Genomic DNA, 57,671 nt, shown 5'->3' with positions numbered 1-57,671 from the left:
GTGTGCGGGAAGTATGCCATCATTTCGCGAGCGTTTAGCAAAAATCGCCGATGACACAGAAATAAACGCTATCATTATTGACGTGAAAGATTATAGCGGAACTATTTCTTTTAAGTCAGATAACCCACTTTTGAAAGATAACTCTGCTTCTGGTTGTAAAATTTCTGACCTCCGTGAATTTGTGGCAAGTCTTCACGAAAAAGGTATTTATACAATTGCCCGCATAACCGTTTTTCAGGACCCGTATTATTCAAAGAAGCACCCAGAGCTCGCTGTTAAGCGTGCAAGCGATGGTGCAATTTGGAAAGACAGAAAAGGACTTTCGTTTATTGATGTTGGAGCTAAGCCTTATTGGGACTACATAATTGCTTTGGGGGAAGAATCTTACAAACTAGGTTTTGATGAGTTAAATTTTGATTATATTCGTTTTCCTTCAGATGGAGATATGAAGGACATTGATTTCACTTGGAGTAAAGGAAAAAACAAAGCAGTTGCACTTGAAGAATTTTTTGTGTATTTACACGAAAAACTTTCACCAACTGGAGCCAAGCTTTCAGCTGATCTTTTTGGGATGACCACAACCAATACTGACGACTTAAATATTGGCCAAGTTCTTGAACGAACACTTCCATATTTTGACTATGTGATGCCGATGGTATATCCGTCACACTACCCACCATATTTTAATGGGTGGAAGAATCCAAATTTACATGTTTATGGCGTGGTCAATTTTTCTATGTCGCATGCCGTTTCTCGCGCCGAGGCAACAACCACACCAATATACTTGAAGGGGAGCTATCGCATTGGTACAACAACCCCACCAAGGTATACAAAAACCCCAGAAAATCGCTTAAAATTGCGACCATGGCTTCAGGATTTTCAATACGGTGGAACTTATGGGGCGACCGAGGTTAGGGCACAAATTAACGCAACTTACGACGCCGGCCTTACCTCGTGGATTTTGTGGGATCCTGCAAATAAGTACACATTAGGAGCCTTAGAGAGATAAAAATCGTCCAAATTTTCCATTAATTTAAACCCTTGCTTTTTTCTAAGGGTGTGTTAATATATAGAAGTCGCGATATATTCCGCGACGTTTTTGTTTTCAAAACGTAAAACAAGGAGAGTTGTGTATGAGTATCAAAAAGCAACAAGCAAGTGAGCATCACGATGGTAGCGATTGGGACATAAAGTCGGTTTTGCGTTTTCGCGAGCTAGCAACGGCCAGTAAACCCGACGGTCACAGCGACCATGTAGCAAACAAAGAGTGGGGAGATCTCCCCACCAAAGAAGATGGGAACGGATAGTATTTAACCGTTCTAACACTCCAGCGAGGCCTTAGGCCGAGCTGGGGTTTTTTGTTTAGCACATATTTTAGTATACTTTGATGAAAGCCGTGGATGACAATAAAAAAATAAATTATCTAGCTGAAACCAACGCCCGAAATCGTCGGCTTAAATTTGGTATTCAGGCGATAGACCGCACTCGTCATGTTTATGTGATTGGGAAAACGGGTATGGGTAAATCTACTCTTCTTGAAAACATGGCGGTGCAGGATATCGAAAATGGGGAAGGCCTCGCTTTCATTGATCCTCATGGTGGTACAGCAGAAAAACTTCTTGATTACATTCCAGAGCATCGAATTAAGGACGTAATTTATTTTGCTCCTTTTGACACCGAGTACCCAGTTTCTTTTAACGTTATGGAGGATGTTGATCCGAGTAAACGTTATTTGGTTGCGAATGGTTTGATGAATGCATTCAAGAAGATCTGGGTGGATGCTTGGTCGGCGAGAATGGAATATATTTTAAATAATATTCTCTTAGCGCTTTTGGAGTATCCAGACTCAACACTGCTCGGCGTCAACAGAATGCTTTCTGATAAAGATTATCGTGACCTTGTTGTTGCGAATGTTAAAGATGCCTCGGTTAAGGCTTTTTGGGTTGATGAATTTGCTAAGTACGGAGATAGGTATATGCAGGAAGCTGGTGCTGCTATTCAAAATAAAATTGGTCAGTTTGTTTCCAATCCATTGATTAGAAATATTATTGGTCAACCGAAATCTTCTTTTGATATAAGAAAGGTAATGGATGAAAAAAAGATAATGATACTCAACCTTTCAAAAGGAAGAATGGGTATTGAGAACTCTGCCTTGCTTGGAAATATGTTGGTTACCAAAATTTATCTCGCTGCCATGTCACGCGCCGACGCCTCAGCTGGAGAACTTGCCAAGTTACCAAATTTTTATTTTTACGTAGATGAGTTCCAGTCATTTGCCAACGAGTCTTTTGCAGAAATACTTTCTGAAGCAAGAAAATATAAATTAAATCTTACAATTGCGCATCAATATATTGAACAGATGCCAGAAGAAGTGCAGGCCGCTGTGTTTGGTAACGTTGGTACGATGATTGTTTTTCGAGTTGGTTCAACTGACGCGGAAGTTTTTGAAAAAGAATTTGCTCCAGAATATGTTGCCGAAGATATCGTTAATTTGGGATTCGCTGAAATCTATTTGAGGCTTATGATTGACGGCATCGGCTCAAAGCCATTTTCTGCCATAACGTTACCACCGATTGCCCAGCCAGCTGTATCGTTCATGGAAAAAGTTGTAGAGAACACAAGAAAGAATTACGCCTCACCACGCTCTCTAGTTGAAAGTGCGATTGCAAAATGGTACGAGCCGGTACCATCTACTCCAAAAGATAAGAAACCAAAAGTTTTTACCCCTTCTGTTTCAAGTGGGAGACCCGGAGAAAAAAATGATGAACGAAAAATATTCGCGCCTCGTGATAACCACTTTACAAATAACGTAACCAGGACAGAAGTAGCGGAAGAGAAAGCGCCAGCGGTTGCTTCGGTGGAAAAAAAGCAAGAAGAAAATAAGGCTTTTGCTAAAGCTTTTGCGGAGAGTAAGGTTTTTGTATCGAATAATGAAAATAAAAAAGTTGAACACCAGCAATCACATACAGCGAAAAAAATAAATAACGAAAAAGAATACGAGATAAAAAAGCAAAATTTTTCACTTAGTGACCTCAAGAAAGAAAGTGAAGTTACTTCGTCACGCAATGTTTCTGCCTTAAAACACATGCTTGATGAGGCAATGCATGAAGGTAAAATTGTGGGGAAAGTTATTGTGCCGGTAGACCACACTCCGTCGACCATAAAAAAAGAAGAGCAAAAACAAGAAGAGATAGAAAAAGTAGTTGCTAAAAAAGATGGAGGTGCTCCTCGACCTAAAGAAATACCAGAAGAGGTTTTAAGAAAACTTTTGGGGCATGACGAATAGAAGATTAAAATTCCAATTATTTCTATTTTTGTTTTTTACGCCGGTTTTTGCTGGTGCTCAAATTTCCTTTTCTGAAATCATGTATGACCCAGAGGGATCTGATGCGAATTCTGGTGGTGAGTGGGTTGAGGTTCAAAATATTGGTTCTACCGCTGTTGATTTTACAAAATGGATATTTTTTGAGAATGACATCAACCACGGTATTACGGCCGATGGCGCATCGGTGATTCAACCAGGAGGATACGCAATAATTTCAAAAGACCCGAGTATTTTTAAGGGTTATTTCACTAACTTCTCCGGACTACTTTTTAGAGCTTCTTTTTCTTTGAATGATGGCGAAAAATTGGCAATGAAAAGCAATAAGGATGATTTAGTCACAGATGCCAATTCTGTAACATATACAGCAGAATTGGGTGCAAAAAATGATGGCAAGTCATTACAAAAAAATTCTTCTGGCGTGTGGCTTTCCGCGACCCCAACACCAGGAAGCGCTACTTTGAGCGACCCATCAAACCCTGTTATGGAAACTACTACAAGCAATCAGACAGCAGAACAAAATTCAGGCGCTTCAACAAACAGCATTGTTTCTAGTTTTCCAGTTGAGCCACAGATGATTGTTGAGGCGGGAGCCAATAAGACAACTGTTGCTGGGGCGCTAATTAGCTTCAGTGGTATTGCACTTGGTTTAAAAAAAGAGCCTATTGAAAACGCGCAGTACATGTGGAGTTTTGGAGACGGCTCATTTAAAGAGGGAAGAAGTGTTACCCATACATATCGTTATCCTGGAGAGTATGTTGTTGTCCTTGAGGTTTCGTCGGGATATTTTTCTGGTTCTGATCGATTGAAGGTTTCGGCTGTAACCCCTGAAATAATTATTTCAAAAATTGGGGACGCTTCAGATTATTTTATTGAAGTGACGAACAACTCAAAATACGAACTTGATTTGTCTGGTTGGATACTAAGGTCTCAGAGCGCGCAGTTTTTTATTCCCAAAAACACCATAATAATGTCAGGTGGAAAAGTTTCTTTTTCTTCTCTGGTCACAGGTTTCTCTTTTAGTTTGGGTGATAAACCGTTCTTACTATATCCAAGTGGTGCTATGGCAACCACGTATGGTGATCGGATTTCAGAGTACACCCCACAAGAAGATAGTGAGAGTACCCCTAACATAGAGTCCAGCCCGGTAGTTAAAAGTGTTAGCAGTAGTAAACAGTCGGGTAATAGGGTGATGGCGGCAAGTGCCTCGGCTGTTGAGGAAACGGAAACTAAATCCTCAGAGCAAAACCAGAAGTTTCCTTTTAAGTGGCTTTTGGCTGTCGGAGCTCTGTCTATTGTCGCTGTTCTAGGTATTATGTTTAGTGGCGCGTCTTCTGGTAAAAAACCAGACGAACTTTCCGCCGATGATTTTGATATTGAAGAGGATGTGAGCTAGCGTTGCCTTTTCTTGTATTAGTTATATAGTTTGCAGAACTTATGAGTAGCGAAAATAAAAAAATAATTCTTGTAACCGGCGGAGCCGGTTTTATTGGTTCTTACTTATGCGAAGAGCTTGTTAAAAGTGGGCACAAAATAATTTCTTTAGACAATTATTTTACCGGGAAAAAAGAGAATCATATAGAAGGTGTTGATTACAGGGAGGGACATACAAAAGACATAGATAAACACGTCTCAGAAAAACCAGATATCATCTACCACTTAGGAGAATATTCTAGGGTGGAACAAAGTTTTAATGATGTCCCAACGGTTTGGGATTTTAATATTGTTGGTACTTTTGCAGTGCTTGAGTTCGCCAGGAAGCATAATTCAAAAATTATTTACGCAGGTTCAAGTACAAAGTTTGGTGATAACGGCTTAGGTAGATATCAAAGTCCATATGCTTGGACCAAGGCGTCGAACACAGATCTTGTGGTTAATTATGGAGATTGGTTTAACGTTCCGTATGCGATTACTTATTTTTACAATGTTTATGGACCACGAGAGATCTCAACTGGTTCATATGCCACCGTTATCGGTATTTTTTCTGAAAAGTTTAAAAATGGAGAACCGCTATCGGTGGTTCTCCCTGGAACACAGGTTCGTAATTTTACTCACGTAAAAGATATTGTACGTGGTCTTGTTTTGGTTGGAGAAAAAGGAGAGGGGGATGAGTATGGGTTAGGTGATGAGCGTTCGTACAGTATCTTAGAGATAGCTCAAATGTTTGGCTCTGAAATAAAAATGCTTCCAGAAAGAAAAGGGAATAGAATGGGTGCAGCCTTAAATATTTCAAAGTCAAAGCTGTTAGGATGGAAGACAGAAGAGGATATAAAGGAATATATTCAGTCAATCAAAAATAATAAGGCGTAAAAATGAAAAAAATATTAATTTTTTCACTCTCATATTACCCAAGATTTATCGGAGGAGCGGAGGTGGCTATAAAGGAAATTACCGACAGATTTAAACCAGAAGATATTTCTTTTGACATGGTGACGCTTCGTTACGACAAAAAACTACCTGAGATTGAAAGGATAGGAAATGTGACAGTCTATCGTATTGGTTTTACAACAAACAATCCAAAGATATCTGATTTAGGAAAGTTTCCTCTTCATTTAAATAAATTTTTATTTCAGTTTAGCTCGGCTTTTAAGGCAGCTGAGCTTCATAGAAAGAATAGTTACGATGGAGTATGGGCAATGATGGCTCATTCCTGTGCTGTTCCTGCTGCGATTTTTAACATGATGCACAGAGAAGTGCCGTACGTCCTGACTCTTCAGGAGGGAGATCCAATTAAATATATAAAACGAAAAATGTTGCCAATTTATCCGCTTTTTGTGGCGGGATTTAGGCGGGCTACTGTTTTGCAAACAATTTCCACTTTCCTTATGGGATGGGGAAGAGATATGGGGTTTAAGGGTTTTGGTGTTGTGATTCCGAATGCCGTAAACGTAAAACATTTTTCACAAATAGTTGGAGATACAGAACTTACTGAGTTAAAAAATAAACTAGGTAAAAAAGAGAATGACGTTTATATGGTTACAACCTCTAGGTTGGTGAAGAAAAATGCGGTAGACGATGTTATTAAATCCCTTGTTGATTTACCAGAAAGATATAAATTCCTTGTAATTGGAATTGGTCCAGATGAGGACGAGTTGAGGATGCTTGCTCAAAATCTTGGAGTATCCTCAAGGGTTATTTTTTTAGGTGAAATAGATAATAAAGAGATACTAAAATATTTAAAAATATCTGATATTTTTATTAGGCCGTCTCTTTCAGAGGGTTTTGGCATTTCTTTTATTGAAGCGATGGCAGCGGGATTACCTGTAATTGCCACACAAGAAGGTGGAATTTCAGATTTTCTCTTTGACCCAGAAATTAATAAAGATAAAGAACCAACTGGCCTTGCTGTAAAGGTTCGCGACCCAAAGGGGATTGCTAAACAAGCAGAAAGCCTTGTAAACAACAAAGAGATTAAGGAGAAGTTGGTTGTAAATGGGTTAAGGTTAGTGCAGGAAAAATATGATTGGGATACTATTTCGAAGGATATGAAAGAAAACGTTTTCGATAAACTTTTTGAAAGTAAAAAATAGATGACTACTAACAAAAAAATACTTATCGCCACAGGAATTTATCCGCCAGATATTGGTGGACCAGCTTCGTATAGCTTGGCGCTTTTTGAAGAGTTACCAAAGAAGGGGATTGATGTTGATGTTTTGAGTTTTGGTGAGGTACGTTATCTACCAAAACTTATTCGACATTTTGTTTATTTTGTTAAAACAATTTTACGGGCGCGCGGATGCGATGTGATTTATGCTCAAGATCCAGTATCGGTTGGTTTTCCTGCGATGATTGCGTCAAAATTTTTACGGAAGAAATTTGTTTTGAAAATTGTTGGTGATTACGCCTGGGAGCAAGGAGTTTCAAGGTTTCAAGTAAAAGACTTGCTTGATGAATTTTCAAAAAAGAGAGGCGGGTATGGTTTGTTTGTTTTTATTTTAAAATATATTGAAACTAAAGTTGCAGAAAGAGCGGATAAAATTATTGTACCGAGTAAATATTTAAAACAGATAGTTTCTAATTGGGGAATTGATAAAAATAAAATAACGGTTGTTTATAACTCTTTTGACGGAGAGATTAAAACAGACATAGATGAAACTAAGCGAGAGAGAATTATATTGTCAGCCGGGAGACTTGTCCCGTGGAAAGGTTTTTTGACGCTTGTGGCGCTTATGCCAAGGCTCATTAAACATTTTCCAGATATTAAATTGATTATTGCAGGAGAAGGGAAAGAGAGGAGAAAACTTGAGGGGGCAATTAAAGAGCTTGGTTTGGAATCTTCTGTTTTTTTGGCAGGAGCTCTTTCTCAGGAGAAGCTTTTTAAATATATAAAGAGTGCCTCGGTATTTGTTTTAAACACCGCCTACGAGGGCTTTTCGCACCAATTGCTTGAGGTTATGGCGCTTGGGACACCAATCGTGACGACTAATATTGGTGGGAATCCGGAGGTGATAGAAAACGGGAAAAATGGCATTTTGGTGGAGCTAGACGACAGAGATGCAATTGTACGCTCGGTTGAGAAAATTCTGCTTAATGAGGCCTTTTCTGATGAATTGGTGGGGAACGCTAAGAGTACTGTGGTTTTATTTAATCGCGAACGTATGTTAAAAGAGACGATTAAGGCCCTATCTTTTTAGGAACCTGTCCCGTACAAAATAACATTGTTATGTTTTACACCTATGTATTAAAAAGCAAAAAAGATGGTAAGTTGTATACGGGATATACGAGTAATTTACGGAAACGCTTTAAGGAGCACAACGATAGTAAATCTACATATACGAAAGGACGTGGCCCTTACGAGTTGATTTATTACGAAGCGTGTCTTGACGAAGAAGATGCAAGGTCGAGAGAGTTATGTTTAAAAGCTGGAAGAGGTAAACGTTTTATAAAGTCGCGTTTAAAGCGTTTCCTATTTTGTACGGGATGAAAGTGATAATGATTTCTACTGACAAGAATATTCTCGAGGGGGGAAGCGCCGTTCGAGCGCGCATGGTTTCTTACGGAACTATTTGCGACAAGCTCTACGTATTGGTAGTGGGAAAGTCAGGAGAAAAAAATATCGATAAAAAACAAAGATTAAGAATTAGCGAAAATGTTTTTGTTTATTCCGTAACTTCTCGTTTTAAAATACTCTCGTTATTTAAGGCGTACCGTTTAGGTGTGTATCTCACCAAGGACTTTGGTTTAGGTGGCGACGGTTATCTGATTACTGCGCAGGACCCTTTTGAAAATGGTTTTGTCGCTTGGGGTATATCTAAAAAAACAAAATCAAAGCTACAGCTTCAAATTCATACTGATTTTTTAAGTCCATATTTTCGAAGTGAATCTTTTTTGAATAAATTTCGCGTTATGATTTCAAGATTTCTGCTTCCGCGCTCAGACGGTATCCGTGTTGTTTCCAGGCGCATTTCTTCTTCCCTAAAGACTAATAACTATCGTCTAACAAATACCCCAACCATTCTTCCAATTTTTGTTGATGTAGAAAGCATTCGTAAAGTAAATCCAGTTATTGATTTACATAAAAGATATCCTCAGTTTGATTTTATTTTTCTCGTTGCCTCAAGATTAACTCGTGAAAAGAATATCGGCGTGGTTTTGGAGGCGATGAGTAGTTTAGTAAAAAAATATCCCAACGTCGGGCTTGTCGTTGTTGGCTCAGGGCCCGAAGAGAGTAACTTAAAATTTAAAATTAAAAATTACAAATTGGGCGGAAACGTCGTCCTTGAGTCTTGGCAAAACGAAATGATTTCGTATTACAAAACAGCAGACACTTTTATTCTCCCTTCAAACTATGAAGGATTTGGAATGACGCTTGTTGAAGCGGCTGCGTCTCTTTGCCCGATTATTTCTAGTGACGTGGGAATCGTTGGAGATATTTTGCAGAAGGATAAAGATATTTTGGTTTGTGATAGTGGAGATGTTGATTGTTTTGTTAATAATATGGAGCATTTTATAAATGATCCACAAGCGAGAAAAGAATGTGCCACGAGCGCCCAAGAGGCAATACAAGTTCTTCGTTTGGAAAAAGAAGAGTATCTAAAAAAGATGCAGGAATCGTGGGCGAGCTGTTTTAGGTAATCCAGATATAGAGCTTTGACACAGCACCTTTTCGCCCCATAATGCCTTATATGAAGCCAAAACTATGTTATATTCTTCCGCGCTACGAGACTGCTGATGCGTCTCATTTTTCGCATATACATGACTTTTTGAAGGAAATAGGGGGTATTTTCGATATATATCTAGTGATCGAAAAAGGGTCAAAACCACCCGTGTCTTTGGGTTATAAAAAATCATATGTTTTAAAGTCTAGGTTTATTATGTTCAGGATAATTGAAACCAAAGTTATTCTTTTGCTGGCATGTTTTTCTGGGTACAGAGATTTCTATGTTCATTATTCATTTCTCTCGGCATTTTTTGCAGCCATCACTATAAAAATTTTCGGCGGACGAGTTTTTTATTGGAATTGTGGAGAGCCATGGAAATATAAACGCAATTTTTTGAGAGAATTTTTTGAGAGATCAGTTTACAAGATGGTAACACACTTGGTAACGGGCGCACCTTCTCTTGCGGATAAATATGCGGAACACTATGGAATAAAAAGAGAATCAGTTTTGGTTATGCCAAATTGGATAGACCTTAGACGTTTTAAAAGTATTCTTTCCAAAGAAGAAGCTCGCAAGAAATTAGATATTCCACAGGATGGAAAAGTTATTTTGTTTGCCCACCGCCTTTCTCCACGCAAGGGGTCACGAATGATTTTACCTGTGGCCTTAGAGATTATTCGAGCGCGCCAAAATACTATTTTTATTGTTGCTGGTTCTGGTCCAGATGAAAATTTTTTGCGAAGGGAAATAAAAAATAAAGGGCTTGAAAAAAATGTTCGGCTGGTTGGCGCGGTGGCAAACCGAGAATTGCCGGAATATTTTGTTGCCTCAGACATATTTTTTATGCCCTCAGAAGAGGAGGGTTTTCCTCGCGTGATTCTTGAGGCGATGGCACTCGGCATACCATTTGTTGCAAGCGACGTTGGGGCAGTACGTGATATCATTCCTCAAGTGGTTCACGGTAATATGGTTACTGTTGGTGACACAGAAGGTTTTGTTGAAAAGATTGACTTACTACTTAACCAAAGCAAGACAGATGGTGATTTAATGGCAGAAAAATTAGCTATTCACGCGATTAATTACGATGTTTTGGTTGTGGCAGAAAAATTTACTAAATTGATAACATCATGAGTGTAAAACAATTTGAAAACAATAGATGGTCTAAAGATGTGCAGGTTGTTTGCTTTCGTCACAAAGCAGCTCTTTCGATGATTGATAGCGGGATAGTTCTTGATCTTGGTTCTGGGGACGGGTTGTTCTTGTCTCTTTTGAAAGAAAAGGGGATAAAAGGTAATGGCCTTGATATTTCAGAAGAGGGAATAAGTAAGACGCGAGACAGGGGTATTGAGGCTACTGTTTTTGATTTTAATAACAAAATTCCATTTCCAGATAATACATTTGATACGGTTTCTATACTCGATCTTCTGGAGCATCTTTACACCCCAGAAATTCTTTTAAGAGAGGCTACCCGTGTATCAAAAAAATACGTTGTAGTAAGTGTTCCAAATTTTAGTTCGTTGCCTGCTCGTATTCAAACGCTATTTGGCGCGATTCCAGAAAATAATAAGCCGAACAAAGGGCATATATACTGGTTTAATTACAGCGGTTTAAGAAAGATGACAAAAGAGAGTGGACTTAGTTTAGTTGAGATACGAATGAATACATTTTGGCAGGATTATTTTTTGGTTGGAGTAATATTAAGATTTATGACCAAGATTTGGCCATCACTTTTTGCGCTTTCTTTTGTTGTTAAATTAGAGAAGAAATAATCGTACACTAAATGACTTATTCAATAATTAGAGATGGGGAGTATAAAAAATTGAAGTCCATTTCAGTTGACGGCATCATTCTTGATTTAGGTGGTAATTTTAACTCCGAGTATCACGACCTTATAAGAGGCAAACATTCTTTTACCTCGGTTAATATTAGTGCGGAATATGGGTGTGATATGGTTTTTGATATACAAAAAATTTTTCCAATTGAAGATGATAAATTTGATGCGGTTTTGTGCATGAACGTTTTGGAGCATGTTTATAAATTTAATAATGTAGTATCAGAAACTTTCCGTGTTCTTAAGAATGGCGGAATATTTATTTTCGCAGTTCCGTTTATGCACCATATCCACGGTAGCCCCGATGATTATTTTAGATATACTCGTTCTGCAATAGAAGAAATGCTTAAAGAAAACGGATTTGAGAATGTGGAAATAGAAGAAATCGGACTGGGGTTATTTTCTATGATTTATCAGTCTGTCTCTGGAATGTTGCCAAGTTTTCTTAAGAGTTTTTTCAAAAATATCGCAGTTTTTGTAGATTTGTTATTTTTTAAGATGTCTAAAAGGTATAGAAATGTAAGCAAAAGAATACCCTTAGGATATTTTGTTGTTGCGAAGAAGGATTAATTTTTGTTCAGTAGATTTTTATACAAAGAAAGATATTCCTTATACATTTTTTCTAGAGAGAAATTATTAATTATTCTTTCTCTCGCCTTTGTGCTCATCGCGGAGTAGTCTTCTTTTGAAAGATTTAAAATGTGATTAATTCCCATTTTTAAATCATCTATATTTTTATATTCTGCAACATAACCTGTTTCCTTGTGAGTCACTATTTCAGGGAGAGCGTCTATGTCATAAGTAACCACAGGGACCCCGCATGACATAGCCTCAGCACTTATAAGACCAAAAGAGTCTTCTGGTGTGGGGTGTAGAAAAACGTCTGTGCAGGAAAGATATTTCGCAAATAATTCTCTGTCTTGTGTTTTGGGGAGCGACTTATAATTTTTATTATCAGTTTTTATGTTTGAGTGGCCGATAGCTATAAAAAAGACGCTTTCGTCATTAGTATAGTCATCTACGATTTTATTTGAGTCCCCCCAGCCTTTTATGCCGAAAGCAATAATTTTTTTATCAATAGGAAGGCCAAGTTCTTTCCTTGTTGAGCTTTTTTCGTGGGGTTTGAATATTTCCGTGTCTATACCATTATAAATACGAATAATTGTTTGATTGCGGAGGATGCTTTTTTCCATTTCTTTTTTAATCCAATCAGACACAGCGACTACATTAATTTTTGATTTCTCGTATATCTTCTTTTTTGTATCCAAAAGACGAGAAGTATTATCCCAAAGATAAAGTAAAAATTTTTTCTTATTTGGATTTTTGAGAGTGGCACTATTACTCGAGAAGCCAGTAAATGCCCACATATCATGCATTGTCCATACAACTGGTTTTTGGAGCGACATTTTTTGTAGAGTAGAAAGGTTAAAAAAATTACTATGTAGGTTATGGCAATGAACAATATCCGCCTCCTTGAATTCTTTTGTTTCTAAAAGATAGTCTGTTTTGGCAAAAGTAAGATCGTTTGCAAAAAGTTTAACGAGCCAGTCTTGATAACGTTTTCTTGGTATAACAAAAACATCTGGCTCGCTTGAATATTTATAGCGTACAAATGTTGGAACAGAGTGGCCGTCAACTTTTAGTCTCTTTCGAAGCTCCCAGGATATATTAGCTGCTCCACCTTTGTTGTCTATTGTTCCAATGACAAAAATTTTCATTTGTTTTTTAGGTAATTAGAAATAAAGTCTTGTGCTAGTTTTTTTGACGTAAGTTTTTCTTTGTAAAGTTTATACCCGTTTTCTGATATTTGGCTAAGTATTTCAGGTTTTTCTTTTAGATACAGTATTTTTTTCGTTAAATCATCTGGGTTGTTTGGTTCAACGGCAATACAGGTTTCGTCTTCTTTTAATATCTCAAATACACCAGCGTTTCTGCCTGTGAGATAAGGGAGACCTAATGCTAAACTCTCGTATAATTTTGCAGGAAGGGTACGAAGGAGGCGTGGGTGGTCCGCAAGTTGCCCAAGGCTTATGTGACAAGAAAGCATTTGATTTCTTAGCTCGTCATCACCCAATCTTTCGTGTACCATCTCGATATTTTTTGGCTTAAGCTTTTCCATTAGCGCATTAACTTCTCTATACATGAATCCATGTCCAACAATAAGAAACTCTACATTTTGGTTTTCCAGTTTCTTTGCTGTTTCAATGACAGTGAGTATTCCAGATTCCGGAAGAAATCTCCCTCTAAACAATACAGTAAATTTTTTATTTTTTTGAATAGAATTATCTTTGAAGAAGATTTCCTCATCAACCCCCATTCGTGAAAGTATAAGTTTTTTTTCTGATATAAGAAAAAATTTGTGAATAAAATTAATTTGAGCACTACTCTCAAGAAGTACCTTAGACGAAAGATGAAACGAAATAAAGTCGATTAACCACCATTTTAGTGCCCCGAACGATATAGGGGTGTTTACATTTCTTGATATTACGTTTGCTTCGTACTGCGAAGAAACAGCATTAAAGATTACATCTTTTCTAGTCATTATTCGAGCGAATGGTATTAAAAACGGCAAACCATATCCAATAACAACCGCATCCAATGTGCGTTTTTCTTTCCGGAAACGGCGCACAAAATTTATATATTTACTTAACCCTGTTTCATTCACAATTAATTCAAAAATTTCGTGCCCATTTTCCCTAAGGCCGTCTAGAAGGTGTTTGTCGGGGGCGTATTTATTACCAGTGTTTACGTATAGAAATTTCATTATTTTGGCTTCAAGTATATCATCTAATTTGATACAATCAGACTCGCACTTGTCCCGTTAGAAACATGAACAGTTTTGCCGTGTATGGGTATATTTTTTATAAAGATTCAATGACAAATATTACTTTTATTAGAATAACCGTGGAAGCGTTGCTTAAGGACGCCTTCTGTTTCTAATGGGATGAAAAGGCTATTTTTAATCTTCCACGGTCGTTTTCCTAGCGAAAAAGCGGCTTCTCTTTTCGCTGCAAAGGAATGTGAAGCTTTTGGAAAAAGTGGTTTTTCGGTGACCTTGCTTGTTCCAAGACGTTTGGGGAGGAGTAAGTCCAACCCTTTTTCTTACTATGATTTAAGTGAAAATTTTAATGTAGTTTATTTACCAACAATTGATTTTTTTGGGGTTCCTTTCTTCAAGAATTTAATTTTTAAAATAAGTTTTATCGTTTTCTCATTTATTAGCTTCATTTATCTTTTGTTTAAGGCAGGTAGAAAAGATCTAATATATTCAAATGAATCTTTGCCAGTTATTTTTTCAACTTTTTATTTCCCGAACACATTATATGAATTACATGATTTCCCAGAAGGAAAAAGTTTTTTTTACAGGGCGTTGTTTTGCCGAGCTAAGTATCTCCTTGTAACAAACAAATGGAAAGCAGAGGAAGTGGTGCGATTATTTGGCATAGATAGGGCAAAAATAATATGCGAGCGTAACGCTGTCGAGGTTGGTGATTTTGACATCTCGGTAAGCAAAGAAGAGGCGCGAGAAAAATTAGGCTTACCAAAAGATAAAAAAATTATTGCATACACAGGACACCTGTATTTGTGGAAAGGAGTGGATACCTTAGCAGAAGCAGGGAAAATTCTTCCAAAAGACTGCCTGATAATTTTTATCGGGGGAACAGATGAGGACGTTAGTATGTTTAAAGGAAAATACGGAAACAATAAAAATATATTAATTGTTGGACACAAAGATCACTCAGAGATTCCTTTGTGGCAAAAATCTGCTGATGTTTTGGTTCTACCAAACACCGCAAAAGAAGACATCTCAAAATACTATACTTCCCCAATGAAACTTTTTGAGTATATGGCAAGCAGGAGACCAATAGTTGCAACAGATATCCCTTCAATACGAGAAATCGTAAATAACGAGAATGCAATTATTGTTTTGCCAGATAATTCTGAAGCATTGGCTATTGGAATAAAAAAGGCGCTTGATGGAGAAAATTTAGTTATGGATATAACGGATAGGGCTTACGATGACGTTTTACTTCACACTTGGGACAAGAGAGCGGAAAGAATAATAAATTTCATTCGAGCTAAGGAGTAAATTAATAGTGCACCATCGTGCAGTATTTATTTTCGAAATAAGACTTTTTGTCTTGGTAATAACTCCAGTCAATTTGTTCTTTTTGCATAACAATAAAGGGAATGTTTCCGTAGTAAGAGGCGAAAGCTCCAAAAGTACTATTTGAGCCAATTACAACGTCAGTTGAAGAAAGCAAGAAAAGGTCGTGTGCAGCATTTTCTTTGCTGATGGAGGCGTTTAAACCGCTAAATAGGGGAATATCAACTGGTTCATCAGAGGTGATAATAAAATATGTTTCGGAGGCATTATTCTCGGAGACTTTTAAATACTCATCAATAATTTCGCGGACTCTTGTTTGTGGAATAAAATAAGCCCCACCACGCCATGTTTTGTAATCACCTTGGCGAATATGAATCCCTATGACGTTCTTGAAACTATTTCGTATATTTTTTATTCGTGTTTTTACATTATCTTCAATGTCTTTCCGTGGTTTAAAATATTCTAGTATTTTCTCGTAATATTTTTGAATACCGGCAGGATTACGGAAAAGCCACCCATCAAAGTAAATTGTGTTGTTTGATTTCTCAAGAATGGATAGCTTTTCGTTCTCGGTTGTTGGTGGAAGATAAAATGGTTTGTTTTCGTTGTTATCAGAAACAATAATTGATTTTTCGTGTATTAAAATGATTATTCTTGCATAGTATTCGTATACCTTGCGCCAGAGCCTTCTTTTTAAGGATGATTTTCGTTTTGTGTAGTTAGTGAATGGAAGGAAGAAAAATAACTTAAAAAATAAATTTGGTGTTGGTGTGGTGAAATATTTTCCGTATTCGAAAAAGGAATAATTTTTTAGTTTTAGATTTTTCTCAAGAGAATAAGCGTAGACACTTACGTAGTTCCAAAGTTGGTTAGATAGCTCATTCCCTGTGGTTCTGAGTATTATAATTTTTTTCATTCTGTTAAATATACCATGTCTAAAAGTGATGATATACTGCAAAAGTTATGTCTAAGCTTTCCATTATTATCCCTTGCTTCAACGAGGAAAAGACAATAGATCAAATTATAGAACGCGTTGAGGCGGCCTATTTACCATCAAATTGGCAGAGGGAAATAATCATTGTGGATGATTTTTCAAGCGACGAAACAAAGGATAAGATAAACAAATATTCTCAAATACACACCATAGTATTAAGGACAAAAAACGGAGGCAAGGGTGCGGCTTTAAAAAGTGGACTAGAAAGAGCAACAGGGGACTTTGTTTTAATTCAAGATGCCGATCTTGAGTATGACCCCAGTGACTATCAAAGAATGGTCGGAGCCCTAGATGAAAAGCATCAGATTGTTTTTGGTTCGCGATTGCGTCAAAAAAATGAGCGTTATAGTTTTGTGTATTTTTACGGTAGTAAGTTTTTAACCAACGTTTTCAATCTATTTTTTGGTAGTAAGTTTACGGATATAACAACTTGTTACAAGTTGTTTCCTCGACAGGCTATTAGTCGATTGTTGCAGTGGAAAGAAGATGGGTTTGTTTTTGATGCTGTTTATTTAACTTATGAATTATTTAAGTTTGGTAATGTTGTTGAGGTCCCAATAAACTATTTTCCAAGAAGTCGCGAGGAAGGGAAAAAGGTTAATTGGCGGCACGGACTTAAGGCTTTGTTGGCAATGATAGAAGTTAGGTCAGGGAAGTATTGGCAGTTTTTTAAGTTCAGTATTGTTGGTGGGGTGGCCTTAGTTGTTAATGTTTTTTTTCTATATTTTTTTACAAGTATTTTAGGTGTTTATTACCTGGCTTCATCTATTTGTGCTTTTTTTATTGCGGTTGTTGTGAACTTCACTTTTCAGAAATTTTGGACGTTTGGCACAAAAAAAGGTCGTATATACATGGAAGCTCCATCTTTTTTGGCTCTCCAGATATTAATTAATTTATTTTTAAATACTTTATTGTTATATGTTTTTGTAGACTACCTGCATATTTGGTATGCCACATCTCAAATAATAATTTCATTGGGTCTTGCAGTAATTACTTTTTTTGTTAACAAAAAGTTTATATTTAGAATCGCTAAAGTTTAAGGTGTCGGGTTTATTGTATTTTGCGGACAACATAAGAATGTCCAAGTTGTTTTGATGAAAGAAACTGTGCTAAAAGATTTATTTCTTGTGGGGCAGTACCACAGGCGTTTGTACGAACCTCAAAACAAGTTTGCATCGTTAACTCTTGGTATGTGCATAAATTATTGCAATTTGTTGTTATGGTCCAAACAGAGACATCTTTTTTTTGGAAATGTGCTAATGAGTCGCTTAGCTCTTCTTCGCTATATGTAATAAGCGTTAAGGGTTTGAAAGAAACGTTATCTCGTAGTAAATCTTGGTTTTGTGACAAGAATTGAAAACGACCCATACTCTGTCTTTTTTTGTTCAACAAAGAAAGAGAGTCAGCGTTTATTGGAAGGGTGAGGTGTAGGGCGTCTGGTTTTTCAATAAAAACATTTGTTGGGGAATTATATTTTTTCTCTATTGTTTTTAATAATGTCATCTCCGAAGATTCATGCCAATAAAGAGGGATGGAGTGTATACCTATTATGAAAAACAAAAGCGCACTTAAACCCAGTGATATTTTTACTAAAATTAGCCTGGCTTCACTTAACAAAATTGTTGAAGAAAAAGCTAATGCAAGCGTCAAAAATATGGCATACCTCATAGTAAAACTGAATCCTATTGCGACATGGAAAATTAAATAGACTAAAAATGGATGCGCTAACGCCATGGATAAATAAACCACTTTTCTTTTATCTAGCAGAATTTGTTTATTTTTTGATATAGAAAAAAATAAACAAATGGCACTCACTACAAAGAGTAACACCACAAGCGGGTGACTTTTTATTGTAAAAAGTAGCGGATTGTATAAACGCAAAAACCAGTCAGTTTGACCATCTTGGTTAGTGACTATTATTTGGGCAAATGACCCAGTTAGCCAATTCAAAAAGATTGCTCTATGTATGAATGATATTTGTGTTAATGCAAACAGAATTATTAGGTACCAGTATTTTTTTAAATAATTAAGTAAATCCGATATTTTTAAGTGCTCTAACAGGAGCGCGTATATTGTTATCAAAAAAATTGATATTGCTCCTACATAATTCTGGAAGAAAAGAAACACACTACTCCAAACCAAAAGTAGTATCCATTTCTCTTTTTTAATAAATGGTTCTTTGAAGTTTGTTAAATAATATTCATTTGCAATGAACAAGGCGCTTATTATTGAGGTTATGATTATATAAACACCCCATATTTTTGCTGTATGAAAAAATTGTATGATGAGGACATTGCTTAGTAATAAAAATAGAAAAAGAATTAGAGTAAGAGATAATTTTTTTGGGATGTTTCTCTTTGAAAAATAAAAATAACATCCTATGATTGCACCTACCATAAGTAACCCATTTACAATTCGAAGAATGTGCAGGAGTTCCCCAGTGTTCAACGCAACCCAAAGCTTGGTTGAGATAACAGAGAAATCATGAGAGGCCATGATGACCCCGAGCACTGGTATTAAAACAAAATAATCTATATACGTTTGTACTCCGCCATAGTAATTACCAGATTGCGAGAACTCCCATCCAGGAAGAGTTATTTTTTCAATTGCAGAAAGGGAGCTTGTAAGGAAATAGCTTTCGTCGGCAATTATGTCAGGGTTGTTACCAAATGGGTTTGGGTATAAAAAAACAAAAACAATAAAAACAAAGAACCCGCCTAAGAGAATATTTTTTAATGTTTTCATTTGTTTTTATAGCGAGCTTCTATAAAACATCGTCCGTCCGTTTCTTCTTTTATAATTTTTAGCTCATAGGAAATAGAGGTGAGAAAAGATACCACATTAAACATATTGAGCATTGAGTGAATTTCCATAAGAATTAGTGGTTTTTTAGACAAAATGGTGTTTTTTGCGCCAGCTAAGACAAGAGATTCAGCCCCCTCAACATCTATTTTCATTACATCAGGGGCTTCTTGTATCCCCAGCTCTCCCTTGAAAAGGTCAATAGGAACTGTTCTTACTTTTATTTCTTTAAATCCTCTTTGTTTAAACGCACCCCTTTCCCAGATAGTGTCAGCTGTATCAATAAATCCTCCAGAACTCCTTCCGCTTTCAATGTCGTCACTCATACTGAATTCTTCTGTCCCTAAAACATTAGAAACAGCAACGCCTAATATATTGATTATGTTTTTTATGTCATCATTTTTAGCACATATAATTTCAAACCTCTCTACATTTTTTGGATTAGGCTCAAAAGAATATACCTTGCCCGTACTTCCTACAAGTCTTGCGAAGTATAGGGAGTGGAATCCTATATGAGCACCGATATCAAAAATTACTTTCCCCCGCAAGTCTTCCGAGGTTAGTCTGTCAAAAAGAAATGTGTCGTACGTGTTGTTGATGATCGTTTTTTGCCAAGGTCCGCTAGGATCAAAAAATATTTTTATGCCATTGAGTGGCTTATAGGTGAGAGTAACCCATTCAGGAGAAAATACCCTCTGTTTTACTAAATGCTTTTTTAGAAGTGCGTAGAAGAGTGGTGGGGTTATATTTTTTATAAAGTTTTTCATGTTATTTTTTTAAAATAAAATATCTAGTCCAGGCGCTCTCATTTGGTATATAACTTTCTTTTATTTTGAGACCACTTTTTTCTATTTCTTTAGCCACCCGGTTGTATGGATAGTCAATATTTCCCATCTCCCAATGGTGTCCACACGGAGCCCAGTATTTCTTGTTATTAATAGCTGGAATTCTTATTTGCATGTTTTTCTCTTTAATGAACGGTAGTTTGAACGTTAATCGTAATAATGATTTTCCGTGATCTGGTATGGAAATGATAACATTCTTTTTTGCAACTCGGCTCATTTCTTTTAGAGCTACAGAGAAGGATGAAAAAGGCAAATGTTCCAGAATTTCGAACGCTACCGCCATGTCGAAAGAATTATCCTCGAAGGGCAGTTTAAGGACATCACCAATAATATCCGGATTAGTTTTTGGGTCGTTATCAATAGCTACAACCTTTATATTATTTTCCCTTAGTATTTTGGCTGTAATACCACTGCCGGTTCCAATTTCTAGGACACTTTCGGGATTTTGATTAAAAATATTTTGATATTGATGATAATAGCTATACCACCTCGGCTTATGGTTATACTCTTTTTTGAGATAGATATTTGTGTTTTCGGACTTTTCCATTTTATTACTTTTTAAGGTGGTATAGACCAGTTCCAAATCCTCTAGTAGGGGAATAGTCGTTAATTAAGTCATTTCCGTAAATATATTTTTCTTCAACTAGTTTTAATGGCTTAAATAATTCTAAAACATAGTCACGGGTAAAGGCGCGATGAGCGTTAAAGTAAATCTTATTTTCAGTGTCAACTGGGACAGAAATATAAAGATTGCCATTATCTGCAAGAACGCGAATTAATTCTTTTGCTGATTTTTCTGAACCAAACTGGTCTATAGGGTCACCATAGCGCCCAAGCCCAATGTGTTCGAGGACACAAATTGAGCTAAGAGACGTAATCTCATTATCCCTGAAAGGCAATTCCGTAATACTTCCTTTGATAAAAAATAAATCCTGAAGTGAAATGGAGAGAGGTCTAATGTCTATCATCGTTGTTGGGACAAATTGAGATATTATCCCAACCATAAGTGCCTGAGACCCAACGTCATAGTGTCTTGTTGGTTTATTTTCAAAAATTTTTTTTGCACACCAAGTATTTTGCAGAAAATATATTGGGTCAATATTGGTTAACGTGGTTTTGTCGTAAATTCTAGGAAATAAGTCCTCAGTGCTTAATTTGTAGTTCTTGTTTTTCCCACTTTTTTTAAATAGATGATAGTCAAGTAAAAAATGGATAAATGCGCGGAGGCGTTCAAAAAAATTCGGCTTTACGGAAAAAATACGAATAAAAATTACAGCGTATTTTAATAGCGGGATTTTTTTTAAGAGTGATTTCATTTTTTAATACTACTTTTGCATCCAGGTTAGATGCCACTTTTTTTTAAAAGATCACTCGAAGAATATATTTTTGGTAAATCTAAAATCTGAAATTTGATATTTAAGTTTTTACAAACTGTGGCCTCGCTAGTTTCTAAGTTGCCTTCTTTTCTGTCACCACTATTGAAAAATATTAAATTTTCTTTTGGATACTTATTTCTAAGGTATTTTAGTGATTCACATTGTGTTTTGTCTTTATCTATTGATATGAATATTTCATCAACAGATTTTAAGTTGCTGATTATTTTAGCTCGATGATCTTCGTCCATGAATGGAAAAGAACCTTTTAGCGCTACTTGTTTGTCGCTGTTTATTATACAAATAAGTTTATCTGAGTGTTTTTTTGCTCCGTTTATATATTCAACATGCCCATAGTGTAATGGGTTAAAATAGCCAGATACTATTCCTATTATCATGTTTATTGTTTTAAACGTTAGAAAACTGGTTTTTTCTAACCACTTGGTAACCTTTTATTAGTTCAGTTATAGCATTTTCTATCGATACTTGTGGCATGAATCCAGTCTTTTCTATTTTTTCATTACTAATTACGTAATTTCTTTTGTCTGGATCTTCACCAATAGGGGACTCAATAAATACAAATTTAGGTAATTGTTCTTTGATTTTTTCACACAATTCAGATTTGCTTAGGTTCGCATCTGATAGACCAACATTATATGTTTGATTCTTCATGCTCTCAAAGTTCTCAATTGCGTGGAGGAAGGCACGTGAGACATCTCTTACGTGTATGTAGTTTCTTTTAAAGTGTGGCTCAAACAAAACAACAGCGCGGTCTGTTATGGCTCGATATACGAAATCATTTACAAGTAAGTCCATGCGCATTCTTGGACTAACCCCACAAACTGTTGCAAGTCTAAATGTAATAGCATTGCCCGCTTCAAGAAGGGCCTTTTCTGTTTCAACTTTTAATCTTCCGTAAAGTGAGACTGGTTCAAGTGGACTGTTTTCGTCGCAGTACGCAACCCCTTCCTCCATTCGCCCATAACCACTATTTGTGTTCGGGAAAATTATTTTTTGTTCTGGGGTGCGAAGTTTAAGGAGCATTAGAATTGCGTCGCGGTTTATACTTGTAGCGCTTAGTGGGTCCTGGTCGCATAGGGGGGCACCAACTAAACAGGCGAGCGGTATTATATAATCCTTGTCGGCAATATGCTCCTTAATCAATGACTCGTTTCTTGCGTCTCCTCGGATAATTTTTAAGGTTTTGTAATTACAGACATCAAGAAGTGGCGACTGTTTAAAAAGAAAATTATCGATTACGGTGACCTCGTGTCCAGCCTTAAGTAAATCTGGAACTAAAACTGCTCCTATATATCCCGCCCCACCAGTTACAAGTATTTTTTTCATATTTTTTTATTATATATTCAAAACAAAAACCTTTCAATTAAATTAGTTTGGATACACAATCGAAGTACCCTTGTCTTCAAATTTAAATTCGAGGATATTTTCTTTAAATTCTTCTACTATTTTCTTTTTAACATCACTATTGCATATCACCATCAGGAAACCACAGCCACCACTACCGAGAAGCTTTATTCCGTAGGCGCCCATACTCATAACTTTTTCCGCCATTTTATCTATTTTTTCAGTAGAGATAAGTGATGATATTTTACGTTTTTCATTCCACGACTCTAGTAACAATTCCCCAATACCCCTTATGTCTTCTTTTATAAAATAATCATAAGCTTTTAGAGATAAGTCCAGTATCTTTTTTTTGTCTTTATTTTCATGAGACTGAGCTATTTCGTTTTGGTTTCTTTGGTCGTTTGTGTAAATTAGGACAATAGACTCCTCAAGTTCTCGTTTAAATTTATCTGAAACAGGAATAGGAGTAACTTCAAAGTCCCCGTTCCTATCTATTTTTATGGTGTTAAATCCTCCATATGCTGCCCATATTTGATCTTGAATACCACCACTTTCTTTTAAGATGTTTCTCTCGATATGAATAGCTGTTTTTGCGATATCTTTTTTTTCTGAAAACTCCCCCTTTAGATTTTTCATAAGGTGTATCATCCCAGCACAAAAAGAGGATGAACCACCTAGTCCCGTCCTAGAGGGAACGTCTGCCGAGGAGGTGAAATCAATATGATTGCGTATATCGTGGTATTTTAGAACTTCTCTAATAAGGGGATTTTGCACCTCTTCAAAAGACGAAACCACCTCAAGTTTAGAGTAAGCTATCGAGTGTTCTTTTGGTAGAATTTTAGGTCTATATCTGGCGGAGAGCCATATATATTTATCAATCGTGGTGCCGATAATAAAAGAACCATGTTCTTTGTAAAAAGATTCATAATCTGTAGATCCACCAAAAAAAGATATTCTAAGCGGTGATTTTACTATTATCATATAGAGTTTAACATTTTACACAGCTTAGGAATTAGATCTTTATTTAGGTCTGGGTAGTTTCCAATATACCACCCAAAATGGTGAACGTGGTTTGTGTTTGGGTAATTTAAATATTCATTACCAAACAATTTTCTTAAGTAAGGTTGCATTAGCTGGTTTCCACCGCCAGACATTCCTCTTCTAAATTCTACACCGTTTTCTTTTAATGTTTTTTCTATTAGATCTCTCTTTTTAAAGTCAGGATTATTTAAAAGTAGGGTAAAGGCGTAATTAGAATTACCGGTTTGGTTAAAGTTTGTGAAGTATTTTTTGGAGTCGAGGTTTTTTAGGAAAATTTTTAAGTTGTCTTTTCTTGTTTTGTTGTTTTTGTCCAATCTTTTCAATTGGTTTAACGCCATAACGGCGTTAATTTCGCCATTTCTCATATTGTAGGCAGGAGATGAGAATATAAAATCTGTATTTAAATCTTTGTATTTTTTTGCGTAATCTTTTTTTATTTTTTCATTTGTGCTTTCACGAACCATTCCATGTGACCTAAACATCCTTGCGTATTGATATATTTTTTCGTCATTTGTGCAAACCATACCACCTTCAACTGAAGATAGGTGATGTGCGTAGTAAAAAGAAAAATTAGATACTAAACCAAAGGATCCACACTTTTTATTTTTAAAGGTTGCCCCGTGTGATTCACAGGTGTCTTCAATTAGTATTATTTTCTTTTTTTTGCATAAATCTAATAGTTCTTGGGTAAGTCCATTATACCCAAGAATATGAGTTAAAAAGATGGCGCGAGTTTTTGGGGTTATTTTTTTCTTTATTTCCTCAATATCTATCGCTAGTGTCGTTAGGTTGATATCACAAAACACAGGAGTAAAACCATTTTGTAGAACTGACGCAATGTCAGATACCCACGTTAGTGGCGGTACAATTATCTCTCCTGTTCCGTATAGCTCTTTTAAGACAAGCATTGTAATTTGGTTAGCTGAACTTCCAGAGTTTACAAAAACGCTATATTTAACTCCAAGCCATTTTGACCAACTTTCTTCAAATTCCCTGACTTTTTTTGATTGCGTTAGGATGGGGATATTTTTTTGTGATAGAAACGAAATAACCTTATTAACGTCGTCTTTTGAAATGTTGTTATACATTAGTGGCCAGTTACTAGTTTTTGCCTGTTTTTTCATTTTATTTTCGTAGTTTATACTTATTTAGTGTTAGATTCCATAGAATATCATAATTAGGCACTTAATGAGAAGGCGAGTATTTTCGTGAACTTAATTTAAGACTTTAAGGTTTTTGACGGTAAAATTGACAGAGGTATTTTTTTTACATAACATTACATGATATTTTATTCTCTTGATTAAATAATTAAAAATTATGAAACAACAAAAAAATAAAAAATCTGAGGCAAGATTAAAAAAAATTAAAAGAGTTTTGATTACGGGTATTTCGGGGTCAGGGGGTAGTTATTTGGCCGAATATATAGTTAAAAATCATCCTAAAATTGAAGTTCATGGGATGGGTCGCTGGCACAGCACTACGGTTACAGACAATCTTCACGAGATTAGAGATAAGGTTACCTTACATGAATGTGATCTTATGGATTTTAGTTCTGTTTTATCGGCACTAGAAAAAAGCAAACCAGATGCAATTTTTCATTTGGCAGCCCATGCTAATGTGCGTGCGTCTTTTCAAACACCACTCTCTGTTTTGAATAATAATATTATGGGTACAGCAAACCTGTTTGAGGCTATTCGCGCGGCAAAAATTAACCCGCTTATCCAACTTTGTAGTAGTTCGGAGGTTTATGGCGTTGTAGATCCAAAATATGTTCCAATAAACGAAAATACCCCAATGTGCCCAACGAGCCCTTATGCTGTTTCAAAGGTGGCACAAGATATGCTTGGTTATAGCTATTTTAAGTCATATAAAATGCCGATAATAAGGACGAGGATGTTTACTTATTTGAACCCTCGTAGAACTGATCTTTTTGCAACTTCTTTTGCGAGACAAGTAGTTAGAATAGAAATGGGCTTACAGAAGGAGTTGGTACACGGAAATCTTGATTCAATAAGAACGATTATTGACGTAAGAGATGCCATGAGGGCATATTGGGACGCGCTTATGTACTGTGAACCAGGGGAGGCTTACAACATTGGAGGCACCACAACAATGTCCGTACGTGATTTTTTAGATACACTAATATCTCTTGCAAAAAAACCAATTCCAACTAGGGTAGACCCAGCACTACTTCGTCCATCAGATGTAACACTTCAAATACCTGATACTAGTAAATTTTGTGAAGTGACAGGATGGGAGCCAAACTACACCTTTAAAGAAAGCATGGAACACCTCATCAATCATTGGCGTAAAGAGGTTGCAAAAGAAATAACCGCCACTAAATAATTATTGTTTACGTGTATAAAAAAGCAATCAGGTATTGCTTTTTTTTGTAATTTGTGATATAAAATTAAAAGAGAAAGTTCCTTAAATATGGGACAGTCCCAACTCAAATCAATCACTTATAGAGAGGTGTATCGTGGATAAAAAATTAGACGTTTTGTTTGTTAATCCCGATTCGTCCTTTCAGGCTTATCAGGGGTTGAGTGAAAAATACACAGCAATTGAACCGCCAACCTGGGCGCTTTTGTTGGCCCAAAGTTGTCGGGCGAAAGGTTTTGGTGTCGCGATTCTTGATTGTGGCGCCGAGCACCTCTCTGTCGATGAAGCGGTTAAACGCATTGACGACATGAAACCACGTCTGGTTTGTTTCGTGATGTACGGGCAGAATCCCAACTCTGGTACAGCCAGTATGGCTGGAGCGGAGCTTTTGGGCGAAGCCTTGAAACACGAGTTCCCGGAATACCCAACATGCTTTGTTGGGTCTCATGTCAGTGCTTTGCCACGCGAAGTTCTCGCACTTGATTGTGTCGACATCGTTCTCTTGAACGAAGGCGTTTACGCACTTCACAATCTTCTTCGGACCGACCTGGAAAAATCATCGTTTTTTACTGTGAGGGGAATTGGATTCAAGACAGGAGGAGCCTCCATCCTGAATCCACCCGAACAGGTCGTTCCGCAAGAAAGAATGGACGAAGACTTGCCAGGCTACGCGTGGGATCTTCTGCCTTATCGTGAAAAGCCGTTGGATATGTATCGTGCGCACATTTGGCACGCTGGCTTCAATCAAAACAACCGGAGTCCGTTCGCCGCTATCTATACCTCACTGGGCTGTCAGTTTCGCTGTAATTTCTGCATGATCAACATCGTAAACCGTAACAATAACGGCGACGATATTTCCGCGGCGGATTCACCCGGGATGCGTTTTTGGTCGCCGGGTTTCATCGCAGGCGAGCTCGAAAAGCTTTCCAAGATGGGCGTCAGGACGGTTAGGATTTCCGATGAGATGTTTTTCCTGCAAAGGAAATATTTCGAACCGCTTCTCAACTTTGTTGTTGAAAGAGAGCTGGGACTTCGCATGTGGGCATATGCTCGCGTCGACAGCGTCCAGTCGCGGTATCTCGACCTTTTCAAAAGGGCAGGCATTGATTGGCTTGCTCTCGGGGTTGAGTCGGGGAACCAAAATGTCCGCAAGGAAGTTTCGAAAGGGACTTTCAAGGATGTGAATATCCGTGAAGTTGTGAAGACGGTCCGCGATCATGATATTAACGTTATCGCGAACTATATCTTTGGCCTGCCGGAAGATTCAGTCGGAACGATGCAGGAGACACTCGAGCTTGCGATGGAGCTTAACACGGAAGAAGCGAATATGTATCCGTGCATGGCATTGCCGGGGAGTTCTCTCTATGTCGAGGCAAAGAAGAAGGGGATTGTTTTGCCGGATTCTTATGCCGGCTTTGGATTCCTTTCTTATCATTGCCAACCGATGCCCACAAAACATTGCACATCCGCGGAAGTTTTAAGGTTCCGCGATGAAGCATGGGACATCTATCATTCCAACCCTGCTTTCCTCTCTTTGGTGGAAAAAAGGTTTGGTTTGGAACAGCGCAAAACCATCGAAGGACTACTTGGTTTTCACTTGAAGCGTAAGATTCTTGGGGACCTCACTCCAGGGGGGTAGTTTTCAGAAGGAACTTAAGCCGCACATGTTGCATCTCGTCATGTGCGGTTTTTTTTATTGCTTAAATACCAAAGAAAGAACATTTGTTTTTAAATATATACGTTATGATATAATCGTAAATTATGGATACAAACCAGACACCTTTTCAGAAAGGGAAAGAATTAACCCCAGAAGATTTAATTAATTTTGAAACAGAAATTGCGGATTTATTTAATTCTGCAAAAATTCCTTCCCCTGTACATCTTTATTATGGAAATGAAAAGGAAATAATAGAAGTATTCCGTGATGTTAAAGAGGAAGATTGGGTGATGTGTTCTTGGCGAAGTCATTATCAGTGTCTTTTAAAGGGGGTGCCGGAAGATAGGCTTCGCGAAGAAATTCTCGCAAATAGATCAATATCACTATGTTTCCCAGAACAGAGAATAGTTTCTTCTGCAATCGTTGGTGGGATTCTTCCTATTGCAGTTGGGGTTGCAATGGGGATTAAAAGAAGTGGAGGAAAAAATAAAGTTCATTGTTTTATGGGAGACATGACATCAGAGACAGGCATAGCACATGAGTGCATTAAATACGCGACAAACCATGATTTGCCAATACGTTTTATTATTGAAGACAATGGAAAATCTGTGTGTACAGAGACACTTAGCACATGGAAGCAAGATAAACTTACATACGAAGATTCTAAAAATCCTAATGTGGTTTATTATAAATACCAAACTAAATATCCTCACGCTGGGGCAGGGGAGCGTGTTCAATTTTAACTTATGAAATATTTTGAAGAACTTAGTCGCGCGATGGAAATGATTGCACAAGATGAAAGGTCTTTTTTTATTGGGCAGGCAGTGGCGTGTCCAGGAACTGCAATGACCACAACACTTAAAAATGTTCCAAAAGAAAAACTTTTAGAACTTCCAGTTGCTGAGGAAATGCAGATGGGAATGTCTATCGGGCTTGCGTTAGCTGGGCACGTCCCAGTAAGTATTTTCCCAAGGTGGAATTTTTTGCTTGTAGGAACAAACCAGCTGGTTAATCATTTAGACAAATTGTCTATTATGTCAAACGGAGGCTATCAGCCAAAAGTTATTATACGTACCGGCATTGGTTCTGTCCGCCCTATGCACCCACAGTTTCAGCACATAGGTGATTATACCGAAGCGTTTCGTCTGATGTGTCCAAATGTTGAGATAATTCGTCTTGAAGAACCAGAAGATATTTTTCCTGCGTACAAAAAGGCCCTAGAAAGAGAGGACGGTAAAAGTACTATCTTGGTGGAATACGGGGATTATTATAACGAGAAGTAATAGACATAGAAAAATCAAGTTTTTTAGAATATAAACCTTCTATTGAAACAGGTTATGCTCTTGATTTTGGAAGAGTCCATTCCCCAGACGAAGCAGATAATTTTACTGGAGCAGTTTTACAAACAAAAATTGAATCGAAGGGTGATATAAATTTTTTAATCACCTCAAATCCAGCACATTTGAGCATTGATTCTATTGAACTAGGGGTCATTCCCCAGAACCAGTTTGCATAACCCTCTTCTGGTTCATATGGAGTTGTTATCCCAATTTGGCTGGTCATTTTTCTGTTCCAGATTTTTCTCTGGTTTTCATCTAAAAATGGATATAGTACTGCTACGTTCTTCATTCCCGGAACTTCTGGAATTGACGCAGTATTTAAGATGAGAGTTTCTCCGCAAATAGCACGAAGTCTCGTGAGGAGGTGAATAGGGTCTGGTGTGTGATATAGAACTCCAGAACATAGCACAACATCACATACTCCAATTGCATCGGTTGTTGAAGACTGATGGATATCTCCTTGAACGAATCCAATGTTGGAATTTCTTTTATTTTTCTCTTCTATAAATTTCGGACTCTCGGGATATATATCAACGGCCGTTACTTTTCCTGCCCCACTTTCTTCTGCAATGAATGAATTTAATCCATTTACACCCCATAGTGCGCCAACGTCAGCAAAAGATTTTCCTTTAACATATTTCCTAACCAAGTCGGCATTAGTAGTTTGTTTTATTCCAGTTATTTTTTTTAGCTTTCTTAAGGCTCTATTGATCAGAGTGTTGTGTCTAGCCAGTGTAATAATTTTGTATAACATAATCAGTGTTTCTAATTTTAATAAATAAATTCAGGTGTTATTTCTTTATTCTTTATCTCCAGCCACTCTTCAGACGAAGATAGAAACGAAAACCAGTCTGAACCAAGCTCTACCATTCTATTATTTTTTTTAAATAAAATCATCCCTACTTTATTTTTTATGATTTTAATTTTATTTACAAAGAAATTGTCTGGGTTTTTTCCCAAATAGAACTTGTTTAATCTGTCGGTTTCAGACGCCATCTCTTTTGCTAGGGTTTTGCTTGCACTTTGTGGGGTTACTATGTTTACGTAAGAGTACCCAGTATACCAAGCAATTTTTGCCATTCCGGACGTAATCCGTAAAGACATTTCCATATCTGCTCGTTTGAATACGGGGTCTCGTAGACCTATTAGTGGAATAGAGGTGCGACGTAAGATCATGCCGAGTTCACAGAATGAAAATGGTATGTGATTTTTTTTGTATTCTTTAAAAGTATTTACATAGGTAAGAGCTTTAAGTTTCCCATTGGAACCAAGAACTCCACCCTCGGTATTTACTAGATCTATTTCAGGGTGTTTCATCATAAACTCTTTACAGGCGTTTATTGATTGATAATGTGACGCATCATCATCTGCCATGAACCGAAGAAGACTACCCTTTGATATTAGGATTAACTTGTTTATGGCGTGAGCGACACTTACGTCTGGTTCTGATAAATAAAAATCAATACGCCCGAGACTTTTTAGTTCAGCAAGATATTCTTTTGTACCATCAGAACTTTGCCCATCTGCTACTAAAATGTCCTCATCTTCTTTTTTTTGAGAAATTAATTTTTCTAAAGTAACCTTTAGGTATGGAAGCTTATTTCTGGTTACTACAAGATAGGATAGATTTATATTTTTTTCCATAGATTTTATTCTTGGTCATGATAAAGTCTGGCTACTTTTTAGTCAAGAAATCAAAATGTTTTAAAATTTACAAATATAGGTTATTTATGAGATAGTAAGTACATGTTTATCAAAGACAGAATTCAAACATCTATTGATACAAAGAAGAGACTATTAGATGATGCTAGGATTATTAGTATTGCGGAAGATATAACCAAAACTATAACAGAAAGCTATAAAGCTGGTAATAAAACCTTATGGTGTGGTAACGGAGGAAGTGCTGCTGATGCTCAGCACCTAGCCGCAGAACTTTCCGGACGGTATTATTTTGACAGAGAACCACTCTCTTCTGAGGCACTTCATGTTAATACTTCTTATCTTACCGCTGTTGCTAACGACTATTCCTACGATGTTGTCTATTCAAGGTTAATAAAAGCCCTTGGCAAAAAAGGGGATGTTTTAGTTGGACTCTCAACTTCTGGTGGTTCAAAAAATGTAATTTTAGCACTAGAGGAGGCCAAAAATATCGGGATGATAACAGTCGGTTTTACGGGGGAGAAGCCTTCAAAAATGGATTTATTATGTGATTACATAATAAAAATTCCTTCAAGCGACACTCCTCGTATACAAGAATGTCACATGTTGTTGGGGCACTCTATTTGTGAGGGGGTTGAGCAAAATCTTTTTGGTGAGTAAAAGTTTTTATTCTGTAAATATCTCCCCCTCATAGTTTTCAGTTTTTTTCTCCACCCTCCACATATAAAGGGGAATAAAACAGACATGACTATTTTTAAATGTTTCAGCGACTTGGAAATTAAAATCTTTATCAGCACCACGGCCCATAAAGGACGGCCAAGTCCGCTCTTTTAAGTTTCTAAATTTTACTTTTTCAGTAACTTCTCGCTTAAAAAGAGGGGAGTTCCCAGCTCCAGGATAGTTTTCGTATGACCCAAAAAATAATCTGTGTATTATTCGGAGTCTTTTTAGGTGGAATGGGGTAATTTTATTTAACGATGTAGAAATTCTTGCCACAAATCCTTTTGATCTTTGGGACATGAGGTAAAGATCATTAGGGGATAGAATTTTTAAATTATTTAGAAATTTTTCTGATAATAATTTTTTGTTTAAATACTTTTCATCAAAATTAATCCAATCAAGCGTAAGGTGGGTAGAATTATATTTCTCTAATAAATTAAATTGAATTTCAATTCTGTTTAAAAACGATGCATCGTCTGCATCTTGAAATGTTATTAACGCTCCCTTTGCGTATTTAAAGCCAGTATTTCTTGCTGAATATCCCGCATTTACGTTACGATTTAGTTTTTTATCAAAGCGATTTGGATCACTTTCACTATCTACAACTTTTATTCTAGTATCCTTTTTGGATATTTCTTCAACTATTTTTTTTGTATTATCGGTACTTGCGTCATTAACTACGATTATTTCTAAGTTTTTATAAGTTTGATTAATTATAGACTCAAGAGCGATAGAAATTGTTTTTTCACAATTGTAAACTGGGATTATTACACTGATTAGTGGATTATTCATATTTTTAATTCTTTTTCTATGAATTTTTTACATGCATCAGTATGAGCTTTTCTTGTGTAATGATTTCTAGTATATTCCCAGGTTTTTTTTGAAATCTTTTTAGCTTCAACTTCTGTTATTTTTGAAAATTTAGTTATTGTTTCAATTATTGATTCTGGTGTTGGGTTTTCTAGTGGAATATATCCAGAAGCTTCATCAACCCCAGTTTCGGGGGAAATTATAGGAATTAATCCCGCATGCATCGCAAGGACTATTGTTCCAGATGTTCCTTCCGCTCCTGACGGATATACGACTGCCGAGCATTTATCAATGATACCCTTGAATTTTTCTCCAGTAACATCAACTCTCCCGTAATAATTAATATTAGGAGTTTCATAAAGTTCTTTTTTGTACTCTTCTGTAAAATCTTTTTCAGCGGAAGCTGGCCCAAGTACGTGAAGGTTAAATTCAGGCATTTTACTGAACGCCTCAAGTGTTATATCAAGCCCCTTTAGGACCGCTCCGCCACCACCCATCCATACAAAATTTTTCATTGATTCACTAAAATCTTTATTTTCAGGATAATCAAATTCTTTTACTGAAGATATCGGGATATGTATTACAGGTTTATTATACTTTTCAAATGTTTTGAATATTGTCTTATTTCCAAACCCTATTATGTAGTCTGCAAGTTCTCCATTTTTTGATGGATCCAACTTTCTTCTTGGAATCATTCTAACTCCACGCCTTTTTTCTAGCGCCAAAAGTCTTGATTCCTCAGCTTCATTGTAAGCTTTCCAATCAGACATGAATTCAAAAAAAACTTTTTTACAGTCTTTTGGGAGATAGGGAAGAAATCTCTCCAGGTTTTTTTCAGAATCTATACAGATCTTATACGGTTTTCGGGGAGTGAATTCGGTGTTCTTTGAATCTATTATGTCAGAAGAATATCCTTTTTCGCTTAAAATTCTTGCTAGTTCATAACACTCCCAGTACATCGTGTGGTAGTTCGAAAGAGGTTCCCAAGGCGCGTTGGTGAATGGCTCGGTAATGTACGAGATTAATACATCTCCCTTCTTTTTTCCCAAAGCTGGCATATGAACAACTCCTAAAAATTTATTTGTTATTTTATTTCTGTACGCCCAGTAAATGGCTTTTACCTTACTCATGATATTTTTGGTGATGTTTAAACCATAGTGCTAAGCAAAATATTGACCAAAGTTTATATTGAGCTTTATCATCATTTTTTTTGTAAGAAGTGTCAAATATATTTAATACTTCTTCTTTTTTTAAAAATTTATACAACTGAGTATCTTCACTTAGTGTTTTTTTGATAAAACTTTTAACACTTTCTGTTTGAAGCCACTCTTTAACCGGCGCACCGAAACCTTGTTTTCTCCTGTATACAAATTCTTTTGGCATAATTTCTAAAAGAATATCTTTTAAAATTATTTTGCCACCATTTTTATTCATCTTGAATTCAGTCGGTAAATTGTAGACAAATTCCGCCAACTTGTAATCTAAAAAAGGGGAGCGGACTTCAAGTCCGTGCACCATGCTCATCCGATCTATTTTCACAAGAAGTTGCCCTGGTAGATAAGTAGTCAAATCGAATATATTTATTTGTTTTGTCCTATTGAGCCACGTGTTTTTATTAGTACATTTTTTTTCAATATCATCACTTAGTAGTGATTTATCTATCAATAAATTTAGGCGGTCTTTTTTAGAAAAAATAGCAGTGTGTTTTAAGTATTCCTTGAATTGATTTGAGAAAAAGAAATTCTTTAGACGAATAAGTTTATTAGTATTCCAGTATTTCCAGTACCAACCGTATCCCATAAACAATTCATCGGCCCCATCACCGGACATCACTACCTTAACTTTCGATGACGCAAGGCCCGATATCAAATACTGAGAAAGATTTGAAGAATCAGCATGTGGTTCATCTAAATAATCCACAACTTTCTCTAATTCATTAATTAACTCACTCTTTGTTTGTAGTGTGTAGTGCTCTGTTCCTATTTTTTCTGATGCTTGCTTTGCGAACGGAAGTTCATTGATATACCCTTCATACCCAACAGAGAATGTTTTTACTTGTTGTTTGGTATATTTCTGCGTATATGCAGTTATGATGGTTGAGTCAACACCACCAGAAAGTAAGCTACCTATCTCAACATCAGCTACTGTGCGTTTTTTTACAGCATTATTAAGTAGATCCTTTATTATTTTTTTTGCTTCTTCATACGATATTTCACTAGGATTATTTTTTAGTTGCCAGTATTGCCAGTTTTTAATCTTCCCATTTTTTACAATACACGCATGCGCTGGTTGGAGTGTGTGAATGTTTGAGTACACTGTTTTCCATGGTGGTATGTATGAAAGTTGGAGGTAGTTATCAATTGCTATAGGGTCAACTTTTCCCTTAACCAACCCGCTAGCGAAAAGCGCCTTAATTTCTGAAGAGCCCAAGAACATGTCGTTAATCCATGTATAGTAAAATGGTTTTTTGCCAAATCTATCTCGTGCAATAAAAAGTTCTTTTTTTTCATCATCCCAGATTGCAAAGGCAAACATTCCGTCTAGATATTTTGGACAATCAATCCCATATTCTATGTACGCCTTGAGAATCACTTCAGTGTCAGAGTTTGTGGAAAAAATGTGACCTTTTTCTTTAAGGGTTTTTGTGAGCTCTTTGTAATCATAAATTTCTCCATTAAAAACGATTGTGAGTTGTTTTGAGTTGTCACGCATCGGTTGATGCCCGCCATTGATATCCACCACAGAAAGGCGTGTTTGTCCTAGTGTAGTGTTCTCTATATTTATAGAACCTTTTTCGTCTGGCCCCCTTTTTGAAAGAGAAAAAAGCATTTCGCCTATATTTGCGCTTTTTGTGTTGTTTTTGCTATTTTCGACAATAGTTATTATTCCGCACATGGTTTTTTAAGATAATAAATTAAAATGGTAATAACTATTCTTACATTCTTATTTTTTTGTTTTTGGTGTTTAACCCTGTCTACGTTTACTTACGATACATTGAAAAGTCATACTTGGGAACCCTGCTGTTATCTGGTTTGTTATAGATTCCATTTCTTCGTATTTTATTATAATATATGGTTTCATTATGCCTTTTGTGTTTAAAAAACTAGAGATTCCTGAGGTTATATTAATAGAACCAGTGGTTTTAAAAGACGACAGGGGTTTTTTTATGGAAACACACAAAGAAAGTATTTTTAAAGAAAACGGTATTCCATCTTTTGTACAAGAAAATCAGTCTTTTTCAACAAAAGGTATTCTTAGGGGGCTACATTACCAAGAAAGCCCAATGGCACAGGGTAAATTAGTACGTTGTGTTAAAGGAGAAATATTTGATGTTGCTGTTGACATAAGAGATGGCTCTAAAACAAAGTACTCTTGGGTGGGTGCTATTTTGTCTGAAGAAAATCATCACGAACTTTATATACCAGAAGGTTTTGCTCATGGGTTTGTCGTCTTGGGTGATAGTGCCGAAGTTATTTATAAATGTACTTCTGAATATTCTTCTGAGCACGAAAGAGGAATATTATGGAATGATCCAAAAGTAGATATAGCATGGCCAATTTCAAATCCAATTGTTTCTGAGAGAGATGAGCAATATAAATTATTATGAACGATGAAGAAAATATCACAAAAAAATATAAAGGGAAGGAGGTCTTAATAACTGGTGGTTTAGGGTTTATTGGGAGCAACTTGGCACATCAGCTTGTTTTCCTTGGAGCAAAAGTTACGATATTAGATAATTTGGCACCTCTTTACGGTGGAAATATTTTTAATATAAATGGAATCGAAGATAAAGTGTTGTTGGTAATGGGGGATATTAGAGATCAAGAACTAATAGAGAAACTCGTTCTTGGTAAAGATTTTATTTTTAATTTAGCCGCCCAAGTAAGTCCTATTGATAGCGGAAATATCCCTTTTGATGATCTTGAGATAAATTGCAAAGGTTACTTGACCATATTAGAGTCGTGTCGAAAATTAAACAAAGAAGCAAAGATAGTATTTCCAAGTTCTCGTTTGGCGTTAGGAAAAATTACAGAAAATCCCGTAACGGAAAATCATCCAGCAAATCCTCTCAACCTATATGGTGCACATAAACTTACAAATGAAAAATATTCTTTTCTGTATAATAAAAACTATGGATTAAATACAGTTGTTCTTCGTATAACTAATCCATATGGTGAACGTCAACAAATAAAACATAGTAAATATTCTGTACCGGGGTGGTTCATGCGACTTGCAATGGAGGGGAAGACTATAAATATTTTTGGTGATGGTACCCAAAAACGCGACTACATACACATAAGTGATTTGGTGGAGGCGCTACTTCAGGCTGGCATAAACCAAACCACCAATGGTGAGTTGTATAACTGTGGAGTTGGGAAATCGGTTGAGCTTAAAGAAATGGTTGAGCTTATTGTGCGAATTGTGGGATCTGGGAATATAGAACATGTTTCTTGGCCAGAAAACTATAAAAATGAAGAAACAGGTAACTTTGAAAATGATATGTCTAAATTTTACAAAGATACCGGATGGAAGCCCAAAACAAGCCTTGAGGATGGACTAACCAAAATGTTTGAGTATTATAAAAAACATAAAGACAAATATATTTTAGGATAGGGAATTACATCCTTATCCACTCTTCGGGGATTAGGTCGCTCGTATCGTTTTTTGGGGCATGGGCGAACCATTTTTTTGGGGCAATAACAATTTTTTCTTTATTTGGGTTAAGCCATGCACCCCACCAACTAAAGCTACTGTTAGCGATAATATGATGTTTGCATTTTGACATTAGTATTAAATCCTCGGCGTTTTTATCGTTATCGTTGTTTACTAAGGTGAATTGAATGTTTAATGATTTTAGTTTTGGTACAAAGTTTTCCAAGACCCAGTTATAATTGTCAGAGAAAATAAAAAAATGTGGATTGTGTGAAGATGTTAGTATTTTTTTGATAGCACTCAGATAATATTCTTCTGAGCAGAAACCATGCCAAGGTGTAATGTGTTCTGACGCATATCTACGAACATGAATTGATATAGCGGTAGTTTCTTCAATCTTTTTTAATATATCTTTACTGTGTGGCGAAAGTGGCGCCCTTAATGTTATCTCTTTCCTTATGTCGCCTTCAATATTTTTAAAATATTTTTCTGTTTGCCAAAAACCTTCATAATAAGAAGCTTTAGACGTGAATGTTTCAGGGTCGTATCTGAAAGATTTTTCTTGGTAATACCAAAACTTTATTATATTTTTTAGTCTTAGACGGTGGTATATAAAATTGAAAAATGAATTATGTTTTCTTAGCCAAATAAAACCAAACAGACCTGAATTTTTTGCAATATTTTCTTTAATATTAAACTTTGATAATCCATATGGATCAGCTGTGTAATAAGTAGAGAAAGGTGTTATGTCTAAAGAAAACCCAACTTTTTTTCTGTCCGATAATGCGCGCGCAAAAGCATATTGAAATATTTGGTTGCATAGACCACCATTAAGTTTTACTACTATTTTTTTCATAATAATTTTTTTATTAATCTCTGAATATAGTTTTTGATACTCCTTTCTTTAATATGAATGATAAGTGCTCGTGGTAGGCGGATAAAAAGAATGGTGGCAACTAATAGTTTGTACGTGGTTTTATCTACGGCCTCTATGTGCCCGTTAAGATATGATTGAAATCGACCAAAAGGGAACATGTGATTTTTAGGGTTCTTAAAGTTCATTGCGGTTACTACTTCATCGCTTTTTTTTATAGATAACTGTGGACTAGATGCTCCACCAAGCCTTTTTTTAAATAACGTTTTTTCATCAACAATAACACCAAACCTGCTAATCGCAGCTAAGCTAAACATGTAGTCTTGCCCCCAAACATTTCTTTGTGGGTATGCATTCCAGGTACTTTTTACAGCTTCTGTTTTAAAGAGTGAGTACATTAAATTACACTTACCAAGTATTTCTGGTTGAAAAACATATTTAGAGACCTGTAAATGCCCTGGATTACCAGAGAGGTTTTTCATCCAGTGAGCCTTCATTAATGTACGACCAAAGGAGTCGATTGCTATCGTACAGGTTGTAACAAGTCCAAGGTTTTTGTTCTTGTTAAAATGTTCTATGCATGTTTCCAGATATTCCTTTTCCCACAAATCGTCTTGCGCCGCCCACATAAAGTATTCCGCATTTGCTTTATCCATGACAAATTTGTAGTTTGCAAACATCCCAATATTTTCTTTTTGCTTAAAGTATGAAATCCGGGAATCTTTTTTTGCAAAATCATTACATATTGTTGCAGTGTTGTCTTTTGAAGCATCATCAGAAATAAAAATTTCCCAATCAGTGAATGTTTGCTCACGTAAAGAATCCAGTGCTTCTTTTAGAAAGCGTTCCCCGTTGTATACAGGCATTCCTATAAATACTTTAGTCATTTATTTTATTCTTTTAAGATACCCCTTGGTATTAAAAGTTGTATCTTCTCCAAACATATTGCAATATTTATTATCAACTACGAAACAGTCATTTGTTTTCATAAAATCTTCAATTGCTCGTAGTGGTCCGCCATTAAGCAACTTAGCTCTTTTGAGTCTAGTTACAATTCCATCCTCAATTATTAAGTATGATCCCACTGGTATTATTTTAGAGAAAGTTTTTATTGTCTCTAGTGTGTCTTCGTATATATGTGAAGCATCGTCGATAACTATTATTTTTAAGAATTTACTGGTATTTTCCAGATCGTAATTTTTCCAGCCATTTGTAAATAGTTTTATGCGTGGATGTTGTTTTAATGTTTTTTCTGTACGATCTTCTATGTCTATTGTGTGGACTTCACCATGCCCTATTGCCTCCATTAAATCGGCAATATATAGAGATGTTCCACCAAAATTGGTTCCAATTTCAATAACAAGGTCTGGCTTAAGTTCAGATATTATCATTTGGTACATTACATAATCAAAGGGACATTTAAGTGTCGGTATGCCTCGATAAGTTACCTTAAAATGCCCACCATATATATCCCAAATGTTATATGCTCCTATAAAATGTTTTAGGATTTTATTTCTGATTAAATAATAATAATTTTTTATTATCTTCATATTATTATTTAATATTCCAGTTTAATTTAGGGCGTACTACTCCAGGTATACGTTGGTTAAAATCATTCTTTTTTGCGGTGTCAAGATTTGTCATAACCTGGAAAACTAAAGCTTCTTGAGCATAAAAATGCACCTTAAGAGGAATCATTGTTGAGAGAGCGATTCCGACTATGTATGTTCCTTCGTTTAGTAAGTTTGCAGGTATCCAAGCAGTAGCACGATGTTTCCCAGTGTTGTTTAATTTTACATCTAAGTCAGAATGGCTAATAAAAGCATACTCACCAGCTCTCGTGAAGATATGTATGTTAGGAACTAAGTTTTGATTGCTTTGTAATACTTCAAAATCCATTTCTACACCAACCTCTTTGTCGGAAAAAACAAATGTGGCCTCCTCTCCCGTTTTGTACACCATTCTTGCCCCAAGAAGTTTTGCAATGTCATTACCTATGTTTTTGTCCGTAAGACTTATCGATGTTGTGTTTCCACTTTTATCATTAAGATAGTGTGTCACAACCTCTTTTGTTTCCCCAACCATTTTTACTGTTCCTTTTTCAAGGAGAATACATTTTTTGCATAAACTCTGGATTGCAGCCATGTTATGACTCACAAAGAGAATCGTTCTTCCGGATTTTTTTGTAACCTCTTCCATCTTACCAAGACATTTTTTTTGGAATTCTGCGTCACCAACAGCAAGTACCTCGTCAACTAAAAGTATGTCTGGTTCCATGTGTGCTGCAACAGAAAATGCGAGACGTACGTACATTCCACTAGAATAGTACTTAACGGGCGTATCGAGGAATTTATCAATACCTGCAAAGGCGACAATTTCGTCAAATTTTTCAACGATTTCTTTTTTTGTCATTCCTAGGATGGCGCCGTTTAGAAAAATATTTTCTCTACCCGTAAGCTCTGGGTGGAAACCGGTTCCAACCTCAAGCAGGGAAGCAACTTTCCCTTTCATTCTGATTTCACCAGTTGTTGGTGGTGTTATTCCTGTAAGTATTTTCAGGAGGGTCGATTTGCCGGCGCCATTTCTTCCAATTACCCCAACCACTTCTCCTGGCTCAATATTAAAGCTGACGTCTTTAAGTGCCCAAAAATCTTCTTTTGTGTCGATACCAGCTATTTCCTTTGCTTTCTTTTTTAGGAACTTAAATGGACTCTTCATAATAGCAGTGAGGATATCTCGGAGTGCTACATAACTTCCACGGTGATGGTTAATCGTGTATTTTTTTCCTAAATTTTTTACTTCTATAATGTTGTTCATATTTTTATGCTATGTCTGCAAAATAGCGCTCTACTTTTTTGAAATAAATAGTACCAATTGCGAGTAGTACTGCGCAGGCGGTAAAAGATATCGCAATAAGTGTCCAGTTGATTGGAGCAGTTCCCAAGAGACTTGCTCGGGCTGATTGAATCACACCCATCATTGGGTTAAGGGCTAGAATCCAAGAATATTTTCCTGCTATACTCGCTGGGTAAATTACCGGAGTAAGGAACATTAATATCTGAATAAAGAATGGGAGAATATATCGAACATCGCGATATTTAACATTTATTGCTGCTAAAAATAATCCACCACCAACAGATGCCATAAAGGTGATTGCAAGTAAGAGGGGGAGGATAAATAATCCCGTAAGATGTGGGGCATATCCATAATAAACCATCATTCCTGCAAGAATTACCGAAGCTATTGCGAAATCAACAAGTTTTGTCGCAACAGATGATAATGGGAGAATTAGTCGTGGAAAATACACTTTAGTTATAATTGCCTGATTACTAATTAACACACTACTTGTTTCTGAAAGAGCGCTAGAGAAAAATTGCCAAAAAAGAAGTCCTGTATAAACAAAGATTGGATACGGCACGTTATCAGAAGGTATTTTTAAGAGAGTTCCAAAAAAAATACTGAAAACGACCATTGTCATAAATGGTTGGAATATTGCCCAACCAACCCCAATAATGGTTTGTTTATAGCGTACCTTGAAATCACGCCATACAAAAAAATACAAGAGCTCTTTGTAATCCCAAAGTTCTTTAAAATCTCTCAGGCTGAGAACTTTTTTTGGTTTAATAATTGTTACCTTTGTCATTTTTTATTCTCTTGTTAATTTTCTGTCTTTAACTTTCTCGTTATCCCTATACCATTCATACGTTTTTTTGATTCCTGTGTCTAAATCTATTTTGTGTTTCCATCCGAGTTTATGTAGCTTGGAAACATTAAGAAGTTTTCTTGGGGTACCATCTGGTTTTGTTTTGTCCCAAATTATTTTTCCACTAAAACCTATTATTTTTTTTGCTTTCTCTGTTAAAGATTTTATTGAAAGATCGACACCTGTGCCTATATTTACTATCTCTGATTCGTTGTAATTTTGCATAAGGAATAAACAAGCATCAGCTAAATCATCAACATGCAAGAACTCTCTTTTTGGGGATCCTGTTCCCCACATGGTTATTTCTTTAGCTTTTGATTCCTTTGCTTCATGAAATCTTTTTATAAGCGCAGGGAGAACATGTGAATTTACTGGATCAAAATTATCGTTTGGCCCATAGAGATTTGTTGGCATGACCGAAATAAAGTTTGTGCCGTATTGCTTATTGTATGCTTGGCACATAAAAATTCCTGCAATTTTAGCAACGGCGTAATTACAATTTGTTGGCTCAAGTGGTCCTGTCATTAGATAAGCCTCTTTAATTGGTTGTGGGGCGAGTTTTGGGTATATGCAAGAACTTCCAAGAAAAAGAAGTTTTTTTACATTGGCACGATAAGCGCTATCAATAATATTATTTTGTACAGATAAATTTTCATGGATGAAGGATGCTGGCATATTTTGGTTCGCCACAATTCCACCGACTTTTGCCGCAGCCAAGAATACATATTCTGGTTTTTCTTTTTTGAAAAAATCAGCGACTTTTTTCTGATTAGTTAAATCAAGTTCTGCTCTGGTCCTAAGAACAATGTTTTTATAACCTTTTTTATTTAGGAGCCTTACAATTGCCGAACCGACAAGTCCATTGTGTCCAGCCACATAAATTTTAGAAGTCTTTTTCATAACCATTTCTATTTTACAAATTTTATGAACTTTTAACTAATTCATAATCCGATTCTGTCATTAACCTCACAAGTTCTTTGAACTTTATTTCTGGTTTCCAACCTAGTTTATTTTTTGCTTTTGAATAATCTCCCCTTAAGACATCTACTTCTGCCGGGCGGAAATATCTTGGATCTATCTCAATTATTGTCTTACCTGTATTTTTATCAATTCCTTTTTCTTTTAAACCTTTACCGCTCCATACAATATTCATCCCAAGAACCCTTCCGGCTTCTTCTACAAATTCACGTACACTGTGTGATTCGTTGGTCGCTAAAATGAAATCATCTGGTTCTTTGTGTTGCAACATAAGCCACATTCCATAAACATAATCTTTTGCGTGACCCCAATCGCGCATTGCATCAAGATTACCAAGATACAGTTTTTGTTCCTTGCCGAGTTTTATACGAGAAAGACCCTGTGTAATTTTTCTTGTGACGAATGTTTCGCCACGTCTTTCGCTTTCGTGATTAAACAATATTCCATTTGACGCGAACATTCCATAGCTTTCACGATAATTTTTTGTTATCCAATATGCGTAAACTTTTGCAACACCATATGGTGAGCGTGGGTGAAAAGGTGTTGTTTCTTTGAGTGGTATTTCGATAGCTTTACCAAACATCTCGCTTGACGATGCTTGATAAAATTTTGTTTTATTTAAACCAACTTCACGCATGGCATCAAGAAGACGAATTGTTCCAAGTCCGGTGACGTCTCCTGTATATTCTGGAATATCAAAACTAACACGCACATGGCTTTGTGCTCCAAGATGGTAGATTTCGTCTGGCTTCACCTCGCTTAAGATACGATTTAGGTTGCTCGAATCCGAAAGGTCTCCGAAATGTAGAAAAAATTTACCATTGTGTTTATGTGGGTCGCTGTAGAGATGATCTATTCTTTGTGTGTTGAAATTGCTAGCACGGCGGATGAGTCCGTGTACTTCATAACCTTTTTCTAAAAGCAACTCAGCTAAATAGGAGCCATCTTGTCCTGTGATTCCAGTAACAAAAGCTACTTTATTTTTAGTTGATACTTTACCGATATTTTTTTTATTTGTTGTTTTTTTCATTTTTATTATTAGCTTTTTATTTTTTATTATTCTTACCATCTGTTGATTTTGGCGACTACCTTCTTTTTTATTTTTAAATAAGATTGCGTTGTTTCTTTTTCTAGATCGGGGGAGAGGATACGAAGTAGTTCTTTTCCCATAATTCTGTATTGTCCGCCGACTTTATTAGCACGAATAAGACCGTTTTTTAGCATACGTTTTACCGTACTATCACTTATTTTAAGAATAGTTTGTGTTTCTGCTGTTGTATAAACAGCATTTGGGTGTATCTCTTCTGTCATGATTTGTTAAGTATTAGTAAAAATAGGGAAGGTGTCAATAAGTGTCAAAAAGTGTCATTTTTGTTACTCTACTATATAACAATATTTAGAACCAAAATGTTACATATTTTATAAGGTTAGACCTTATAATAATTTAGTTTATACTGTAAAAAAATAAAATGACTTTTTATACAAAACGACCATGGGGGAGAATGTGGAAGCTTGTTCACCATAAAAATTTCTGGGTTAAGTTTATTGTGGTTGGTGGGCAGACAAGTCTTCAGAGTCATAATAATCGCACTGAGTGGCAACTTGGGGTGTATAAAGTTACACCTAAAAACAAACACTACGTGCTTCCTGGGATATATTTTAGAATAGTTCGCGGTAAAGGGATTCAAGGAACAGAAGAAGATGATAAACACCATGAATGGCACGTTGGTTTTTACAGAGTGAAGCCTAAAGAGAAACACAGATTGCTTCGCGGTGTTTATTTTGAGCTTGTGCACGGTAGCTCTGCTGATGAAGGAGACATCGTTCGATACGAAGATGATTACGGCAGGACGGGCGGAGATGTTTTGCAGATGGATAAAAAAGAAAAAATAGTTGTTGTTAGTGGTGGTTTTGATCCGATACACGTAGGACACTTAGAGATGTTTGAGGAAGCTAAGGCTTTAGGAGACAAACTTATAGTTGTTATTAATTGTGATGCATGGTTGATTCGTAAAAAAGGAAAGTATTTCATGAACCAAAATGATCGCGCCGCCCTAATAAAAGGGATTAAGCATGTTGATGATGTTTTTATCTTAGAAACTGATCGTGATGACGTGGGGGAGGCAATTGAAAAAATACGACCGCAAATTTTTGCTAACGGTGGCGACAGGAAAGATGAAGATGCGATACCAGAAGCGAAAATTTGTAAAGATTTGGGAGTGGAAATGGTTTTCAATATTGGTAAAAGTGGAAAGGTTCGTTCAAGTTCGGAGCTTTTGGAAGACTACTTAAAAAAAGACGGCAAAAAAACTGCACGCGGAGATTTTTCTTGGCAGAAAAATGTATAGAAGATCATCTTACACTCACTACTATTATTCTGCTATAGCAGAATAATAGTAGTGAGTGTAAGATAGGGAAAAGAAAGAAAAAGAAAAAAATGGGAGCTCTCGAAAAAGAATCAAAAAAGCGGACACAAAAAGAAAATGTGCAAAAAGTCGTTTTGTCTGTTGTTAAGGGTGCTGGATTATTGAGCGTTGCATTGATAGCGCCGAGCGTAATCGGAGCTTTTGGTAAGCTGGGTATTTTGAGGAAAGATGGTTATTGGGTGAAACGTTCAGTTACGCGTCTTGTTGAAAGAGGTCTAGTTAGATTTGAGAAAACACAAAATGGAACTTTTGCCAGGCTTACCCCTGAAGGAGAAAGACATTTGTATTATATGTACGACGAAGGTGAATTACCTAAACCAAAAAAATGGGACGGAAAATGGAGAATTGTTATTTACGACCTTAAAGAAGAGAGAAAATTACTTAGGGAAAAATTAAGGAGAACCTTAGAAAGTTTCGGTTTTTTGAAACTTCAGGACAGTGTTTGGGTGTATCCATATGACTGCGAAGACCTGATTACTTTAATGAAAGCGGATTTTAAAATAGGGAAGGACGTTCTTTATATAATTGCCGACAAAATAGAGAACGACCAAGCTCTTAAAAGAAAATTTATTATCTCCGATTAATATCGTGACTTAACGGGTGTTTTTTTGATTATTCAAATATCCCACTACTATTATTCTGCTATAGCAGAATAATAGTAGTGGGATATAGGGGTATGTGTTTTTGAGTTATCCACATGTTTGGTTGAAGGCGAGGGAAATGAGGTGCGTTGTTTGTTAAGATTTGGGGAATATGTCCATTTTAAATTTGGGGTGGAGAAAAATTTTAGTACGAATTCTCGTTGTTATTTTTATTATTTATGTCGCGCTGGTAATTGTTCGCGCTTATTATTTTTGGACTGTAGATAAAACTAACGTGCAGGTTGAAAAAATCCATGCGACGAAGCTCACGTTGGATGATGTAATGGGCAAGAACTTGCCACCAGACCCGGGGACTGAGGCAGATAAGACTGTCGCAGGAATTGACGCCAACCAAAACGGAATTCGTGATGACGTTGAACTAGCTATTTTTAAAGAATATCCAAACTCGGCGAAAACTAGAGCGGTGTTGCTTCAGTACGCACTCGCACTACAACTTGAGATGACCTTACCTGTTTTAAACAGAGAAACCGCTACAGCGGTCGTGGAGGATAATCAAAGTAAGGCACTTAAATGTATTTGGAGTATTAGTTCACGTGAGGATATGGATAAATTTACCGCAGAAACTGAAAAAAACGAGAATTTTGTTAAACAACGCCAGGTAAATACAGAAGAGAGAAAAAAATATATAAAAAATTTTTACGAATACGTTGGGAGCTACTCTGTGTCTGAAGATGAGTGTGATTTAGATGTTTCTGTGTTGGTTAGCTAAACATGAAATTTTTATTTAATTTTTTAATCATTGGCTTGTTTTTTCCACCAGTCTCTTTCGCTACTTCTAGCGTAAAAAACTGTTCCCCAGATGGTTATACGGTGGCTACTATAAACGGTGTTTTTACTGACGAAAGTGGCGCCGTGGCGAATATGGAGGCACTCATGAAAAAAGTTGGTTTTGTTTGGAATAACCAAAAAATTAAGTATGAATATCTTCTCAACCCATCTCATGTTGGTGGTTTAGGTGACGCCTTTGTCGCCACATACCAAAAGATTTTTGAAGATGAAACAGTGCAAGATTATGATCTTGTTGAGATGTTGAAGTCTGCGAGTGAAAAAGTTAAAACCAAAAAAGTGCTTCTCGTTGCCCATTCACAGGGCAATTTTTATGCCAACAGTTTCCATGACAAAGTTTTTGGACAACCCGGGAATGCTTCCGCAGGCTCTATTGCTGTTTATTCTGTTGCCACTCCAGCTAGTCGTGTTGCCGGTGGTGGAAAATGGCTTACTTCAAGTACAGATAAAGTTATTTCTGATTTTGTTGGAAGTGTTCCGCTTAAGAAAATTATGTCGGCGAATACCAAAATCATTTTGAAAGATGGTGATGATAAGCTCGGACATAGTTTTTCAGATGTTTATATGAAGTATCGTAGCGCCCAAATTGTGTCTGATATTAAATCCTCACTCGATAATTTAAAGACAAATAAAAATCAAAACGAGAATTTGCCATGCATTGCTTCTCCTAAACTTACAACCACACACAAGGTACAAGGAGCAGTGCTGGCTGTTATTGATCCTGTCGCGGACACAACAAAAACTGTTGTAGTTGAAACGGCGGGAGGTGTTTACTCTGCCGGTGTCGCTACGGTGGGTGCTATTAAAAATATTGCGTCAACGATTGGTTCTGGAATACGCGCCGCCACAGACCTAGCCTTTGGCGATTCAAATTCTGGTGCGGCCGTTGTTCTCGCCACAGCAAATGATGCGCAAGTTCAACAAATACCAACGGAGGAACAAAAATCAGACACCACTTCGGTTTTAGCTTCAGAAAATAACACACCAGTCACTCAAGATGCTGAGCAGATTATTGCTCAACCAAGCGAGACAGAGACAGAACCTCAAGTGCAAAAACAAACAACTTCAACAGAAACACCCCCAACACCAGTCACAGATAATATTCCTATGCCAAAAATAAATTTTGGAAGTGGTTTTTCTCCTGGTTTTGGCGGTGGAGCGCCAGTGTCAGCCCCAGTAATTACAACGCCGGCTACAGAACAGGCGACGGAGGAAGAAACATCGATAACAGAAGTTTCGCAAGCTAGTTCGGTTTTTATTTCCGTTATATCACCAAGCGATTTTTCTAACGCGTTTACTGAGACAACTATAATATTTTCAGGCACATCCACTCCTGGTGCAACAATTTCAAATTCATATTCGCAATCCACCACAACTTCATTAGAAACAGGGGACTGGTCTATTACCATTTCTGATTTTCCAAATGGCATAAGCACAATACGATTTCTTGCAACAATTCCTGATAATGAAAACATCGCTCAACAAGAAATTACCTTATCGGTTGATGTCCCAAATATCTCTCCGCCATCAATTACCTCACATAATTTTCCATTACAACTACGCACAAATTCCGTTACTTTTTCTGGAACTTCAACGCCTGGATTTACAATAGGAAATGATTTTAACAACGCGACAGTAGTCGCTTCTTCTACTAGCACATGGTCGCTTTCATTTTCTGATTTGCCGGAGGGAACAACAACGATAAAGTTTTTTGCTGTCGATCAAGATGGCAACACCTCTGTTTCACGAGACGCTATTTTTAATGTTTACACAATACAACCAAGAGCAACAAACGTGAGCGTTCTAGAATGTGCCAACTCTTTACAGGCACCACCGCAGTCGTGCTTTCTTCCGGAAGGACAAGCTACTATTTCTTGGTCGGCAAGTACGCCTAACTATAGTTATTTTGAAATAATCAAAGGCACAAGTTTGACTGGATTTTCAACTATTACCACGACAAGCGATACTTCTGTTGTTATCCCCACAACAGCAGGGCCGTACGATATAAAAGTTGTGGCGGTGAGTATTTTTGGAAACCGCGATTTGTCCACTGTTGGCAATACTGCATATTTCACCGCAAGCTATATGCCAATTGTAATTAATGAAGTTGCTTGGGCGGGAACTGATGCGTCGTCATACGACGAATGGATTGAGTTAAAAAATAGAACCAATTTACCACTTAACCTATCTGGTTTTAGTATATCCGCCGAAGACGGCACTCCACACATCTCGCTTTCAGGAACCATACCAGCGTACGGATATTTTTTGATAGGGCGCGGTGAAGCAGGGGATATTTTTTCTGACGTTTCGATTGATTTGCCTGTTCCATTCAGTGGAACTGGTGGAGGGTCTGGACTTGCAAATGACGGGGAAGTTTTGAGTTTAAATTTTGGCGGAGGTGCTTCAACTACAACTATCGACCAGACTCCGGTTTTGGCGGATTGTAGTGGTTGGTGCGGTGGTAGTGGTTCTCCGGACTACAAAACAATGGAAAGAAAACATGTCGATACGATTGGAAGTGATAAAAATAATTGGGGGACCAACGACGGTTCTTATTTGGCGGGACATGACAAAGACGGAAATATTATTAATGGAACCCCAAAGACACGAAACAGTATCAGTATGGGGAAAGTTGGTTTCTATTGTGATCCACAAACAGCAAGTTTTATGGAGGGAGGGTATTACGTTCCGACCCGTTCGGGCTCGTCTTATTATAATTGTCGTTTTTTGACGGATTCTTTGACTGGACAGAAAGTAGCTGGTTTGTATAAGGGGGTAGTCGGTAGTTCAACTAGTATCTACGGATTAGATATGGGGACGAGTGCGGAATATGGACAGTTGTTTAATATAAATCCAAGTAATTTTGTTTCGGGCGCAAATTATTTTGCTGTTATTTACGAAAGTCCGCTTAGATCTGGAGGGTTGGTTAACAGCGCAGAGAGAATATCTTTTAATAACTTTTTTACTGGAACAGTCACAACAACCCCACCACATCAAAGATACGGCGTTCTCAATTGGGTATATGGTGTTGAACCATAGCGCCTGAAGGAAAGTTGAACCTGTGTATAATTCGTCTTTAAAAATGAAAACGGATGTTATACTTTAGTTAACATGAAAAAACTTTTCGGTTTTGTTTTATTTTTGTTACTTTTTACATCAGCACTATTGTCGCAAGCTCAAGTGACAACTCCTTCGTCACCTAGCACACCGACAGTTAATATAGAGGACGCTCCAGCTGAGATACAGGCTATTTTAAAGAAAGACCAAAAGACTTGGACAAATGAAGAAAAAGAAAAGATGACCTCTTTTATTCTTTTGAGTAATCCTTCTGGTATTGATACCTCTGGGACTTCCCCCGAGGGGGCAGTTGATTGTTTTGATTATTACCATTTTGGGTCTGTTCAGGTTGATCTTCCGACTACACTTACCCAGACTGTTCCCGGCGCGACAATCGGGTTTCCTGGTGAAATAAAAAACGCCAATCCATACCCGATAGTTAATGGCCAGGTTTATGTAAAAATATTTAGACAGCAAGCGGGAGAAAATTTTGACCAAGAGAATGGTTTTGATTTGGTTGACCAGTTTTCACTTGATGAAACTTTCAATATTCCAGCAAACGGAAGCAAGAAGACGTCATTTTTATGGAAAGTTCCAGACAACACCCCAGCTGGAGATTATATTGCATCTTTCTTTTTTCAAACTGCTAAGCGCTACAATCTTTTAGGACTTTCTTTTACTGACGACGTAGTCGGGAATCAGGTTTATTTTTCTGTTGTTAGCGACCGAAAGATTAGCGTTGTCACTTTCGACAAGAGTACTGTTACCCTAAACAAACAACCACACCGTTTTGCTGCTTTTCCACTTCATTTTTCAAAAGATGAGCCAGTGAGCGTTGTTGTTAAGCTTGTAAATCCTAAGAACGAATCAGTGACAGTACCTGTCGTTTGGAAACTTTATAATTGGGATGGTCTTCGTGAAGAAAATCTTAAGGACACAAAAACAGAGTCTATTAAACTTAAACCCGAAGAAGTTAAAGAAATTTCATATTCCGCATTACCAACAGGGGCGATTGTTTCTTATCTTGTAGTAGAAACAAACGATGGTCCAAGTAAATCAATTCTTAATATTCGTTTTGTTCGTGATGGCATTGAGGAAACAAGAATAAATTTTCCAAGCATCATGAGCTATCCACTCGAAAAGAATAAAGAAAATACGCTTTTCTCTTGTGTTCACGCAGTTAGCGACGGTGTGGTCAAAGATAATACTCTTACCTTAACGCTAAATGATGAAAAAGGTAGATTGATTCACTCCTATGAGTATGCAGGTAATATCACGAGCGCAATGATGGGTGTAAAAGATTTGTTTACGCCGAAGAAAAATTACACAACGTTTTCTCTGACTGCCACGCTTAAACACAAAGGAGAGGTAGTCGAGGAGGTGAAAGAGGTCTATGATTGTCGCGATATCAATCCTGACATCTGTCCTAAAAAAACAAATACAGGCGCTATTATTTTAGGTGGTTTAATTATTTTATCCATTATTTATGTTTTGTGGGCAGTTTTAAAAGGTAGAAAAAAATTACCGATTTCTCTCACACTAATTCTAATTTTTCTCGGCTCTTCTTTCATAGCTCCTACAACAGTAGAGGCGAAGAGTGTTGGGACGTCATTTGGGTTACCAATACTCGGTTTTAGCGAAGGGTCTGCCAATCCGACTGGTTATGGGGTCGCGGGAATAACAGCGACAGTTTTATACAACGCCACAGTAACTCTTTTTGGGTCAGAGGTGCTCGATGGTTCTTCAATTCCAACCGGTGCTACTGTTCGTGTAACCTGGAACCCAAGTAGTGGCGCTAGCTCTTGGGTTGGTACGGGCGGTGAATATGACTCTCCTTATGGACGGTGGGATACTTCTGCTAAATCTTGTACAACATATAACGAGTGCACTAACATTAATTATGTTTCTGGTGGTTGGTATTACATCATTTACCAAGGAGATATGGCCACCATACCACCATCGTTTTCTGTTTCTGGAAGTGGTCTTAGTTGTGGAGCTACTTTGGGTGGGGTGAGAACAAGTGGTCCATATAATAGTTTTTTCTGCTCGCAGTATCCTGGTGATCCCATGTGGTGTGCCACTGTTGTGAGTTACAGCCCTTTTTATTCTGATTGCATAGTTACAGCTTCTTCTGGGCAATCAATAAGCATGAATATTGCATATCCGGCTACGAACGGTTCTCTTAGGGCAGGGCAATTTATTAGTTATGATGGTAGACAGACAGGGCAGTATGGTCGTTCGGGCGGTCTTAGTTATAGCGTTCCAGCTATGAGTCTCTCTTACTCGTTTACCGCTGCTCCTCCAAGCAATTTGCCAAGCACACCAACTCTTGTTTATCAGGACCCTAGTCTTGTGAATACCCCTGTTAGTTTTACAGCTACTGCAACAGATATTGATGGTGATAATGTTAGGTATGGATTTGATTGGAACTTCGACACGGTAATTGATGAATGGGCTCCTGCTATCGGATATGTTCCATCTGGAACCCCGCAGACAATTAGTCGTACATGGAATACAACTGGAACTAAAGTTTTTTATGTAAGAACACAAGATTCTAATAATAATCAGTCTGCAAACGTCTTTAAGACTGTAAGTATCGTGACCACCATAGTTAATGGTTCATGTGGTCCAGCTGATGGGACTACAAGATTAACAACCGCTCCAACATCTGGTCTTTGTAATACTGGTACTCCTGGTTTTGTTTGGAATTTTACTGATCGCTATCAGTGGGATTGTCGTGGAATAAATGGAGCAAATCCGACATGTCGTGCGTATAAAAACAAAACACCAACAGCAACAATGATTAGTCCCGCTACGAACATTACAATAAACAGTTCTCAGTCACAGCAATTTTCTGGGGCAGCAACAGATGCCGACATTGACGGCTCTATAGTAGCTTATGAATGGAGACTCGGTAACTGCACCTCAGGCACGCTCATTAGCTCCCTAACAAGCTTTGCTCGTTCGTTTGTTCCCGGAACATATTGGATTTTTTTCAGGGCCCAAGATGATTCTGGGGCGTGGTCCAGTACATGGCCATCTTTTTGTCAGGGTCGTCAACTGGTTGTTACTACACCAGACCCAATACCAGGAGTCTGTGGTTCGGCTAATGGTGCTCCAACTCAAAAGAAACCAACTTCTGGTCTTTGTAACACAGTAGGATTACCAGGACCAGTTGTTTTACCTGAAGATATTAATATCTTACCAGAAAGTGACCCAGCGTTATCTTGGACATGGACTTGCGCTGGTGAGTATAGTGGCGCAAGCGCTTCGTGTAGCTCTGTGGGTACAGTGTGCGATTCAGATGGTGTCTGTCGTCAATTGGGTACATCGTGTGGCGACGATAGATGCCAGGCTTCCAAGGGTGAGAATCCATCTACATGTAGAGCGGATTGTAGGGTTAATTTCTTTGAGTTTTAGTTCTTGGGGGATGGTTTTGCGCTCCTTGTGTGTAAAGTTCGAAGCTGTGGTAAAATCTTACGATAAATGTGCGTCACCAAAATCAAGGGGACCCCTTGATTTTGGTTGTTAAATTAACAATTAAAAACAATTCATGGTACCTCAAAATTTTTTAAGAAACTTTATTATCAGCGGTATTTTTCTCGTTCCTTTTATTCCGCTTATAATCTCAAGCTCAATGTTTTTTCCATTTATTACTGGGAAAAATTTTACTTTCCGCATTATTGTTGAAATTATATTTGCTGCTTGGTTGCTTCTTGTTTATTATGACGCATCGTATCGTCCGAAGAAAAATTGGATTGCCATAGCCGTCGCAATATTTGTCGGCATTGTCGCTCTCGCTGATATTTTTGGAGTAAACACATACCGTAGTTTTTGGTCAAACTATGAACGAATGGAAGGTCTTGTTTCTCTGCTACATATCGCAGCGTATTTTTTTGTTGTGACGACGGTTATGGCGACAGAAAGATTGTGGGAGAAATTTTTTCACGTTTTGTTTGGAGTGAATTTTTTTCTGACGATGTATTCTTTTATGCAGGTTCACGGAGAGTTAACAATAAACCAGGGGAGCACCCGTGCTGATGCAACCTTAGGTAACGCAACCTACTTTGCGGTTTTTCTTTTGATTAATATTTTCCTGTTGGCCTTTTGGTTTGTCAGAAATAAATGTAAGGGTTCGATAGATATTTACTACTCAGCGTTTGTTGGTTTTGTTTTGCTCTCAATTTTTGGTTTGACTCGAGTGGTAAGTAGCACACTGGCTCTTGGTTTTTACGGAAAGATATTTTTTGGAATCTCTTTAGTTGGATTACCAGTGCTCGCATATTTTTATTTTACGAAGAGGGAAAATATTACTATTCGCCGTGTTCTTTATGGTGCTATCACCGCTTTGGCTTTGATTGCACTTTATTATACCGCTACTCGTGGAGCGATTTTGGGTCTTATTGCCGGCGTTTCTTTGTCTTCAGTTTTAATTGCTTGGTTTAATCGAGAAAATCGTTTTGTTAAAAACATAGCAATTGGAACACTGACTGCCGTTGTTTTGTTTGTCGGGCTTTTTATTGCGTTTAAAAATAATCCAATAATCAGCACCAGCCCAGTTTTAAGTAGATTTTCTACAATCTCTTTTGACGAGCAAACAACCAAATCACGTTTTATGATTTGGAATATGAGTTGGCAGGGGGTTAAAGAGAATCCGCTTTTGGGTTGGGGGCAAGATAACTTTATTGTTGTTTTTGCAAAACATTACAACCCAAAAATGTGGAGTCAGGAACCGTGGTTTGACCGTTCTCATAATGTTTTCTTTGATTGGTTAATAGCTGCTGGTTTTCTTGGTCTTCTTTCGTACCTTTCAATGTTTGCAGTAGCACTTTATTCTTTGTGGAAATTTACATCTACCTTTACGGTTGCTGAGAAGAGTATTTTGACTGGTCTTTTCGGGGCGTATTTTTTCCACAATCTTTTTGTTTTCGATAACCTTGTGAGTTATATATTGTTTTTCTCAACATTAGGGTTCATTAGCGTTATGGCACTCAAGGAAGGAATGACAAATATTGAAGCAAAAAAGGAAGAAGGTTCCCTTAATTCTGTTTTTGTTCCAGTCGTATTAATCGGATTTGTTTTGGTTATGTATTTTGTGAACGTAAAACCAATTTTTGCTTCAAAAGCATTGATTCAGGCGATATCACCACACGGAGAAACGGATGGTGGGTTGAATAAAAATTTCGAGTATTTCGAAAAAACTTTTGCCTACAATACCTTTGGAAGTGGGGAAGCGCGCGAACAGTTGATACAAATCTCACTTAGACTAAATCAAGCGAATGTCCCTATTGAAGCAAAGCAGAAGTTTGTTAATTTGGCTCGCAACGAAATGATTAAACAGTCTGAAGATAGTCCGCTTGATGTGCGCTACCCATTATTTTTGGGAGGATTGATGAATAACTACTCTCAGTTTGGAGAAGCTGTTACTTATCTTGAAAAAGCACGTACTATTTCTCCAAAGAAGCAACAAGTATTATTTGAGCTTGGTACTACTTATATAAACATGAAGGAATTTGGTAAGGCGATTGACGTCTTAAAACAAGCTTACGAAGGAGATCCAACATACGATGACGCTCGAGTTATTTATGCCGCATCTTTAATTTATGGAGGTAAAGCAAATGAGGCAGAAGCCCTTTTGGGGGAATACACAGCCATGGATACCAGACTTATTAGCGCATATGCCTCAACTGGTAATTATCAAAAACTACGTTCTGTTTTGGAAACTCAATTAAAAAATAACCCAAATGACCCTCAAACACTTTTAACTCTTGCGGCAACATATCTTCAGATTGGAGACAGGGCGAGGTCTGTTGAGTTAATAAAAAGGATTATAGAAATAAATCCTGGATTTAAGGCACAAGGGGATTATTACATTCAGGAAATAGAAGCCGGGAGAAACCCATAAAAACTTGACTTTTCTCTAGTTTCTGCTAGTATTGTGTGTATGAGTGCTTTTGTGTTTGTTCTTAAAGCACGAATGTCTGCGTAAGCCCCCGCCTCGGCGGGGTTTTGCGTTTTTTGTTCTTTTACCAATGCGAAGCATTGGTTGTTTTAGAACAAAAAACGCACAGGACTGCGTTTTGTAATCACGTGGTAACGTGAACAAAACGGGAGCAAAACGACCGGAGACGGGCCCCAACAAAGCGGCTCTTAGCCGTTTCTTTGTTGGGCGGCGAGGTGGGCTCGCGAACAGTCCGTATTCGGACTGATTTGTGAGTTTGCGTTGCCATTTTTCTTTGTATTTTCTTAAGGAAATCCCTAACGTTTGCTTTTAAAATGCATTACGGAGCGCGACTGGCGCGAGTATAGTAAATTTTCAGCAGAAAATTATACGTGCATTTTAAAAGCAAATAAAATAAAAATTTTCAAGACAAAAATAAAAAATACCATTATACTTATTCTATGTTGCCTGTAGCCTTGGCTGGTGAACGCACTCATATAAGACATTTGTTTTGGGAGCCAACACTTACCAGCCAAGATTGCGGGTAATATTTTATACATGACGATAAGGGAAAATATTTTACTTAAGGACTTAACAACATTTCATACCGGAGGAAAGGCGCGCTATTTTTGTGAAATAAATTCAGTTGAAGATATTAATGAAGCGGTTTTGTTTGTTGAGAAAAATAATTTACCAATTTTTATTCTTGGAGGGGGATCAAATCTACTAGTTGCTGATAACGGTTTTTCTGGGTTAGTAATGAAGATTTGTTTACGTGGTATTTCGGTTGAAGAAAATGACGGAAAAACAATTGTTGTTGTCGGAGCAGGGGAGTCGTGGGACAGCCTTGTTCAACACTTAATTGAAATTGGTTTTTCTGGTTTTGAGTTTCTTTCTGGTATTCCCGGTACAGTTGGAGCGGCTCCTGTTCAAAATATTGGAGCATACGGGAGTGAGGTTTCTTCACATATTGAGTGGGTAAACACTTTTGATGTCCGGACTAAAAAAAGTAAAAAATTTCTAAAAGAAGAATGTGCTTTTGGATATCGCGATAGTATTTTTAAAAAAGACCTTGGAAGACATTTAATAATTACAGAGGTCGCATTTTCTGTTTCAAGAAGCACAAAGCAGAATATTGAACATTCAGAAATTTTGAGCGAACTTTTGACGAGGGGTGTTGGGAAGGATAAAGCCACAGCCCTAGACATTCGAGAGGCGGTTCTTGCTATTCGGAAGCGTAAGTTGCCAGATTTGTCCCTATTTGGAACCGCTGGTTCATTTTTTAAAAATCCTACGATTGAGAAAAAACAAGTAGACTTCTTAGTTGAAAAATATAAAACGATACCAGTGTTTTCGACTAACGATTCTGACTTGAAAAAACTTTCCGCTGGTTGGCTTATTGAGAATGCTGGCTGCGAAAAAGGATTACGAAATGGCGGTGTTGGTATATATGAAAAACACGCTTTGGTACTTGTTAATTATGGAGAAGGAAAATCGAGCGAAGTTTTTTCTTTAGCTAAAGATATACAGAAAAAAGTTTTCGATGTTTTTGGTGTGCAACTTGAATTTGAGGTTTGTCTTGTTGGTAATTTTTAAAAAACAATTTATCAAAAATTTGTTTATAAAATAAATTATTTTTTAATAAAAAGTTATCCACACTTTTTCATTAAAAAATATTGCATGCATGTTCTTTGCATATGATAATGATAGCAGTACTGCAGTAGTCGTTTTGTTTCAAAAATTTTTTGGAATGGTCGATGACTCTGCAAGCTTTAAAAAATAATCGTACCTTAATAAAATGGCAGCAAAAAAAAAGAAGGCAGCAGCAAAGAAAAAGCCAGCAAAGAAAGCAAAGAAAGCAAAGCGCTCATAATTGCACTTGCGGTACAAAAACCTCTCATCAACATGAGAGGTTTTTGTTTTTTAGTAAAAGGCTTACAGAAACGGCGCATTTCGTTGTCACACCGCATAAAATATTACTCAACGTACGTAGAAGTACGTCTCGCTCTATTTTATTTGTGTTCCTAGAACTGCCCGCGTTTCCGTAAGCCTTAAAAGCGTAACAAGATAGAAACGGCGCATTTCGTTGTCACACTGCATAAAATATTACTCAACGTACGCAAAAGTACACCTCGTCGTAATCCTCGCTTTTGCCTCGTTCTGTATCCAGATGCTTAAGTCCTAAATCCCTAAGAACTAATTGTGGCTATATGGTCAATTAGCCCACAAAGAGCCTAAATG

At 37.0% G+C, this 57,671-nt stretch carries 52 protein-coding genes (1 of these 52 running past the window's edge); 28 read left to right on the top strand and 24 right to left on the bottom strand.

Going from position 1 to position 57,671, the window contains the following annotated elements; all coding sequences use genetic code 11:
- The 12 genes from WC724_02360 to WC724_02305 all read left to right on the top strand — a co-directional run.
- Positions 1-1,009: the 3' portion of a putative glycoside hydrolase gene (locus WC724_02360; GenBank protein ID MFA6077844.1), read on the top strand. Its footprint begins 263 nt before the window's first position; only the last 1,009 of its 1,272 coding nucleotides appear in the window; its start codon lies beyond the left edge, outside the window; its stop codon occupies positions 1,007-1,009.
- 124 nt (positions 1,010-1,133) lie between these two features.
- On the top strand, positions 1,134-1,307 hold the full coding sequence (locus tag WC724_02355) for a hypothetical protein (protein ID MFA6077843.1): 174 nt from the start codon (positions 1,134-1,136) through the stop codon (positions 1,305-1,307).
- An 80-nt stretch (positions 1,308-1,387) separates the two neighbouring features.
- Entirely contained in the window at positions 1,388-3,286 is a 1,899-nt protein-coding gene (locus tag WC724_02350; protein MFA6077842.1) for a type IV secretion system DNA-binding domain-containing protein, read from the top strand.
- The gene (locus tag WC724_02345) at positions 3,276-4,718 is read left to right on the top strand and encodes a lamin tail domain-containing protein (GenBank protein MFA6077841.1); all 1,443 of its coding nucleotides are present in this window, start codon (positions 3,276-3,278) and stop codon (positions 4,716-4,718) included. The genes WC724_02350 and WC724_02345 overlap by 11 nt, the downstream gene beginning before the upstream one ends.
- 41 nt (positions 4,719-4,759) lie before the next feature.
- Positions 4,760-5,632 (top strand): NAD-dependent epimerase/dehydratase family protein, encoded by an 873-nt coding sequence (locus tag WC724_02340; protein ID MFA6077840.1) that lies wholly within the window; start codon positions 4,760-4,762, stop codon positions 5,630-5,632.
- 2 nt (positions 5,633-5,634) lie between these two features.
- Positions 5,635-6,852: a glycosyltransferase family 4 protein gene (locus WC724_02335; protein ID MFA6077839.1), complete on the top strand. Its 1,218-nt coding sequence runs from the start codon at positions 5,635-5,637 to the stop codon at positions 6,850-6,852.
- Entirely contained in the window at positions 6,853-7,956 is a 1,104-nt protein-coding gene (locus WC724_02330; GenBank protein ID MFA6077838.1) for a glycosyltransferase family 4 protein, read from the top strand. It begins immediately after the preceding gene.
- 29 nt (positions 7,957-7,985) lie between these two features.
- Entirely contained in the window at positions 7,986-8,246 is a 261-nt protein-coding gene (locus tag WC724_02325; GenBank protein MFA6077837.1) for a GIY-YIG nuclease family protein, read from the top strand.
- The gene (locus WC724_02320) at positions 8,243-9,397 is read left to right on the top strand and encodes a glycosyltransferase family 4 protein (GenBank protein MFA6077836.1); all 1,155 of its coding nucleotides are present in this window, start codon (positions 8,243-8,245) and stop codon (positions 9,395-9,397) included. The genes WC724_02325 and WC724_02320 overlap by 4 nt, the downstream gene beginning before the upstream one ends.
- Before the next feature lie 50 nt (positions 9,398-9,447).
- Positions 9,448-10,554, top strand: coding sequence for a glycosyltransferase family 4 protein (locus WC724_02315; protein ID MFA6077835.1), 1,107 nt, complete (start codon positions 9,448-9,450; stop codon positions 10,552-10,554).
- The gene (locus tag WC724_02310) at positions 10,551-11,192 is read left to right on the top strand and encodes a class I SAM-dependent methyltransferase (protein ID MFA6077834.1); all 642 of its coding nucleotides are present in this window, start codon (positions 10,551-10,553) and stop codon (positions 11,190-11,192) included. The genes WC724_02315 and WC724_02310 overlap by 4 nt, the downstream gene beginning before the upstream one ends.
- Positions 11,193-11,203: 11 nt before the next feature.
- Complete coding sequence (locus WC724_02305) at positions 11,204-11,824, top strand: methyltransferase domain-containing protein (GenBank protein ID MFA6077833.1); 621 nt, start codon at positions 11,204-11,206, stop codon at positions 11,822-11,824.
- On the opposite strand, the gene WC724_02300 is transcribed toward WC724_02305, so the two are convergent.
- Together WC724_02300 and WC724_02295 are read right to left on the bottom strand one after the other, a co-directional pair.
- Positions 11,821-12,972, bottom strand: a complete 1,152-nt coding sequence (locus WC724_02300; GenBank protein MFA6077832.1) for a glycosyltransferase — start codon at positions 12,970-12,972, stop codon at positions 11,821-11,823. The two genes, WC724_02305 and WC724_02300, sit on opposite strands and share 4 nt — an antisense overlap.
- Complete coding sequence (locus WC724_02295) at positions 12,969-14,018, bottom strand: glycosyltransferase (GenBank protein ID MFA6077831.1); 1,050 nt, start codon at positions 14,016-14,018, stop codon at positions 12,969-12,971. Before WC724_02295 ends, WC724_02300 begins: the two co-directional genes overlap by 4 nt.
- 180 nt (positions 14,019-14,198) lie before the next feature.
- Here WC724_02295 and WC724_02290 point away from each other — a divergent pair, with 180 nt between their 5' ends.
- Positions 14,199-15,344: a glycosyltransferase gene (locus WC724_02290; GenBank protein MFA6077830.1), complete on the top strand. Its 1,146-nt coding sequence runs from the start codon at positions 14,199-14,201 to the stop codon at positions 15,342-15,344.
- 1 nt (position 15,345) lies between these two features.
- Here the strand turns inward: WC724_02290 and WC724_02285 are convergent, their stop codons facing one another.
- Complete coding sequence (locus WC724_02285; GenBank protein MFA6077829.1) at positions 15,346-16,278, bottom strand: alpha-1,2-fucosyltransferase; 933 nt, start codon at positions 16,276-16,278, stop codon at positions 15,346-15,348.
- Between the two features lie 47 nt (positions 16,279-16,325).
- On the opposite strand from WC724_02285, the gene WC724_02280 reads away from it, so the two are divergent.
- Positions 16,326-17,396 carry a bifunctional glycosyltransferase family 2/GtrA family protein gene (locus WC724_02280; GenBank protein MFA6077828.1) on the top strand — a complete coding sequence of 357 codons (1,071 nt, stop codon included), beginning with the start codon at positions 16,326-16,328 and terminating at the stop codon, positions 17,394-17,396.
- A 10-nt stretch (positions 17,397-17,406) separates the two neighbouring features.
- On the opposite strand, the gene WC724_02275 is transcribed toward WC724_02280, so the two are convergent.
- Genes WC724_02275 through WC724_02240 form a run of 8 tightly spaced genes read right to left on the bottom strand, consistent with a single transcriptional unit; the run spans position 17,407 to position 24,906 of the window.
- Positions 17,407-19,101: a hypothetical protein gene (locus WC724_02275; protein ID MFA6077827.1), complete on the bottom strand. Its 1,695-nt coding sequence runs from the start codon at positions 19,099-19,101 to the stop codon at positions 17,407-17,409.
- Positions 19,098-19,925, bottom strand: a complete 828-nt coding sequence (locus WC724_02270) for an FkbM family methyltransferase (protein ID MFA6077826.1) — start codon at positions 19,923-19,925, stop codon at positions 19,098-19,100. The genes WC724_02275 and WC724_02270 overlap by 4 nt, the downstream gene beginning before the upstream one ends.
- 1 nt (position 19,926) lies before the next feature.
- Positions 19,927-20,550, bottom strand: coding sequence for a class I SAM-dependent methyltransferase (locus WC724_02265; GenBank protein ID MFA6077825.1), 624 nt, complete (start codon positions 20,548-20,550; stop codon positions 19,927-19,929).
- 4 nt (positions 20,551-20,554) lie between these two features.
- A complete protein-coding gene (locus WC724_02260) occupies positions 20,555-21,319 on the bottom strand; it encodes a DUF268 domain-containing protein (protein ID MFA6077824.1) in 765 nt (254 codons plus the stop codon).
- A 26-nt stretch (positions 21,320-21,345) separates the two neighbouring features.
- Entirely contained in the window at positions 21,346-21,774 is a 429-nt protein-coding gene (locus WC724_02255) for an adenylyltransferase/cytidyltransferase family protein (GenBank protein ID MFA6077823.1), read from the bottom strand.
- Positions 21,775-21,784: 10 nt separating this feature from the next.
- Positions 21,785-22,723: an NAD(P)-dependent oxidoreductase gene (locus WC724_02250; protein MFA6077822.1), complete on the bottom strand. Its 939-nt coding sequence runs from the start codon at positions 22,721-22,723 to the stop codon at positions 21,785-21,787.
- Between the two features lie 42 nt (positions 22,724-22,765).
- Positions 22,766-23,722 carry a kinase gene (locus WC724_02245; GenBank protein MFA6077821.1) on the bottom strand — a complete coding sequence of 319 codons (957 nt, stop codon included), beginning with the start codon at positions 23,720-23,722 and terminating at the stop codon, positions 22,766-22,768.
- Positions 23,719-24,906 (bottom strand): aminotransferase class I/II-fold pyridoxal phosphate-dependent enzyme, encoded by a 1,188-nt coding sequence (locus WC724_02240; protein MFA6077820.1) that lies wholly within the window; start codon positions 24,904-24,906, stop codon positions 23,719-23,721. Before WC724_02240 ends, WC724_02245 begins: the two co-directional genes overlap by 4 nt.
- A 193-nt stretch (positions 24,907-25,099) precedes the next feature.
- On the opposite strand from WC724_02240, the gene WC724_02235 reads away from it, so the two are divergent.
- The 4 genes from WC724_02235 to WC724_02220 all read left to right on the top strand — a co-directional run bounded on the left by WC724_02235 (position 25,100) and on the right by WC724_02220 (position 29,104).
- Positions 25,100-26,128, top strand: a complete 1,029-nt coding sequence (locus WC724_02235; GenBank protein ID MFA6077819.1) for a GDP-mannose 4,6-dehydratase — start codon at positions 25,100-25,102, stop codon at positions 26,126-26,128.
- 133 nt (positions 26,129-26,261) lie between these two features.
- Positions 26,262-27,803 (top strand): radical SAM protein, encoded by a 1,542-nt coding sequence (locus WC724_02230; GenBank protein MFA6077818.1) that lies wholly within the window; start codon positions 26,262-26,264, stop codon positions 27,801-27,803.
- 122 nt (positions 27,804-27,925) lie between these two features.
- The gene (locus WC724_02225; GenBank protein ID MFA6077817.1) at positions 27,926-28,564 is read left to right on the top strand and encodes a thiamine pyrophosphate-dependent enzyme; all 639 of its coding nucleotides are present in this window, start codon (positions 27,926-27,928) and stop codon (positions 28,562-28,564) included.
- A 3-nt stretch (positions 28,565-28,567) separates the two neighbouring features.
- Positions 28,568-29,104, top strand: a complete 537-nt coding sequence (locus WC724_02220; protein MFA6077816.1) for a hypothetical protein — start codon at positions 28,568-28,570, stop codon at positions 29,102-29,104.
- A gap of 52 nt (positions 29,105-29,156) precedes the next feature.
- Here the strand turns inward: WC724_02220 and WC724_02215 are convergent, their stop codons facing one another.
- Positions 29,157-29,915: a class I SAM-dependent methyltransferase gene (locus tag WC724_02215; GenBank protein MFA6077815.1), complete on the bottom strand. Its 759-nt coding sequence runs from the start codon at positions 29,913-29,915 to the stop codon at positions 29,157-29,159.
- Between the two features lie 17 nt (positions 29,916-29,932).
- On the bottom strand, positions 29,933-30,805 hold the full coding sequence (locus WC724_02210) for a glycosyltransferase family A protein (protein ID MFA6077814.1): 873 nt from the start codon (positions 30,803-30,805) through the stop codon (positions 29,933-29,935).
- A 102-nt stretch (positions 30,806-30,907) separates the two neighbouring features.
- Between WC724_02210 and WC724_02205 the strand changes: the two genes are divergently transcribed.
- Positions 30,908-31,480, top strand: a complete 573-nt coding sequence (locus WC724_02205; protein MFA6077813.1) for a D-sedoheptulose 7-phosphate isomerase — start codon at positions 30,908-30,910, stop codon at positions 31,478-31,480.
- Between the two features lie 6 nt (positions 31,481-31,486).
- On the opposite strand, the gene WC724_02200 is transcribed toward WC724_02205, so the two are convergent.
- Genes WC724_02200 through asnB form a run of 3 tightly spaced genes read right to left on the bottom strand, consistent with a single transcriptional unit; the run spans position 31,487 to position 35,245 of the window.
- Positions 31,487-32,332 carry a glycosyltransferase family 2 protein gene (locus WC724_02200; GenBank protein ID MFA6077812.1) on the bottom strand — a complete coding sequence of 282 codons (846 nt, stop codon included), beginning with the start codon at positions 32,330-32,332 and terminating at the stop codon, positions 31,487-31,489.
- The gene (locus tag WC724_02195; GenBank protein MFA6077811.1) at positions 32,329-33,480 is read right to left on the bottom strand and encodes a glycosyltransferase; all 1,152 of its coding nucleotides are present in this window, start codon (positions 33,478-33,480) and stop codon (positions 32,329-32,331) included. Before WC724_02195 ends, WC724_02200 begins: the two co-directional genes overlap by 4 nt.
- Positions 33,473-35,245, bottom strand: coding sequence for an asparagine synthase (glutamine-hydrolyzing) (gene asnB, locus WC724_02190; protein MFA6077810.1), 1,773 nt, complete (start codon positions 35,243-35,245; stop codon positions 33,473-33,475). Before asnB ends, WC724_02195 begins: the two co-directional genes overlap by 8 nt.
- A 187-nt stretch (positions 35,246-35,432) precedes the next feature.
- Between asnB and rfbC the strand changes: the two genes are divergently transcribed.
- Positions 35,433-35,957 carry a dTDP-4-dehydrorhamnose 3,5-epimerase gene (rfbC, locus tag WC724_02185; GenBank protein MFA6077809.1) on the top strand — a complete coding sequence of 175 codons (525 nt, stop codon included), beginning with the start codon at positions 35,433-35,435 and terminating at the stop codon, positions 35,955-35,957.
- A complete protein-coding gene (locus WC724_02180) occupies positions 35,954-36,964 on the top strand; it encodes a GDP-mannose 4,6-dehydratase (protein MFA6077808.1) in 1,011 nt (336 codons plus the stop codon). Before rfbC ends, WC724_02180 begins: the two co-directional genes overlap by 4 nt.
- A 4-nt stretch (positions 36,965-36,968) precedes the next feature.
- Here the strand turns inward: WC724_02180 and WC724_02175 are convergent, their stop codons facing one another.
- Genes WC724_02175 through WC724_02140 form a run of 8 tightly spaced genes read right to left on the bottom strand, consistent with a single transcriptional unit; the run spans position 36,969 to position 43,869 of the window.
- Positions 36,969-37,859, bottom strand: a complete 891-nt coding sequence (locus WC724_02175) for an alpha-1,2-fucosyltransferase (protein MFA6077807.1) — start codon at positions 37,857-37,859, stop codon at positions 36,969-36,971.
- The gene (locus WC724_02170; protein MFA6077806.1) at positions 37,856-38,764 is read right to left on the bottom strand and encodes a glycosyltransferase; all 909 of its coding nucleotides are present in this window, start codon (positions 38,762-38,764) and stop codon (positions 37,856-37,858) included. Before WC724_02170 ends, WC724_02175 begins: the two co-directional genes overlap by 4 nt.
- Positions 38,765-39,427 (bottom strand): CmcI family methyltransferase, encoded by a 663-nt coding sequence (locus tag WC724_02165; GenBank protein MFA6077805.1) that lies wholly within the window; start codon positions 39,425-39,427, stop codon positions 38,765-38,767.
- Between the two features lie 4 nt (positions 39,428-39,431).
- The gene (locus WC724_02160) at positions 39,432-40,694 is read right to left on the bottom strand and encodes an ABC transporter ATP-binding protein (GenBank protein ID MFA6077804.1); all 1,263 of its coding nucleotides are present in this window, start codon (positions 40,692-40,694) and stop codon (positions 39,432-39,434) included.
- 4 nt (positions 40,695-40,698) lie between these two features.
- Positions 40,699-41,520, bottom strand: a complete 822-nt coding sequence (locus WC724_02155) for an ABC transporter permease (GenBank protein ID MFA6077803.1) — start codon at positions 41,518-41,520, stop codon at positions 40,699-40,701.
- Between the two features lie 3 nt (positions 41,521-41,523).
- Positions 41,524-42,480, bottom strand: coding sequence for a GDP-L-fucose synthase (locus tag WC724_02150; protein ID MFA6077802.1), 957 nt, complete (start codon positions 42,478-42,480; stop codon positions 41,524-41,526).
- Between the two features lie 22 nt (positions 42,481-42,502).
- On the bottom strand, positions 42,503-43,588 hold the full coding sequence (gmd, locus tag WC724_02145; protein ID MFA6077801.1) for a GDP-mannose 4,6-dehydratase: 1,086 nt from the start codon (positions 43,586-43,588) through the stop codon (positions 42,503-42,505).
- Between the two features lie 32 nt (positions 43,589-43,620).
- The gene (locus WC724_02140) at positions 43,621-43,869 is read right to left on the bottom strand and encodes a helix-turn-helix domain-containing protein (GenBank protein MFA6077800.1); all 249 of its coding nucleotides are present in this window, start codon (positions 43,867-43,869) and stop codon (positions 43,621-43,623) included.
- 158 nt (positions 43,870-44,027) lie between these two features.
- On the opposite strand from WC724_02140, the gene WC724_02135 reads away from it, so the two are divergent.
- The 7 genes from WC724_02135 (at position 44,028) to murB (ending at position 57,026) form a co-directional block, all read left to right on the top strand.
- Positions 44,028-44,906 carry an adenylyltransferase/cytidyltransferase family protein gene (locus tag WC724_02135; protein MFA6077799.1) on the top strand — a complete coding sequence of 293 codons (879 nt, stop codon included), beginning with the start codon at positions 44,028-44,030 and terminating at the stop codon, positions 44,904-44,906.
- Between the two features lie 89 nt (positions 44,907-44,995).
- Positions 44,996-45,568, top strand: a complete 573-nt coding sequence (gene cas2, locus WC724_02130; protein MFA6077798.1) for a CRISPR-associated endonuclease Cas2 — start codon at positions 44,996-44,998, stop codon at positions 45,566-45,568.
- Positions 45,569-45,737: 169 nt separating this feature from the next.
- Positions 45,738-46,355, top strand: a complete 618-nt coding sequence (locus tag WC724_02125) for a hypothetical protein (GenBank protein ID MFA6077797.1) — start codon at positions 45,738-45,740, stop codon at positions 46,353-46,355.
- Positions 46,356-46,357: 2 nt separating this feature from the next.
- On the top strand, positions 46,358-49,471 hold the full coding sequence (locus WC724_02120) for a hypothetical protein (GenBank protein ID MFA6077796.1): 3,114 nt from the start codon (positions 46,358-46,360) through the stop codon (positions 49,469-49,471).
- 72 nt (positions 49,472-49,543) lie between these two features.
- On the top strand, positions 49,544-52,909 hold the full coding sequence (locus WC724_02115; GenBank protein ID MFA6077795.1) for a hypothetical protein: 3,366 nt from the start codon (positions 49,544-49,546) through the stop codon (positions 52,907-52,909).
- A 133-nt stretch (positions 52,910-53,042) separates the two neighbouring features.
- Positions 53,043-55,394, top strand: a complete 2,352-nt coding sequence (locus WC724_02110) for an O-antigen ligase family protein (protein ID MFA6077794.1) — start codon at positions 53,043-53,045, stop codon at positions 55,392-55,394.
- Positions 55,395-55,988: 594 nt separating this feature from the next.
- Complete coding sequence (gene murB / locus WC724_02105; protein MFA6077793.1) at positions 55,989-57,026, top strand: UDP-N-acetylmuramate dehydrogenase; 1,038 nt, start codon at positions 55,989-55,991, stop codon at positions 57,024-57,026.
- Positions 57,027-57,671: the final 645 nt, after the last annotated feature.

The sequence above is a fragment of the Candidatus Paceibacterota bacterium genome, from assembly GCA_041661305.1.
Taxonomy (GTDB): Bacteria; Patescibacteriota; Minisyncoccia; order Phycocordibacterales; family VMEP01; genus VMEP01.
This window is presented reverse-complemented; position numbering and strand designations above follow the sequence as displayed.

Coding starts and splice junctions, on each gene's coding strand:
- WC724_02355 (MFA6077843.1), top strand. CDS start 1,134: ATGAGTATCAAAAAGCAACAAGCAAGTGAGCATCACGATGGTAGCGAT.
- WC724_02350 (MFA6077842.1), top strand. CDS start 1,388: ATGAAAGCCGTGGATGACAATAAAAAAATAAATTATCTAGCTGAAACC.
- WC724_02345 (MFA6077841.1), top strand. CDS start 3,276: ATGACGAATAGAAGATTAAAATTCCAATTATTTCTATTTTTGTTTTTT.
- WC724_02340 (MFA6077840.1), top strand. CDS start 4,760: ATGAGTAGCGAAAATAAAAAAATAATTCTTGTAACCGGCGGAGCCGGT.
- WC724_02335 (MFA6077839.1), top strand. CDS start 5,635: ATGAAAAAAATATTAATTTTTTCACTCTCATATTACCCAAGATTTATC.
- WC724_02330 (MFA6077838.1), top strand. CDS start 6,853: ATGACTACTAACAAAAAAATACTTATCGCCACAGGAATTTATCCGCCA.
- WC724_02325 (MFA6077837.1), top strand. CDS start 7,986: ATGTTTTACACCTATGTATTAAAAAGCAAAAAAGATGGTAAGTTGTAT.
- WC724_02320 (MFA6077836.1), top strand. CDS start 8,243: ATGAAAGTGATAATGATTTCTACTGACAAGAATATTCTCGAGGGGGGA.
- WC724_02315 (MFA6077835.1), top strand. CDS start 9,448: ATGAAGCCAAAACTATGTTATATTCTTCCGCGCTACGAGACTGCTGAT.
- WC724_02310 (MFA6077834.1), top strand. CDS start 10,551: ATGAGTGTAAAACAATTTGAAAACAATAGATGGTCTAAAGATGTGCAG.
- WC724_02305 (MFA6077833.1), top strand. CDS start 11,204: ATGACTTATTCAATAATTAGAGATGGGGAGTATAAAAAATTGAAGTCC.
- WC724_02300 (MFA6077832.1), bottom strand. CDS start 12,972: ATGAAAATTTTTGTCATTGGAACAATAGACAACAAAGGTGGAGCAGCT.
- WC724_02295 (MFA6077831.1), bottom strand. CDS start 14,018: ATGAAATTTCTATACGTAAACACTGGTAATAAATACGCCCCCGACAAA.
- WC724_02290 (MFA6077830.1), top strand. CDS start 14,199: ATGAAAAGGCTATTTTTAATCTTCCACGGTCGTTTTCCTAGCGAAAAA.
- WC724_02285 (MFA6077829.1), bottom strand. CDS start 16,278: ATGAAAAAAATTATAATACTCAGAACCACAGGGAATGAGCTATCTAAC.
- WC724_02280 (MFA6077828.1), top strand. CDS start 16,326: ATGTCTAAGCTTTCCATTATTATCCCTTGCTTCAACGAGGAAAAGACA.
- WC724_02275 (MFA6077827.1), bottom strand. CDS start 19,101: ATGAAAACATTAAAAAATATTCTCTTAGGCGGGTTCTTTGTTTTTATT.
- WC724_02270 (MFA6077826.1), bottom strand. CDS start 19,925: ATGAAAAACTTTATAAAAAATATAACCCCACCACTCTTCTACGCACTT.
- WC724_02265 (MFA6077825.1), bottom strand. CDS start 20,550: ATGGAAAAGTCCGAAAACACAAATATCTATCTCAAAAAAGAGTATAAC.
- WC724_02260 (MFA6077824.1), bottom strand. CDS start 21,319: ATGAAATCACTCTTAAAAAAAATCCCGCTATTAAAATACGCTGTAATT.
- WC724_02255 (MFA6077823.1), bottom strand. CDS start 21,774: ATGATAATAGGAATAGTATCTGGCTATTTTAACCCATTACACTATGGG.
- WC724_02250 (MFA6077822.1), bottom strand. CDS start 22,723: ATGAAAAAAATACTTGTAACTGGTGGGGCGGGATATATAGGAGCAGTT.
- WC724_02245 (MFA6077821.1), bottom strand. CDS start 23,722: ATGATAATAGTAAAATCACCGCTTAGAATATCTTTTTTTGGTGGATCT.
- WC724_02240 (MFA6077820.1), bottom strand. CDS start 24,906: ATGAAAAAACAGGCAAAAACTAGTAACTGGCCACTAATGTATAACAAC.
- WC724_02235 (MFA6077819.1), top strand. CDS start 25,100: ATGAAACAACAAAAAAATAAAAAATCTGAGGCAAGATTAAAAAAAATT.
- WC724_02225 (MFA6077817.1), top strand. CDS start 27,926: ATGGATACAAACCAGACACCTTTTCAGAAAGGGAAAGAATTAACCCCA.
- WC724_02220 (MFA6077816.1), top strand. CDS start 28,568: ATGAAATATTTTGAAGAACTTAGTCGCGCGATGGAAATGATTGCACAA.
- WC724_02215 (MFA6077815.1), bottom strand. CDS start 29,915: ATGTTATACAAAATTATTACACTGGCTAGACACAACACTCTGATCAAT.
- WC724_02210 (MFA6077814.1), bottom strand. CDS start 30,805: ATGGAAAAAAATATAAATCTATCCTATCTTGTAGTAACCAGAAATAAG.
- WC724_02205 (MFA6077813.1), top strand. CDS start 30,908: ATGTTTATCAAAGACAGAATTCAAACATCTATTGATACAAAGAAGAGA.
- WC724_02200 (MFA6077812.1), bottom strand. CDS start 32,332: ATGAATAATCCACTAATCAGTGTAATAATCCCAGTTTACAATTGTGAA.
- WC724_02195 (MFA6077811.1), bottom strand. CDS start 33,480: ATGAGTAAGGTAAAAGCCATTTACTGGGCGTACAGAAATAAAATAACA.
- asnB (MFA6077810.1), bottom strand. CDS start 35,245: ATGTGCGGAATAATAACTATTGTCGAAAATAGCAAAAACAACACAAAA.
- rfbC (MFA6077809.1), top strand. CDS start 35,433: ATGCCTTTTGTGTTTAAAAAACTAGAGATTCCTGAGGTTATATTAATA.
- WC724_02180 (MFA6077808.1), top strand. CDS start 35,954: ATGAACGATGAAGAAAATATCACAAAAAAATATAAAGGGAAGGAGGTC.
- WC724_02175 (MFA6077807.1), bottom strand. CDS start 37,859: ATGAAAAAAATAGTAGTAAAACTTAATGGTGGTCTATGCAACCAAATA.
- WC724_02170 (MFA6077806.1), bottom strand. CDS start 38,764: ATGACTAAAGTATTTATAGGAATGCCTGTATACAACGGGGAACGCTTT.
- WC724_02165 (MFA6077805.1), bottom strand. CDS start 39,427: ATGAAGATAATAAAAAATTATTATTATTTAATCAGAAATAAAATCCTA.
- WC724_02160 (MFA6077804.1), bottom strand. CDS start 40,694: ATGAACAACATTATAGAAGTAAAAAATTTAGGAAAAAAATACACGATT.
- WC724_02155 (MFA6077803.1), bottom strand. CDS start 41,520: ATGACAAAGGTAACAATTATTAAACCAAAAAAAGTTCTCAGCCTGAGA.
- WC724_02150 (MFA6077802.1), bottom strand. CDS start 42,480: ATGAAAAAGACTTCTAAAATTTATGTGGCTGGACACAATGGACTTGTC.
- gmd (MFA6077801.1), bottom strand. CDS start 43,588: ATGAAAAAAACAACAAATAAAAAAAATATCGGTAAAGTATCAACTAAA.
- WC724_02140 (MFA6077800.1), bottom strand. CDS start 43,869: ATGACAGAAGAGATACACCCAAATGCTGTTTATACAACAGCAGAAACA.
- WC724_02135 (MFA6077799.1), top strand. CDS start 44,028: ATGACTTTTTATACAAAACGACCATGGGGGAGAATGTGGAAGCTTGTT.
- cas2 (MFA6077798.1), top strand. CDS start 44,996: ATGGGAGCTCTCGAAAAAGAATCAAAAAAGCGGACACAAAAAGAAAAT.
- WC724_02125 (MFA6077797.1), top strand. CDS start 45,738: ATGTCCATTTTAAATTTGGGGTGGAGAAAAATTTTAGTACGAATTCTC.
- WC724_02120 (MFA6077796.1), top strand. CDS start 46,358: ATGAAATTTTTATTTAATTTTTTAATCATTGGCTTGTTTTTTCCACCA.
- WC724_02115 (MFA6077795.1), top strand. CDS start 49,544: ATGAAAAAACTTTTCGGTTTTGTTTTATTTTTGTTACTTTTTACATCA.
- WC724_02110 (MFA6077794.1), top strand. CDS start 53,043: ATGGTACCTCAAAATTTTTTAAGAAACTTTATTATCAGCGGTATTTTT.
- murB (MFA6077793.1), top strand. CDS start 55,989: ATGACGATAAGGGAAAATATTTTACTTAAGGACTTAACAACATTTCAT.